Source organism: Nocardioides litoris, from assembly GCF_006346315.1.
Taxonomy (GTDB): domain Bacteria; phylum Actinomycetota; class Actinomycetes; order Propionibacteriales; family Nocardioidaceae; genus Nocardioides; species Nocardioides litoris.
Window position 1 is genome coordinate 227307 of the sequence record NZ_VDMR01000009.1, and the last position, 43815, is coordinate 271121.

General features: G+C 73.3%; 51 protein-coding genes (1 of these 51 cut by a window edge). 39 read left to right on the forward strand and 12 right to left on the reverse strand.

The genetic code is table 11. The features are described from left to right. The 3 genes in view from FJQ57_RS20760 to FJQ57_RS20770 are tightly spaced (each overlapping or abutting the next) and all read left to right on the forward strand, a layout consistent with a single transcriptional unit that may run on beyond the window. Positions 1-9, forward strand: the 3' end of a protein-coding gene (locus tag FJQ57_RS20760) for an ABC transporter ATP-binding protein (protein WP_246081950.1). It extends 957 nt beyond the left edge of the window; only the last 9 of its 966 coding nucleotides appear in the window; its start codon lies off the left edge, out of view; its stop codon occupies positions 7-9. Beyond that, entirely contained in the window at positions 9-830 is an 822-nt protein-coding gene (locus FJQ57_RS20765; RefSeq protein ID WP_139984038.1) for an ABC transporter permease, read from the forward strand. The genes FJQ57_RS20760 and FJQ57_RS20765 overlap by 1 nt, the downstream gene beginning before the upstream one ends. After that, positions 827-1627, forward strand: a complete 801-nt coding sequence (locus tag FJQ57_RS20770; protein WP_139984040.1) for an ABC transporter permease — start codon at positions 827-829, stop codon at positions 1625-1627. The genes FJQ57_RS20765 and FJQ57_RS20770 overlap by 4 nt, the downstream gene beginning before the upstream one ends. Here FJQ57_RS20770 and FJQ57_RS20775 read toward each other — a convergent pair. Beyond that, positions 1620-2141 (reverse strand): GNAT family N-acetyltransferase, encoded by a 522-nt coding sequence (locus FJQ57_RS20775; protein ID WP_139984042.1) that lies wholly within the window; start codon positions 2139-2141, stop codon positions 1620-1622. The two genes, FJQ57_RS20770 and FJQ57_RS20775, sit on opposite strands and share 8 nt — an antisense overlap. Positions 2142-2219: 78 nt before the next feature. Between FJQ57_RS20775 and FJQ57_RS20780 the strand changes: the two genes are divergently transcribed. Genes FJQ57_RS20780 through FJQ57_RS20790 form a run of 3 tightly spaced genes read left to right on the forward strand, consistent with a single transcriptional unit; the run spans position 2220 to position 4327 of the window. Then, a complete protein-coding gene (locus FJQ57_RS20780) occupies positions 2220-2414 on the forward strand; it encodes a DUF3046 domain-containing protein (protein ID WP_139984043.1) in 195 nt (64 codons plus the stop codon). A gap of 36 nt (positions 2415-2450) precedes the next feature. Next, positions 2451-3266: an S-methyl-5'-thioadenosine phosphorylase gene (locus tag FJQ57_RS20785; RefSeq protein ID WP_139984045.1), complete on the forward strand. Its 816-nt coding sequence runs from the start codon at positions 2451-2453 to the stop codon at positions 3264-3266. After that, the gene (locus FJQ57_RS20790; protein WP_139984047.1) at positions 3266-4327 is read left to right on the forward strand and encodes an NAD-dependent epimerase/dehydratase family protein; all 1062 of its coding nucleotides are present in this window, start codon (positions 3266-3268) and stop codon (positions 4325-4327) included. The genes FJQ57_RS20785 and FJQ57_RS20790 overlap by 1 nt, the downstream gene beginning before the upstream one ends. A gap of 38 nt (positions 4328-4365) precedes the next feature. Here FJQ57_RS20790 and FJQ57_RS20795 read toward each other — a convergent pair whose 3' ends face one another. Further along, a complete protein-coding gene (locus tag FJQ57_RS20795) occupies positions 4366-5757 on the reverse strand; it encodes a hypothetical protein (RefSeq protein ID WP_139984049.1) in 1392 nt (463 codons plus the stop codon). A gap of 133 nt (positions 5758-5890) precedes the next feature. Here FJQ57_RS20795 and FJQ57_RS20800 point away from each other — a divergent pair, with 133 nt between their 5' ends. From FJQ57_RS20800 to FJQ57_RS20840, 9 genes are all read left to right on the forward strand, one after another. Then, the gene (locus FJQ57_RS20800; RefSeq protein ID WP_139984051.1) at positions 5891-6550 is read left to right on the forward strand and encodes a glycosyltransferase family 2 protein; all 660 of its coding nucleotides are present in this window, start codon (positions 5891-5893) and stop codon (positions 6548-6550) included. Beyond that, positions 6547-7218, forward strand: a complete 672-nt coding sequence (locus FJQ57_RS20805) for a TIGR04282 family arsenosugar biosynthesis glycosyltransferase (protein ID WP_139984053.1) — start codon at positions 6547-6549, stop codon at positions 7216-7218. The genes FJQ57_RS20800 and FJQ57_RS20805 overlap by 4 nt, the downstream gene beginning before the upstream one ends. After that, on the forward strand, positions 7215-7880 hold the full coding sequence (locus tag FJQ57_RS20810; RefSeq protein ID WP_139984055.1) for a class I SAM-dependent methyltransferase: 666 nt from the start codon (positions 7215-7217) through the stop codon (positions 7878-7880). Before FJQ57_RS20805 ends, FJQ57_RS20810 begins: the two co-directional genes overlap by 4 nt. A gap of 10 nt (positions 7881-7890) precedes the next feature. Then, positions 7891-9078, forward strand: coding sequence for a molybdopterin-dependent oxidoreductase (locus FJQ57_RS20815; protein ID WP_139984057.1), 1188 nt, complete (start codon positions 7891-7893; stop codon positions 9076-9078). Then, on the forward strand, positions 9075-9515 hold the full coding sequence (locus FJQ57_RS20820; RefSeq protein ID WP_139984059.1) for a hypothetical protein: 441 nt from the start codon (positions 9075-9077) through the stop codon (positions 9513-9515). The genes FJQ57_RS20815 and FJQ57_RS20820 overlap by 4 nt, the downstream gene beginning before the upstream one ends. 101 nt (positions 9516-9616) lie before the next feature. Continuing rightward, a complete protein-coding gene (hsaA, locus tag FJQ57_RS20825; RefSeq protein WP_139984060.1) occupies positions 9617-10783 on the forward strand; it encodes a 3-hydroxy-9,10-secoandrosta-1,3,5(10)-triene-9,17-dione monooxygenase oxygenase subunit in 1167 nt (388 codons plus the stop codon). 3 nt (positions 10784-10786) lie between these two features. Then, entirely contained in the window at positions 10787-11674 is an 888-nt protein-coding gene (gene hsaD / locus FJQ57_RS20830; RefSeq protein ID WP_139984062.1) for a 4,5:9,10-diseco-3-hydroxy-5,9,17-trioxoandrosta-1(10),2-diene-4-oate hydrolase, read from the forward strand. A 10-nt stretch (positions 11675-11684) separates the two neighbouring features. Next, positions 11685-12584 carry an iron-dependent extradiol dioxygenase HsaC gene (gene hsaC, locus FJQ57_RS20835; protein ID WP_139984064.1) on the forward strand — a complete coding sequence of 300 codons (900 nt, stop codon included), beginning with the start codon at positions 11685-11687 and terminating at the stop codon, positions 12582-12584. A 17-nt stretch (positions 12585-12601) separates the two neighbouring features. Further along, on the forward strand, positions 12602-13249 hold the full coding sequence (locus tag FJQ57_RS20840; RefSeq protein ID WP_246081951.1) for a flavin reductase family protein: 648 nt from the start codon (positions 12602-12604) through the stop codon (positions 13247-13249). Positions 13250-13291: 42 nt separating this feature from the next. Here FJQ57_RS20840 and FJQ57_RS20845 read toward each other — a convergent pair whose 3' ends face one another. Genes FJQ57_RS20845 through FJQ57_RS20855 form a run of 3 tightly spaced genes read right to left on the reverse strand, consistent with a single transcriptional unit; the run spans position 13292 to position 15140 of the window. Next, positions 13292-13684 (reverse strand): Rieske (2Fe-2S) protein, encoded by a 393-nt coding sequence (locus tag FJQ57_RS20845; RefSeq protein ID WP_211349238.1) that lies wholly within the window; start codon positions 13682-13684, stop codon positions 13292-13294. Further along, positions 13681-14454 (reverse strand): IclR family transcriptional regulator, encoded by a 774-nt coding sequence (locus FJQ57_RS20850; RefSeq protein WP_139984066.1) that lies wholly within the window; start codon positions 14452-14454, stop codon positions 13681-13683. Before FJQ57_RS20850 ends, FJQ57_RS20845 begins: the two co-directional genes overlap by 4 nt. Then, a complete protein-coding gene (locus FJQ57_RS20855; protein ID WP_139984068.1) occupies positions 14451-15140 on the reverse strand; it encodes a hypothetical protein in 690 nt (229 codons plus the stop codon). Before FJQ57_RS20855 ends, FJQ57_RS20850 begins: the two co-directional genes overlap by 4 nt. Positions 15141-15240: 100 nt before the next feature. Between FJQ57_RS20855 and FJQ57_RS20860 the strand changes: the two genes are divergently transcribed. From FJQ57_RS20860 to dmpG, 17 genes are all read left to right on the forward strand, one after another. Further along, positions 15241-16347, forward strand: coding sequence for a catechol 2,3-dioxygenase (locus FJQ57_RS20860; RefSeq protein WP_211349240.1), 1107 nt, complete (start codon positions 15241-15243; stop codon positions 16345-16347). Further along, entirely contained in the window at positions 16347-17258 is a 912-nt protein-coding gene (locus tag FJQ57_RS20865) for a catechol 2,3-dioxygenase (RefSeq protein ID WP_139984070.1), read from the forward strand. Before FJQ57_RS20860 ends, FJQ57_RS20865 begins: the two co-directional genes overlap by 1 nt. Continuing rightward, complete coding sequence (locus tag FJQ57_RS20870; RefSeq protein ID WP_139984072.1) at positions 17258-18307, forward strand: histidine phosphatase family protein; 1050 nt, start codon at positions 17258-17260, stop codon at positions 18305-18307. The genes FJQ57_RS20865 and FJQ57_RS20870 overlap by 1 nt, the downstream gene beginning before the upstream one ends. A 4-nt stretch (positions 18308-18311) precedes the next feature. Continuing rightward, positions 18312-19427: a PEP/pyruvate-binding domain-containing protein gene (locus FJQ57_RS20875; RefSeq protein WP_139984074.1), complete on the forward strand. Its 1116-nt coding sequence runs from the start codon at positions 18312-18314 to the stop codon at positions 19425-19427. A 53-nt stretch (positions 19428-19480) separates the two neighbouring features. After that, positions 19481-21289 (forward strand): PEP-utilizing enzyme, encoded by a 1809-nt coding sequence (locus FJQ57_RS20880; protein WP_139984076.1) that lies wholly within the window; start codon positions 19481-19483, stop codon positions 21287-21289. An 84-nt stretch (positions 21290-21373) separates the two neighbouring features. Beyond that, positions 21374-22630, forward strand: a complete 1257-nt coding sequence (locus tag FJQ57_RS20885; protein WP_139984077.1) for an aromatic ring-hydroxylating oxygenase subunit alpha — start codon at positions 21374-21376, stop codon at positions 22628-22630. Beyond that, positions 22623-22919 (forward strand): hypothetical protein, encoded by a 297-nt coding sequence (locus FJQ57_RS20890; protein WP_211349242.1) that lies wholly within the window; start codon positions 22623-22625, stop codon positions 22917-22919. The genes FJQ57_RS20885 and FJQ57_RS20890 overlap by 8 nt, the downstream gene beginning before the upstream one ends. Further along, on the forward strand, positions 22919-23614 hold the full coding sequence (locus FJQ57_RS20895; protein WP_139984079.1) for an HAD family hydrolase: 696 nt from the start codon (positions 22919-22921) through the stop codon (positions 23612-23614). The genes FJQ57_RS20890 and FJQ57_RS20895 overlap by 1 nt, the downstream gene beginning before the upstream one ends. Further along, on the forward strand, positions 23607-24584 hold the full coding sequence (locus FJQ57_RS20900; protein WP_211349244.1) for a PDR/VanB family oxidoreductase: 978 nt from the start codon (positions 23607-23609) through the stop codon (positions 24582-24584). Before FJQ57_RS20895 ends, FJQ57_RS20900 begins: the two co-directional genes overlap by 8 nt. Continuing rightward, complete coding sequence (locus FJQ57_RS20905; protein ID WP_139984081.1) at positions 24581-25393, forward strand: 2-keto-4-pentenoate hydratase; 813 nt, start codon at positions 24581-24583, stop codon at positions 25391-25393. The genes FJQ57_RS20900 and FJQ57_RS20905 overlap by 4 nt, the downstream gene beginning before the upstream one ends. A gap of 3 nt (positions 25394-25396) precedes the next feature. Continuing rightward, entirely contained in the window at positions 25397-25612 is a 216-nt protein-coding gene (locus tag FJQ57_RS20910) for a 2-hydroxymuconate tautomerase family protein (protein ID WP_139984083.1), read from the forward strand. Further along, positions 25609-27054 (forward strand): aldehyde dehydrogenase, encoded by a 1446-nt coding sequence (locus tag FJQ57_RS20915; protein ID WP_139984085.1) that lies wholly within the window; start codon positions 25609-25611, stop codon positions 27052-27054. Before FJQ57_RS20910 ends, FJQ57_RS20915 begins: the two co-directional genes overlap by 4 nt. Before the next feature lie 4 nt (positions 27055-27058). After that, positions 27059-27889, forward strand: a complete 831-nt coding sequence (locus FJQ57_RS20920; protein WP_139984087.1) for an alpha/beta fold hydrolase — start codon at positions 27059-27061, stop codon at positions 27887-27889. Then, complete coding sequence (locus FJQ57_RS20925; protein WP_139984089.1) at positions 27886-28683, forward strand: IclR family transcriptional regulator; 798 nt, start codon at positions 27886-27888, stop codon at positions 28681-28683. The genes FJQ57_RS20920 and FJQ57_RS20925 overlap by 4 nt, the downstream gene beginning before the upstream one ends. Positions 28684-28762: 79 nt before the next feature. Continuing rightward, on the forward strand, positions 28763-29569 hold the full coding sequence (locus FJQ57_RS20930; protein WP_139984091.1) for a 2-keto-4-pentenoate hydratase: 807 nt from the start codon (positions 28763-28765) through the stop codon (positions 29567-29569). Next, positions 29566-30543: an acetaldehyde dehydrogenase (acetylating) gene (locus tag FJQ57_RS20935; protein WP_139984093.1), complete on the forward strand. Its 978-nt coding sequence runs from the start codon at positions 29566-29568 to the stop codon at positions 30541-30543. The genes FJQ57_RS20930 and FJQ57_RS20935 overlap by 4 nt, the downstream gene beginning before the upstream one ends. Further along, positions 30543-31544, forward strand: a complete 1002-nt coding sequence (gene dmpG / locus FJQ57_RS20940) for a 4-hydroxy-2-oxovalerate aldolase (protein WP_211349246.1) — start codon at positions 30543-30545, stop codon at positions 31542-31544. Before FJQ57_RS20935 ends, dmpG begins: the two co-directional genes overlap by 1 nt. Positions 31545-31707: 163 nt before the next feature. Here dmpG and FJQ57_RS20945 read toward each other — a convergent pair whose 3' ends face one another. Beyond that, positions 31708-31944, reverse strand: a complete 237-nt coding sequence (locus FJQ57_RS20945) for a hypothetical protein (protein ID WP_139984094.1) — start codon at positions 31942-31944, stop codon at positions 31708-31710. Further along, positions 31893-32243 carry a nuclear transport factor 2 family protein gene (locus FJQ57_RS20950; protein ID WP_139984096.1) on the reverse strand — a complete coding sequence of 117 codons (351 nt, stop codon included), beginning with the start codon at positions 32241-32243 and terminating at the stop codon, positions 31893-31895. The genes FJQ57_RS20945 and FJQ57_RS20950 overlap by 52 nt, the downstream gene beginning before the upstream one ends. A 90-nt stretch (positions 32244-32333) precedes the next feature. On the opposite strand from FJQ57_RS20950, the gene FJQ57_RS20955 reads away from it, so the two are divergent. Both FJQ57_RS20955 and FJQ57_RS20960 read left to right on the forward strand, forming a co-directional pair. Next, positions 32334-33191 (forward strand): LysR family transcriptional regulator, encoded by an 858-nt coding sequence (locus FJQ57_RS20955; RefSeq protein WP_139984098.1) that lies wholly within the window; start codon positions 32334-32336, stop codon positions 33189-33191. Positions 33192-33200: 9 nt separating this feature from the next. Then, positions 33201-34145, forward strand: a complete 945-nt coding sequence (locus FJQ57_RS20960) for an alpha/beta hydrolase (protein WP_139984100.1) — start codon at positions 33201-33203, stop codon at positions 34143-34145. A gap of 15 nt (positions 34146-34160) precedes the next feature. Here FJQ57_RS20960 and FJQ57_RS20965 read toward each other — a convergent pair whose 3' ends face one another. Then, entirely contained in the window at positions 34161-34994 is an 834-nt protein-coding gene (locus FJQ57_RS20965) for a hypothetical protein (protein WP_139984102.1), read from the reverse strand. 32 nt (positions 34995-35026) lie between these two features. On the opposite strand from FJQ57_RS20965, the gene FJQ57_RS20970 reads away from it, so the two are divergent. Further along, positions 35027-35308: a hypothetical protein gene (locus FJQ57_RS20970; protein WP_139984104.1), complete on the forward strand. Its 282-nt coding sequence runs from the start codon at positions 35027-35029 to the stop codon at positions 35306-35308. Here the strand turns inward: FJQ57_RS20970 and FJQ57_RS20975 are convergent. The 4 genes from FJQ57_RS20975 to FJQ57_RS20990 form a co-directional block, all read right to left on the reverse strand. Continuing rightward, the gene (locus FJQ57_RS20975) at positions 35305-36273 is read right to left on the reverse strand and encodes an acyl-CoA dehydrogenase family protein (protein ID WP_139984106.1); all 969 of its coding nucleotides are present in this window, start codon (positions 36271-36273) and stop codon (positions 35305-35307) included. The two genes, FJQ57_RS20970 and FJQ57_RS20975, sit on opposite strands and share 4 nt — an antisense overlap. Further along, entirely contained in the window at positions 36273-37043 is a 771-nt protein-coding gene (locus FJQ57_RS20980) for an acyl-CoA dehydrogenase family protein (RefSeq protein ID WP_139984108.1), read from the reverse strand. The genes FJQ57_RS20975 and FJQ57_RS20980 overlap by 1 nt, the downstream gene beginning before the upstream one ends. Next, positions 37040-38200, reverse strand: a complete 1161-nt coding sequence (locus FJQ57_RS20985) for an acyl-CoA dehydrogenase family protein (RefSeq protein WP_139984110.1) — start codon at positions 38198-38200, stop codon at positions 37040-37042. The genes FJQ57_RS20980 and FJQ57_RS20985 overlap by 4 nt, the downstream gene beginning before the upstream one ends. A gap of 117 nt (positions 38201-38317) precedes the next feature. After that, complete coding sequence (locus FJQ57_RS20990; RefSeq protein ID WP_281284300.1) at positions 38318-39787, reverse strand: FadD3 family acyl-CoA ligase; 1470 nt, start codon at positions 39785-39787, stop codon at positions 38318-38320. 33 nt (positions 39788-39820) lie between these two features. On the opposite strand from FJQ57_RS20990, the gene FJQ57_RS20995 reads away from it, so the two are divergent. Genes FJQ57_RS20995 through FJQ57_RS21010 form a run of 4 tightly spaced genes read left to right on the forward strand, consistent with a single transcriptional unit; the run spans position 39821 to position 43559 of the window. Further along, a complete protein-coding gene (locus tag FJQ57_RS20995; protein ID WP_139984114.1) occupies positions 39821-41020 on the forward strand; it encodes an acyl-CoA dehydrogenase family protein in 1200 nt (399 codons plus the stop codon). Continuing rightward, the gene (locus FJQ57_RS21000) at positions 41017-41820 is read left to right on the forward strand and encodes an SDR family oxidoreductase (RefSeq protein ID WP_139984116.1); all 804 of its coding nucleotides are present in this window, start codon (positions 41017-41019) and stop codon (positions 41818-41820) included. The genes FJQ57_RS20995 and FJQ57_RS21000 overlap by 4 nt, the downstream gene beginning before the upstream one ends. A gap of 4 nt (positions 41821-41824) precedes the next feature. Next, positions 41825-42418 carry a TetR/AcrR family transcriptional regulator gene (locus FJQ57_RS21005; RefSeq protein ID WP_139984118.1) on the forward strand — a complete coding sequence of 198 codons (594 nt, stop codon included), beginning with the start codon at positions 41825-41827 and terminating at the stop codon, positions 42416-42418. Next, entirely contained in the window at positions 42411-43559 is a 1149-nt protein-coding gene (locus FJQ57_RS21010) for an acetyl-CoA C-acetyltransferase (protein ID WP_139984120.1), read from the forward strand. Before FJQ57_RS21005 ends, FJQ57_RS21010 begins: the two co-directional genes overlap by 8 nt. Positions 43560-43815 lie beyond the last annotated feature (256 nt).

A 43815-nucleotide genomic window follows, 5' to 3' on the forward strand; every position in this document is an offset into this window, starting at 1 on the left:
GTCGACTGATGGCCACCACCGACCCGAGCCTGCAGACCGGATCCCTCACGGGCACGCTCACCGCCGTGCGCCGCCTCGCGCCCTACTTCGCCACCGTCGCCGCCCGCACCTGGAAGGGCTCGGTCGTCTCGGCGTTCCTCTCGCCGATCTTCTACGTCCTGGCCATGGGGGTGCTGCTGGGCGGCTTCATCGAGGTCGACCCCGACCGGCTCGAGGGAGCCGGCACCTACCTGGCGTTCATCGTCCCGGGCCTCGTCGCGGGCCACGCCATGCAGACCGCCGTGGCCGACACGTCGTGGCCGGTGTTCAGCAACTTCAAGTGGAACCGCGTCTACGACTCGATGGTCGCCACCCCCATCACGGTGCGCCAGGTCGCCCTCGGTCACCTCGCCTACGTCACCGTCCGGGTCACCCTGGTCTGCGCGGTCTTCGACCTGGTCGTCGCCCCCTTCGACGTGTACGGCGCGTGGTGGGGCCCGGTGGCCGCGCTCGGCGCCCAGGCCCTGACCGGCCTGCTCTTCGCGACCTGGATGTACGGCTTCTCCTGCCGCATCGAGACCGACGCCGCCTTCGGCGTGGTCTTCCGGCTGGTCGTCTTCCCGCTGTTCCTCTTCAGCGGCGCGTTCTTCCCGGTGGCCAACCTCGGCGCGGTGGGGGAGCGGATCGCCCAGGTCACGCCCCTGTGGCACGGGGTCAACCTGTCCCGGATGCTCAGCCTCGACCGGGTCGACGGCCCGACCGCGCTGGTCAACGTCACCGTGCTCGTCCTGCTCTCGGCCGCCGGGCTGGTGTGGGCCGTGACCGGCCTGGAGCGGCGGATGGCCCGATGACGACGACCCGACGGCCCGTGGTCGTGCCGCTGACCTCGGTGCAGGCCGTGCTGCTCATGGTCGAGCGCAACGCCATCACCTACCGCACCGCCTGGAAGCTGTTCCTCACCGGCTTCCTCGAGCCCGTCTTCTACCTGCTCTCCATCGGCATCGGCGTCGGCCAGCTCATCGAGTCCTTCGACTTCAACGGCACGTCGGTGCCCTACGCCGAGTTCGTCGCCCCCGGCATGCTCGCCGCCTCGGCGTTCAACGGAGCCCTGATGGACTCCTGCTACAACTTCTACTTCAAGCTCAAGCACCAGCGCCTCTACGACTCGGTGCTGGCCACCCCGATGCTCACCCGCGACGTCGCGATCGGCGAGGTGGTGTGGGGCCAGCTGCGCGGCGGGTCCTACTCGGCGGCCTTCCTGGTGGTGATGCTCGCGCTGGGCTACGTCCGGTCGTGGTGGGCGCTGCTCGCGCTGCCGGCGGCCCTGCTGATCGGGTTTGCGTTCTCGGCCGCGGCGATGGCCTGGACGACGTGGTTCACCTCCTGGCAGGACTTCGAGAAGGTCTCGCTCGTCCAGGTGCCGCTGTTCCTCTTCTCGGCGACGTTCTTCCCCATCACCGCGTTCGACGGCTGGCTGCGCTGGGTCGTCGAGGTCACCCCGCTCTACCGCGGCGTGGTGCTGTGCCGCGAGCTCACCACCGGCCTGGTCACGGTCGAGTCTGCGATCTCGGTGGTCTACCTGCTGGCCATGGGCGCCGTCGGCCTCTACCTCGTGCGCCGGCGCCTCGACGCGCTGCTGCTCACGTGAGCCGGAGCGCGTAGAACGCTGTGTCGATCCACCGGCCGTGCTTGTGGCCGACCTCGGGCAGCACCCCGACCTCCTCGAACCCGACCGCCCGGTGCAGCGCGTCGCTCGCCGGGTTGGGCAGCGCCACCACGGCCAGCACGGTGTGCACGCCGTCGTCCCGCAGGCGGCCCAGCAGCACGTCGTAGAGCGCGCGGCCGACCCCGCGCCCGCGGGCGTCGGCGGCCAGGTAGACCGAGACCTCCCGGGTGGCGTCGTACGCCGCCCGCGGCCGGTAGCCCGTCGACGAGGCGTACCCCAGCACGGACCCGTCGGACCCGCCGGACCCGCCGGACCCGCCGGCCCCGTCGGCCCCGTCGGTGGCGACGAGCAGGTGGTGCGGTGAGGCCAGCCGCTCCCGCCACGCCGACAGCGGGGGAGGTGTGGTGTCGAAGGTGGCCGTCCCGCCCCGGACCTCGGCGTCGTAGACCGCCTTGACCGCGGGCAGGTCGGCCTCGACGGCGTCGCGGACCACCATGGCTCGATCCTGGCAGGGTCCGGCGGTGGTTCGGGGTGGTCGCCTACCCTCGGTCCCCGTGAGGGCGGCGAGGGCAGCGTGAGGCACACGGAGTTCTGGCAGCGGATGGAGCAGGCGCTGGGTGCGGCCTACGCCCGCTCGTGGGCCTCGTCGGTGGTCCTGGCCGACCTCGACCGCCGCACCGCCCAGCAGGCGATCGACGAGGGCGTGGCGCCCAAGCAGGTCTGGCTGGCCGTGTGGCGCCAGCTGGAGCTGCCCGACCGCGACCGCTGAGACCGGCCGCCGGGCCCGACCGTAGGCTCACCGGCCATGACCGGACCCGCGAGCACCCCCGTGGCCGACGTCGCCGTCATCGGCGGCACCGGCTTCTACTCCTTCCTCACCGGCGAGGTCACCGAGCACGCCGTCACGACGCCGTACGGCGACCCGTCGGGCCCCATCTCGGTGGGCGAGGTCGCCGGGCGACGGGTGGCCTTCCTGCCCCGCCACGGCGGCCACCACGACCACCCGCCGCACGGCATCCCGTTCCGCGCCAACGCCTGGGCCCTGCGCTCCCTCGGGGTGCGCCAGGTGCTCGCGCCCTGCGCGGTCGGTGGCCTGGCCGACGTCGCCCCCGGCGACGTCGTGGTGCCCGACCAGCTGGTCGACCGGACCCACCGCCGGGTCGGGTCGTTCGTGGAGTCCGGCGCCTGCCACCTGCCCTTCGCCGACCCCTACTGCCCCGGTGTCTCCGCCGCCGCGGCCGCCGCGGCCGACGACGTGCGCCACGGCGGCACGATGGTCGTCATCGAGGGCCCGCGCTTCTCCACCCGCGCCGAGTCGCGCGACTACCTCGACCGCGGCTGGAACCTCATCAACATGACCGGCGCCCCCGAGGCCGCGCTGGCCCGCGAGATGCTGCAGTGCTACGTCTCGATCGCCCTGGTCACCGACATGGACGCCGGCGCCGAGTCCGGCCAGGGCGTCGGCCAGGCCGAGGTCTTCGCGCTGTTCCGCAGCAACCTCGAGCGGCTCACCGCGCTGCTCACCGCCGCCATCGCCGGCCTGCCCGATCCGGACGGCTGCTCCTGCTCGACCTGGGCCGACGACGTCGAGCTGACCTACGACGTGCCCGGGATCGGCTGATGCGCGTCCTGCTCACCGGGTCGGCCGGGTTCATCGGCACCGCGATCGGCACCGCGCTGGAGGCCGACGGCCACGACGTGGTCCGGGTCGACCTGATGCTGCCCCAGGCGCACGGCGCCACCGAGCCGCCCTCCGGCACCCACCGGCTCGACGTCCGCGACGCCGTCGACGGCGCGGAGTGGGCGCCGCTGCTCGACGGCGTCGACGCGGTGTGCCACCAGGCCGCCGTCGTCGGCGCCGGGGTCACGGTGGCCGACCTGCCGGCGTACGCCTCGCACAACGACCTCGGCACCGCCGCGCTGCTGGCGGCCATGCACGACCACGACGTGCACCGGCTGGTGCTGGCCAGCTCGATGGTGGTCTACGGCGAGGGCCGCTACACCTGCGCCGAGCACGGCGACCAGGCGCCGCCGGCACGCACCGTCGAGGCGCTGGAGGGCGGCGACTTCGAGAACCACTGCGCCACCTGCGGCGCGCCGCTGGCGTGGGCCACGGTCGACGAGGGAGCCCGGCTCGACCCCCGCAGCTCCTACGCCGCCAGCAAGCTCGCCCAGGAGCACTACGCCGCGGCGTGGGTCCGGCAGGCGGGGGCGCACGCGGTGGCCCTGCGCTACCACAACGTCTACGGCCCGGGGATGCCGCGCGACACGCCCTACAGCGGCGTCGCGGCGATGTTCCGCTCCTCCCTGGAGCGCGGAGAGCGGCCGCGGGTCTACGAGGACGGCGGCCAGGCCCGCGACTTCGTGCACGTCGACGACGTCGCCCGGGCCAACGTGCGCGCGCTGGAGTCGGTCCTCGCCGGCCCCGACGACCGCCCGCCGTCGTACGCCGCCTACAACGTCGCCTCCGGCCACCCGGTCACGATCCTGGAGGTCGCCCGGCTGGTCGCCGAGGGCACCGGGACCGACATCGAGCCGGAGGTCACCGGCGGCTTCCGCCTCGGCGACGTCCGCCACGTGGTCGCCTCGCCCGCCCGGGCCGCCGCCGAGCTGGCGTTCACCGCCCAGGTGCTCCCGGCCGACGGCCTGCGCGCCTTCGCGACCGCGCCGCTGCGCGCCTGACCTCCCCGCGGGGCGCCCACCACGCGCTCACCACGCGCTCACCACTGGGTGAAGACCAGCTGCTGGTGCAGCACCGCGACCGCGACCTGCACGGCGAGGGCGGTGCGGCGCCAGCGCGGTGGCAGGAGCACGGCCGAGAGGAGCAGCCAGGGCGTCCAGGGCAGCCAGATGCGCTCGACCTCGGCCCGGCTCATCGCCGAGAGGGTCGCGGCGAGGATCGCGGCGGCGGCGGAGAGCACCAGCAGCACCGCGGTGCGCCGCTCCGTGACCTCACCGGGTCCCGCGCCCCGGACGGTCGCCCGGACGCCGGGCAGGGCGCAGGCGACGCCGACGAGCGCGAGCGGCCCCGCCCCGACCGCGAGGGCGGCGAGGTTGGCCCAGCTCCAGTAGGCCTGCGGTCGCTGCGAGGCCAGGCCGGCGTAGTAGCGGTCGTGGAGGGGCCCGTAGGCCTCCCACCACCAGAAGCCGAACAGGCCGAAGACGACGACCACCACCAGGGCTCCGCCGACCGCCCAGGGCAGCGCGCGCCAGGACCGGGCGGCCGCGAGGACGGCCAGGGCGACCGGGCCGAGCAGCAGCAAGCCGTAGGACATGTGGACGGCGAGGCCCAGCACGAGCCCGGCGGCGACCGACCACGGGACCGCCGTGCGCCGCCCGGCCCGCCAGGCCGCCGCGGCGACGGCGAGCAGGGCCAGCCCCCAGGCCGAGACGGCGGCGAACACCCCGTCGCCGGAGACCGCCATCAGCACCGCGCCGGGGGTGAGGACCAGGAACGGCGCGGCCCGCCGGGCCACGCCCTCGGCGTCGAGCGCTCGGAGCGCCACGAGGGCGGCGGGGGCGGTCGAGGCGGCGACGAGGGTGACCACGAGGCCGACGCCCCAGGACGTGGTGACCCCCAGCCGCACCAGGAGCACGAAGAACAGCAGCGCACCCGGTGGGTGGCCGGAGACGTGCGTGGGCCAGCTGTCCGGCTCGCCGTAGGTGATCCGGCTGACGAAGGTGTCGAGCAGCATCGGCACGTCGGTGATGGTGCGGGCGGTCGCGAGGTACTCGCCCGGCATCTCCTCCACGCGTGAGAGCCCCTCGGGCCCGTCGACGTAGGCCAGCGCCAGCAACCAGGCCACACCGGCGGCGTACGACGACGCCAGGACCAGCGGCCAGCGCACGGTCGCCAGGAGCCGGGGGAGCACCAGCCAGGCGAGCACCGCCACCACGAGCAGGCGGATGGTGCCCTCGGACAGCCACGGCTTGACGTCGAGGTAGCCCCGCAGCGGGGGCAGGGACTGCTCGCCCTCGACGGGGCGGCGCGCCATCGGGTCGAAGCCGAGCCAGCCGGGCAGCTCGAACGCGAGGACCACCAGCGCGACCGTGCCGACGATGCCGGCCAGGCCGGCCCGGACTACTGCGCGCGGGGCCGGTTCGACGCTCATCGGGGCGAGCCTAGGCCCGCCCCGGGCACCCCGTCGGTGGCCCCCGTGCGCCGTTCCCTCGACCCGCGGGTGGACAGCGCACGACCCCAGGGGTGGAGGCAGGTGACCACCGGGTCCCTACGGTCGGACAACGATGCCTGACTGCGACCTGATCCTGCCCTGCCGAGACGAGGCGGCCGCCCTGCGGAGCCTCCTCCCGAGCATCCCGCCGTCCCTGTCGGTGATCGTCGTCGACAACGGGTCGACGGACGGCACGGCCGAGGTCGCCCGGGGGCTGGGCGCCCGCGTCGTGACGGAGACCACACCGGGGTACGGCGCCGCCGTGCACGCCGGACTGCTCGCGGCGACGAACCCCTTCGTGGCGTTCATGGATGGAGACGGGTCCTTCGACCCCGACGAGGTGCTGCTGCTGCTCGACGACGTGCGCAGCGGCCGGGCCGACATCGCCGTCGGTCGCCGGCGGCCGGTGCGCCGCGGCGTGTGGCCCTGGCACGCCCGCGCCGGCAACGCGCTCATCGTGGCCTGGCTGCGTCGCCGGATCGACCTCGACGCCCACGACATCGCGCCGATGCGGGTCTGCCGGCGCGACGCGCTCCTGGAGCTCGGGGTGACCGACCGGCGCTTCGGCTACCCGGTCGAGATGCTGCAGCGCGCCACCGCCGCCGGGTGGCGGTTCGCCGAGCGCGACGTCGCCTACCACCCGCGCGCCGAGGGCACCCGGTCCAAGGTCTCCGGCTCGGTCGTCGGCACCGCGCGCACCGCGCGCGACTTCGCCAAGGTGCTCAGCCGATGAGCGGGCCGCTGGACGGCTGGACCGCGCTCGTGGTGGCCAAGGCGCCCGTCGCCGGCCTGGCCAAGACCCGCCTGGCCGCCGGGGTGGGGGAGCAGGCCGCGGCCGACCTCGCGGCCGCCGCGCTGCTCGACACCCTCGACGCCGCCGGGCACGCCGTACGCCGGGTCGTGGCCATGACCGGTGACCTCGACAGCGCCGAGCGGTCCGCCGAGCTCCGTGGCGCCCTGGCGGGCTGGACCGTGGTGCCGCAGCGCGGCGACGGGTTCGACGAGCGGCTCGCCGCCGCCCACCTCGACGCCGCGCGCGTGGCACCCGGGCCGGTCGTGCAGGTCGGCATGGACACCCCGCAGGTCACCCCGGCCCTCCTCGACGAGGTCGCCGCGGGCCTGCTGCGCCACGACGCGGTGCTCGGGCCGGCCGACGACGGCGGCTGGTGGGTGCTCGCGCTGCGCGACCCGGCCGCGGCCGACTGCCTGCGCGGTGTCCCGATGTCCACGGACGGCACGTACGATGCGACGAGGGCCGCGCTCGTGGCGGCCGGGCTCGACGTCGGCGCTGCCGTGGAGCTCTCCGACGTCGACACCGTCGACGACGCAGACCGGGTCGCCCGGTCAGCGCCCGCGACCCGCTTCGGTCGCGGCTGGCTCGACAGGGTGGTGGCGCAATGACCGACCAGCTCAACCGGCCCGACGAGATGTCGTTCTCGGAGGTCTTCTCCGACGCCCTGCGCGGGCATCCCTGCCAGGTGCTGGGCCTCGACGCCGAGCCCTCCGTCCTCCCCGTGGAGGACTGGACCCGGCCCGCCGAGGGCCACGACCACGCCCTGCTCGACCTGTGCCGCGGCGCCACGCTCGACATCGGTTGCGGGCCGGGCCGGATGACCGCGGCCCTGGTGCAGCGCGGCCTGCCGGCCCTGGGCATCGACGTGGTGCCCGAGGCGGTCTCCCAGACCGTCGAGCGCGGCGCGACCGCGATGCGCCGCGACGTCTTCGACCGCCTGCCGCGCGAGGGCCGGTGGTCGACCGTGCTGCTGGCCGACGGCAACGTCGGCATCGGGGGCGACCCGGTGCAGCTGCTGCGCCGCGTCCGCGAGCTGATGACCGCGCGCGGCCGCGCCGTGGTCGAGGTGGCGCCGCCGGGCGTCCCGGCCACCGTGTCGTGGGCGGCGCTGGAGTGCCGCGGCGTGCGCAGCCGGCCCTTCCGCTGGGCCGTGCTCGGTGTCGACGACGTCGACCGGGTGGCTCGCGAGGCCGGTCTGCGCGTCGCCGGCACCACCCAGCACGGCTCGCGCTGGGTCTCCCTGCTCGTGCCGCGCGGCGGTGTCGGGTGATGATCACCCGATGACCTCACGTGCAGCCGGGCTGGTGCCCAGCCCCGATCGCTTCACCTCCCGGCTGCGCAGCCCGGCCGTGGCCGCGCGGGTGGGGCTCTGGCTCGGCATCACCTTCGGCGTCTGCTTCCTGACCGGCCTGCTCAGCCACTACGCCCAGCAGCCGAGCCAGCCGGTGCCGTTCCCGACCAGCCCGTCGTGGGGCTACCGGCTCACCCAGGGCCTGCACGTGGTCGCCGGCACCGCCGCCGTGCCGCTGCTGCTGGTCAAGCTCTGGACTGTCTACCCGCGGTTGTTCGAACGGGTCGGCCCCTTCCGGCCGGGGCCGCTCCTCGTCACCGTCCTCGAGCGGCTCTCCATCGCCGTCCTCGTCGCCACCGCGGTCTTCCAGCTCGCGATCGGGCTCGCCAACAGCGCCCAGTGGTACCCCTGGACGTTCTCGTTCCGGGCCACCCACTACGCGACGTCCTTCGTCCTCATCGGGGCGCTGGTCGTGCACATCGCGGTCAAGCTCCCGGTGATCCGCCGGGCGCTCGGCGCCGACGTCGACGACGAGTCCCAGGACCGCGAGTCGGCGCGCTCGCCCCGGGGCACGCAGGGCGTCTTGAGCCGCCGTGGCCTGCTGCGCACCACCTGGCTGGCCGCGGGCGTGGCCGCCCTGGCCGTGGCCGGACAGTCGGTGCCCGGGCTGCGGCAGGTGTCGGTCTTCGGGGTCCGCTCCGGTGACGGGCCGCAGGGCATCCCGATCAACGGCTCGGCCGCCGCGGCCGGCGTGGTCCCCGCCGTCACCAGCGAGGCCTGGCGGCTGTCGGTGAGCCACGGTGAGCGGTCGGTCGAGCTCAGCCGCGACGACCTGCTGGCCATGCCGCAGCGCACCGAGACGCTGCCCATCGCGTGCGTCGAGGGCTGGAGCGCGAGCGGCACGTGGAGCGGCGTGCGGGTCCGCGACCTGCTGGCGCTCGTCGACGCCCCGGCCGACAGCGACCTGCGGGTCCGCTCGATGCAGACCGACGGGCCGTCGTACACGGTGACGACGCTGCAGGGGAACTTCGCCGCCGACGACCGCACCCTGCTCGCCCTGGGGCTCGACGGCGAGACGCTGGCCCTCGACCACGGCTACCCCTGCCGCATCATCGCGCCCAACCGGCCCGGCGTGCTGCAGACCAAGTGGGTCGGCTCGATCGAGGTGCTGGCGTGAGGGCCGCCCGGGCCGTCCTGGTCGGCATCGGCGTCGTCGTCGCGGCGTACGGGTTCCTGCTGCTGTGGCAGCGCCAGCGGCCCGACCAGCTGGAGGCCGTGGCGACCTGGTGGATCGCGGGCGTCGTGCTGCACGACGCCGTGCTGGCCGGCGCGGTGCTGCTGGTCGGCGCCCTGCTCGTGCGTCGGGTGCCCGCGGCGGCCCGGACGCCGGTGGCCGTCGGCGCCGTCGTGCTCGGGTCGGTGACCCTGGCCGCGGTGCCGGTGCTCCTGGCCTACGGCCGCCGGGCCGACAACCCCACGCTCCTCGACCGGTCCTACGGCTGGGGCTGGACCGCGCTGGCGCTGCTCGTCGTCGTCGCCGTGGTGGCCGCCACGGTCGTGCGGGTCCGCCGTGGTCGACCCGAGTCCGGGCCGGGGCCGGACCCCGAGGCGTAGCCGTCCCGCCCGGCCCGCCGGAAGGGTGGGCGTGCTGGCTGGACCGAGACTAGAACGTGTTCTAGTCTGGGGGCAGACACGGCCCAGCACAGGAGGCACCCATGTCCCAGGCAGTACTCGACGGCGTCCGCGACCTGCTCCCCGGTCTGCGCGAGCGCGCCGACGAGACCGAGCGGCTGCGCGTCGTCCCGGAGAACTCGATCAAGGAGCTGGAGGAGACCGGCTTCTTCAAGCTGCTCCAGCCACGCCGCTTCGACGGCTTCGAGTCCGACCCGGTCGACTTCTACACCGCGGTCCGTGACATCTCCAGCGCCTGCGGGTCGACCGGCTGGGTCTCCAGCGTGGTCGGCGTGCACCCCTGGCAGGTGGCCCTCTTCAGCGAAGAGGCCCAGCAGGCGGTCTGGGGCGAGGACACCAGCACCCGGCTGAGCTCGTCCTACGCCCCGACGGGCAAGGCCACCGTCGCCGACGGCGGCTACCGCCTGTCGGGCAGGTGGAGCTTCTCCTCCGGGTGCGACCACTGCTCGTGGGTGCTGCTGGGCGGCCTGGTCTTCAACGCCGAGGGCCAGGTCGTCGACTTCAAGACGTTCATGGTGCCGCGTGACGACTACACGATCGTCGACGTGTGGCACATGGTCGGCCTGGCCGGCACGGGCTCCAACGACGTCATCGTCGACGACGTCTTCGTGCCCGAGGCGTTCACGCTCAGCATGGGCGAGACGGGCCAGTGCCGCGGACCCGGCCAGGAGCACAACACCTCCGACCTCTACAAGCTGCCCTTCCACTCGATCTTCACCGGCACGATCACGACCCCGATCATCGGCATGGCCATGGGGGCCTACGCCGAGCACGTGGAGATGCAGAAGGCGCGCACGCGCGCGGCGTACCTGGGGGAGAAGGCCTCGCTCGACCCGTTCGCCGCGGTCCGGATCGCCCGTGCGTCCTCGGAGATCGACGCCGCCTGGGCGCTGCTGGTCAACAACATCCGCGAGGAGCAGGCCTACGTGGCCAAAGGGGAGAAGATCCCGCTGCGCTCCCGTCTGAAGGTCCGGCGCGACCAGGTGATCGGCAGCCAGCGCGCCATCGACGCCATCGACACCCTCTTCGAGGCCTCCGGCGGGCGCGCCCTGGCCACCGGCACCTACCTCCAGCGCGCCTGGCGCGACGCCCACGCCGGGCGCGTGCACGCCGCCAACGACCCCGAGCGGGCGCTGCAGATGTTCGGTGCCCACGAGTTCGGCCACAAGGTCGACCCGGGGATGTACTGAGCCGTGGCCGACCTGTCCCAGGAGGCCACCCGGCGCTCCGCCAAGGCCGGCGACGCCACCCTCAACTTCTACGACGCCGGCGAGCCCACCGAGGTCGGCGGCGGGCTGCCGCTGGTGATGCTGCACGGCGGCGGGCCCGGTGCCTCCGCGTGGAGCAACTTCGGCCGGGCGCTGCCGCACTTCGCGGCGTCGTTCCGCACGCTGCTGGTCGACCAGCCGGGCTTCGGCGCCTCCGACCGACCCGACGTCGTCGGCAACTACTACCGGCACGCCGCCGGCTACGTGCTCCGGCTGCTCGACGAGCTGGGCGTCGACCGGGTCCACCTGCTCGGCAACAGCCTCGGCGGCGGTACGGCGATGCGGCTGGCCCTCGACCACCCCGACCGGGTCGGCAGGCTGGTGCTGATGGGTCCCGGCGGGCTCAGCCTCAACCTCTTCCACGCCGACCCGACCGAGGGCGTGCGGCGGCTGATGGACTTCAGCGCCGACCCGACGCGCGAGGCGCTGCGGGCCTTCATCTCCTGCATGGTCCACGACCAGTCGCTGGTCACCGACGAGCTCGTCGAGGAGCGGTACGCCGACGCCACCGCGCCCGGCGCGCAGGAGGCCATGCGGCAGATGGGCATGAGCTTCTTCCTGCCCGACACCGCCGAGGACGGCCTGCTGTGGCGCGACGCGCACCAGCTCCGCAAGCACACCTTGCTGACCTGGGGACGCGAGGACCGGGTCAACCCGCTCGACGGCGCCATGGTCGCCCTCAAGCTGATCCCGAGGGCGCAGCTGCACGTCTTCCCCCAGTGCGGGCACTGGGCCCAGATCGAGGCGGCCGAGGAGTTCGCCGAGCTCACCACCGCCTTCCTCGCTCGCCACGTCGAGCGTCCCCGCTCGTGAGGAGCCCCGCATGACGATCGACATCCGGTCGATGGGCTACGTCCGCGTCGCGTCCACCGACCTCGACGCCTGGACGACGTTCGCCGGCAAGGTCCTCGGCCTCGCCGAGGCGCGCGGGCCCCACCCCGACCACCAGTACTGGCGCATCGACCAGGTCTCCGCCCGCCTCGTCGTGTTCCCCTCCGACGTCGACCAGCTGGCCTGCGTCGGCTGGGAGGTCGCCGACCCGCGCGCCCTGCAGGAGGCCCGCGAGCACCTGCAGAAGGCTGGCGTCGAGTTCGTCGACGGCACCCGCGAGGAGTGCGACGAGCGGCGCGTGCAGGAGCTGGTGCGGTTCAGCGACCCGTGGGACAACGTCTTCGAGCTCTTCCACGGCATCGCCTACGAGTCCCGACCGCTCGTCACGCCGTACGCCGCCACCTTCGTGACCGGCGACCAGGGGATGGGCCACGTGGTGCTGCCCGTGCTCGACGACGTCGAGGCGCTGCGGTTCTACACCGACGTGCTCGGCTTCCGGCTGCGCGACTCGATGAGCATGCCCGGCGAGCTCGTCGGCAAGGAACCGGGCTCGAAGGTCTGGCTGCGCTTCCTCGGCGTCAACCCGCGCCACCACTCGCTGGCCTTCCTGCCGATGCCCCACGAGTCCAAGTGCGTCCACATCATGCTCGAGGTCGACGAGCTCGACCACGTGGGCCGGGCGCTGCAGCGGGTCAAGAAGCACGGTGCGCCGCTCTCGGCGACGCTCGGCCGGCACATGAACGACGAGATGGTCTCCTTCTACGTCCGCTCGCCCGGTGGCTTCGACGTGGAGTTCGGCACCGACGGCCTCGAGGTCGACGACGCCCGCTGGGTGGCCCGGGAGTCGACCGCGGTCTCGTACTGGGGGCACGAGTTCGGCGGCGGGGCGTAGGTCGTACCGTGAGCGCCGTGCCGATCGAGGGCCCCGTCGAGGGGGAGATCCCGGAGGGGATCAGTCCCGACGCCCGCGAGACCTGGCCCAGCAGCGAGCTGATCAGCTCCTGGCTCGGCGACGTCGACCTCGACGTCGAGTGGCGCCCGGGGGAGACCAGCGACGTCGCCGCCGACGATCTCGAGGCCGTCGCCGCCGCCCGCCGCTTCCGCGACGTGCTGGGCCGCTTCGCCTCCGGCGTCACCGTCGTCACCGCCATGAGCGGCGGCGAGCCGGTCGGCATGACCTGCCAGTCGTTCTCCAGCGTCTCCCTCGACCCGCCGCTGGTGCTGTTCATCCCCGCCCGCACCTCGCGGGCCTGGCCGATGATGCAGCGCGCCGGCCGCTTCTGCGTCAACTTCCTCGCCCACGACCAGGCCGACCTGTCCAACGCCATGGCCAGCCGTGGCAACGACAAGTTCGCCGGCCTGGCCTGGACCCCGTCCGCGGGCACCGGCTCGCCCGTCCTGCCCGGCACGCTCGGTCACGTCGACTGCACCATCCACGCCGTCCACGAGGCCGGCGACCACTTCGTCGTCATCGGTCGCGTGCTCGACCTGGTTGCCAGCGACGAGGCCGAGCTGCCGCTGCTCTACTACCAGGGCCAGTACCGCACCACGACCTGAGGACGGGCACCACCGTGCGGGGTCGCGCCCCTGGCCCGGTGCTCAGGTCGTCCGGTCGCGGGCCTGTCCGAGCAGCCACTCCCGCATCGGCACGGGTGGTGCCGGATCTGGCACCAGCGCCTCGATCCAGCCGTCGACCAGCCGGGTCGGGTACAGCGTCACGGCGTGCCGAGGGAGGTCGGTCCGCTCACCGCTCGCCAGGTCGAAGCGCCAGAAGTGCCCGGGGCACACCACGGTGCTGCCGTGGACCACGCCGCCGGAGAGGGCGACGTCACGGTGCGGGCAGCGGTCCAGCATCGCGACCACCTCACCGTCCGCGCCGGAGGCGACGCAGACGCGGTCGTGGGCCTCGCCGGAGTCACCGATCGTGCGTCCCAGCAGGGCTCCGGGAGGGACGTCGGCGGCCAGGCACAGCCGGTACCACCGGGCGCTCACCAGGTCCACCCCAGACCGGCGGAGACGCGCTTGGCCGTCTCGATGACGGGTCCGGCGAGGTGGCGCAGGCCGGCGTCGACGTCGTCGACGTGCTCGGCGACCGAGACCGACGCCACGACCCGGCCCATCCGGTCGCGCACCGGCGCGGCGATGGAGCACATGCTGGCCTCCGACTCGCCCCGGTTCTCGGCGAAACCCTGCCGGCGCACCTGCTCCAGCTCGGCGACGAAGGCCGTGCGCGAGGTGATGGTGCGCGACGTCCGCGCGGTCAGCTTGATGGTCTCCAGCGCGCGTCGCCGCTGCGCGTCGGGGAGGTAGGCGAGCATGACCTTGCCGCTGGACGTGCGGTAGGCCGGGATCCGCGAGCCGAACGCCCGGAAGACCTGGATCGCGCCCGGTCCCTCCCGGCGCTCGACGTAGAGGACGTCGTCGCCGTCGAGGATCGCGATGTGCAGCGTGCCGGCGGTGCGGGCCCGCAGGGCGTCGAGCGGCATCGTCCCCGCCTCGTGCAGCCGCTGCGCCGTCTCCGCGCTCGTGCCGAGTGACCGCATGGCGGTGGTGAGGCGGAACAACCCGGTCTCCTCGACCTTCTCGAGCAGGCCCTCCTCGACGAGCGTCCAGATGACCCGGTGGGCGGTGCTCTTGCCCACCCCGACGTTGCGGGCCAGCTGGCTGACCCCGAGCTGGGTGCTGTGCTTGTCGAACTCCCGCAGGATCCGGGCCGCGGTCGCGACGCTCGACAGGGGCGCGGTGGGACGTCGTCCGGTCATCGACGGGTCGCGTCCGCGAGGACGGCGGCGAGACTGTCGGTACCAGGCGTTCCGCGGAGCGGAACGAATCGGCGGTCGGTCAGGTCCGCGGCGAGCAGCGCGGCCGCGCGGTCCAGCCCGAGGCGCGCGCACGTCGCGAGCTCCTCGACCACCTCGAGGTCCCGGGGCAGGGCGTGGCGCAACCGGTCGACGTCGCGCAGGACCTGCGCGTGCTGGTTGGCCAGCGCCACGCCCGAGTGCTGCGCGTGGTGGGCGCTGAGCCCGCCGCCCGGGGAGACCTCCAGGTGGTAGGTGGTGTCAACGATCCCGAGCGCTCGGCACACCCGGTCCGACTCGTCCTCCGCGGGGCCGAGGACGCCCAACGCCGGCAGCACCGAGGGGTCGTAGAACCACACGGTCCAGCGGCAGTCGAGGTACTCGTCGTCGACCGAGACCGCTGTGCCGGTCGGCCCGAGGAGCCGCTGCGTGGTGGCCACCAGGTGGAGCTGGCGCGACGCGGCGGCCGCGACGGTCACGTGGCCCGCAGCGACCAGGGGCAGGGTGGCTCGCTCGCCGGGAGGGAGGTGGCGCACGTGGTCGAGGTAGGTCGTGTGGACCGTCCAGACGTAGTCGCGCACTGCTGTCCGGACCGCTTCCGGGTCGGGCCGGCCGGCCGCCTCGGGTGCGTCGTCGCCGTCGTCGCTCATCGCCTCAGGGTGCCCGCTGGAGAGGTGCGTCACAAACTTGTGTCCCTCTCCGCGGAACGATCATGCCCGCGGGTGAGGTCGCCGACCTACGTTCCTCGGCATGGGCAACGTGAATGGCACCACACCCGGATCGCCGGGAGAGGTCGACCTCGCCGAGGGGACCCCGGCCGGCGCGACCCGGGTGATGGCCCCCGACGCCCCGCCCGACGGACAGCGCTTCGACCCGTCCGACTCGCGGCAGGCCCGACGCAGCACGGTCGCCGGCCGCCCGCGCGGGATCCTGCGCCTCGGCCACGTCGACGTGACCGTGACCGACCTCGACCTCGCGACCTCGTACTACACCGGGGTCATGGGCATGGAGGTGACGGCGCGCACCGACGACTCGGTCTACCTCAAGTGCTGGGACGAGGAGGACCACCACTCGCTCCGGCTGCGCTACGCCTCGCGGATGGGCATGGACCTCATGTCGTTCAAGGTCCACCACGAGGACGACCTGGCCGACCTCGAGAGCCGCGTCACGCGCTTCGGCTTCCCGGTGGAGCGCCTGGCCAGGGGCGACGCGCTCGGCCAGGGGGAGTCGATCCGGTTCTCGACGCCCAGCGGCCACGTCATGGAGCTCTACGCCGAGGTCGAGAAGCTCGGCACCTCCCGGCCTCGCCACCACGCGCTGCGGGAGGAGCTGGCCGCCGAGATGGACCTGGGCCAGCTCTACCGCGACCAGATCGCCCCGCCGCGCATGGACCACATGCTCATCACCGCCGAGGAGGTGGGGGAGTCGACGCAGTTCTACATGGACGTGCTCGGCTTCCGCATCACCGAGCAGCTCCTTGACGGCAACGGCCACCAGCTGGGCACCTGGATGGAGCGCTCGCACTCCCCGCACGACCTCGCCGTCGTGCACGGGGCCAACGGCGGCCTGCACCACTTCGCCTACTGGCTCGACGACTGGGACGACGTGCGGAGCGCCGCCGACATCCTCGCCTTCAACGGCGTCCAGGTCGACGTCGGACCCACACGCCACGGCATCACGCGCGGCTCGACCATCTACTTCTTCGACCCCCTCGGAACCCGCAACGAGGTCTTCACCGGTGGCTACCGGCCCGACCCCGACTTCCCGACCCTGACCTGGACCGAGGACAACATCGGCCGAGCGATCTTCTACTACGAGGGTGAGCTCAACGACCGCTTCATGAAGGTGCACACCTGATGACGATTCTGAGACTGTCCCACGTCGAGCTCCGGGTCCCCGACCTCGAGCTGGCCACCGCCTACTACTCCGAGGTCGTCGGCATGGTCGAGACCGGGAGGGACGCACAGCGGGTCTTCCTGAAGTGCTGGGACGAGCACCAGCACCACAGCGTGGTCCTCACCCTCGAGCCCACGCACGGGCTCAACCACTTCGGCTTCAAGGTCACCGACGCCGAGGACCTCGACCTCTACCAGCAGCGGCTCGAGGCGGCCGGCGTCGCCGTGCAGCGCTACGCCGCCGACGAGTGGGCCCCCGGCCACGGCACCTCGATCCGCTTCCAGCTGCCGAGCGGGCACGTGATGGAGCTGGTCTACGGCATGCAGCAGGTCGGCAACCTGCTCCCGCAGACCAACCCGCCCCCGCGACCGATGGGCCTGGTCGGGATCGCCCCGCCGCGCGTCGACCACCTGTTCCTCACCGCCGAGGAGGTCGACACCAACACCCAGTTCCTCGTCGAGCATCTCGACTTCCGGCTCACCGAGCAGGTGATGGGTGACGACGGGTACCAGATCGCCAGCTGGCTCGAGGTCTCCCACCGCTCCCACGACATCGCGTTCATCACCGGCCCCAACCAGGGCCTGCACCACGTCGCGTTCTGGGTCGACGGCTGGAACGACCTGCGCAGTGCCGCCGACGTCTGCGTCTACCACGGGGTCAACGTCGAGACGAACCCCACGCGCCACGGGGTCACCCGGGGCCAGTGCCTGTACTTCTTCGACCCGGTCGGCAACCGCAACGAGATGTTCACGGGTGGCTACTGGATCGATCCGGGCGCCGAGCCGATCACGTGGACCGAGGCCGAGATGGGGCGTGCGATGTTCTACTACGACGGCGTCGTCAACCAGCAGTTCCTCACGGTCCACAGCTGATGACGACCGACGACCGGGTGGACTCGCCCTCGTTCCCGCGCACGGAGCGGGGTGACGCTCCGGCCTACCTCAGCCGTCACCTCGCTCGACGCTCGGCGCCCGTCGCCGACCCGGCTGCGCGCGGCGACGAGTCGCTGCCGCTCTACCTGCGCCAGCACCGTGGACGCGAGCACCGCTCCGACCCGGTGATGTACGACGGCAACGTCGTCGGCTCCGCACGCGCCTGGGCCGAGGTCACCCGCACCAAGGAGATCGTCCCCGAGCGCCGCGACCAGCTCGGCGACGTCGAGTGCGACGTCTACCTGGTCCGCCACGGCGAGACCCAAGGCTACTCCTCCGAGTCCGGGCTGACGCCGCTCGGCTCGTGGCAGGCCCATCGCCGCGGACAGGAGCTGGCCCGCCGCGTCACCGACGGCATGCAGGTCGAGCTGCTGTGCGCGCCGACCAACCGGGCCCGGCAGACCGCTGAGCACGTGCGGCGCGGGCTGCTCGACAACGTGTCGCTCTTCGGCCGTGAGGCGGCGATCGGCGAGCTGCGCGACTCCGCGGACTTCCGCAACTTCGAGGTCGCCACCCCGGCCGGACCCCGCGACGTGACCAGCGCGTTCCGTCAGTACCAGCGGGAGATGGAGAAGTACGAGCGGGTCGGGCTGGGCGAGCGCCCGGGCTGGCTGGTCGACGTCGACCGCTTCTGGGGCATCCAGAAGGGCGGCGGCGACCCGATCACCCACTGGCTGACCATGCCGATGATGTACTTCGAGCCGCCGGTGTCCTGCGTGCGCCGGTTCTGGCGCGGCATCCTCGCCGCCCGTGAGCGCAGCGACGCCAGGACGGTCGTCGTCGCGACCCACTCGGGTCCCATCCGCGCCTTCGCGACCCTCGCCATGGGCTACGACCCGGGCGAGCCGTTCAACACCGAGTTCGTCCGGGTGCGCCTGCTCGCCGGCGGGACCACCGCCCTCGTGCTCTACCGCAACCGGGTCCAGGAGGTCGGCGTCCCCGACCTCGACGCCCTGCCGCCCAGCGCCGACCGTCGATTCCAGGAGTAGTGCCATGACCACGTACGCCGACAACGACAGTGCCATCCAGTTCGACGCGCTGGTCCTCGACCAGCACCTGCGCGTGGGCGGCAAGTGCGCCTCGCTGGGCACGATGAGCCAGGCGGGTCTGCCGGTCCCGCCCGGCTTCGCCGTCACCACCGACGTCTTCGTCGACGCCCGTGAGGCCTCGGGCCTGATGGCGCAGATCAGCGAGATCGTGGCCGGCGTCGACACCGAGGACCAGACCGCGTTGTCCTCGGCCGCGATGCAGGCCCGCGACCTCATCCTCGGCTGGCCGATCGCCACGGAGCACGAGCGCTGCATCCGCGGGAAGTACGCCGACCTGTGCCTGCTGAGCGGCGTCGAGGACGTCCCGGTCGCGGTGCGGTCCTCGGCCACCTCGGAGGACTCGCCCGACGCGTCGTTCGCCGGCGAGCACGACACCTATCTGTGGGTCTGCGGCATCGACGAGGTCCTCGAGAAGATCCGGTCCTGCTGGGCCAGCCTGTTCACCGAGCGCGCGATCACCTACCGCAACCAGATGGGCTACGACCACGCCGAGGTCGACATGGCCGTGGCGGTGCAGAAGATGGTGCGACCCCGGGCCGCGGGCGTCGCGTTCACGCTCGACCCGTCCAACGGTGACCGCTCCGGTATCTGCATCGACGCGGCGTGGGGCTTCGGCGAGGGTGTCGTCTCCGGGGACGTCACTCCCGACAACTTCCTGGTGGACAAGGTGATGTGGTCGATCGGACGCCGCACGATCAGCCCGAAGACCCACGCCCACCTTCTCGTCGACGCCACCGACGGCGCAGGCCACCCGCAGGTCGCCCGCGTCGAGCTCCCGGCCGACCAGGTCGACGTCCCGTGCCTGACCGACGACGAGGTCGTCGCCATCGCCCGGCTGGCCCGCGCCGCCGAGAAGCACTACGGCTGCCCGCAGGACATCGAGTGGGCCGTCGACGACGACCTCCCGGCCGGCGAGGACGTCGTCCTGCTGCAGGCCCGCCCCGAGACGGTGTGGAGCAAGAAGTCGCGCAGCGTCGGCCAGCAGGGCGACCTCGTCTCGTCCATCGTCGACACCCTCGTCAACCCCCTCTCGGCGCGCTCGGGCACCCCGTCGGCCTGACTCGGGTCAGCACCCCCTCACCCACCCATCCCACCGGACCAAGGACTGTTCCCATGGCTGATCGCTTCCCGAGCCCGTTCGACATCGAGACCCCCGACGGCGCCGAGGGCTGGAGGGACCTCTACAGCTACTCCTCGCTCTTCGGTGAGGAGCGACGCACCTACGAGGACGGCGGCTTCTGGTTCCACGACGGCGTGCACTGGCCCGAGGCGCTCACGCCGTGGGACACCACCCTGTTCGAGTTCGCAATAGCCTCGCTTTCGCAGTACAACACCCGCCACTACCTCATCCCCCCGGCGTACGGCGTCGACTACCGGATCCTCAACGGCTACGTCTACCTGTCTCCGGTGCCGGCGCCCGACGAGGAGATCGAGGCCCGGGTCCCGCTGTTCATGGAGCGGGCCGGCTACTACTTCGGCAACTGGGACCGGCTCTACGACGACTGGCTCGTCAAGATCCGCGACCTCGTGCGCCAGCTCACCGAGCTCGACTTCAGCGCGCTGCCGGTCATGGAGCCGATGGAGGTCATCACCTCCGGTGCCGGGCAGGGCGCCGGCAACGCGCTGCTCTCGAGCTACCACCGGCTGCTCGACCACGCGCTGACGCTGTGGCAGTTCCACTTCGAGTTCCTCAACCTCGGCTACGCCGCCTACCTCGACTTCTTCGGCTTCTGCAAGGCCGCCTTCCCCTCGATCCCCGACCTGGCGGTCGCCAAGATGGTGGCCGGCGTCGACGTGGACCTGTTCCGCCCCGACGACGAGCTCAAGCGCCTGGCGCGGCTCGCGGTCAGCTCGGGCATCGACGACCGCTTCTCCGGCGAGGTGCTGGAGATCTGGCCGCGCCTGGAGGCCGACGAGGCCGGCAAGGCGTGGATCGACGAGTGGACGGTCGCGGCGGAGCCGTGGTTCAACTTCTCGACCGGCTCGGGCTTCTACCACTCCGACAAGATCTGGATCCAGAACGTCGAGGTGCCGCTCGGCTACATCGCCGACTACATCGTCAAGGTCAAGGACGGCAAGGACCTCGACCGCCCGGTCGCCGCGCTCCACGACGAGCGCGACCGGGTGGTCTCCGAGTACCGCGAGCTGCTCGACTCCGACGAGGACCGCGAGGCCTTCGACGCCAAGCTCGGCCTGTCGCGCACCGTGTTCCCCTACGTCGAGAACCACAACTTCTACGTCGAGCACTGGGCGCACTCGGTGATCTTCCGCAAGATGCGCGACCTCGGCGGCGTGCTCGAGGAGGCCGGCTTCATCACCGACGCTGCCGACGTCTTCATGTTCAAGCGCTCCGAGGTCTCCGACGTCCTCTTCGACCTCTACAAGGGGTGGGCCGTCGGGGCCCCGGCGCGCGGGCCGTCCTACTGGCCCGGGGAGATCGAGCGCCGTCGCGGGATCCACGACGCGCTGAAGTCGTGGTCGGCACCCCCCGCGCTCGGCGTGCCTCCCGAGGTGGTCACCGAGCCCTTCACCGTCATGCTCTGGGGCATCACCTCCGACTCGGTCGCGGCCTGGCTCAACGCCGGCGGCGAGGGCGAGGAGGGCGTCCTGACCGGGTTCGCCGCCTCACCGGGCCTGGTCGAGGGGCCGGCCCGCGTCATCAGCGGAGCCGAGCAGATCTCGGAGATCCAGGAGGGCGAGATCCTCGTCGCCACCCTCACGGCCCCGTCGTGGGCGCCCGTGTTCGGCAAGATCAAGGCGACCGTCACCGACGTCGGCGGGATGATGAGCCACGCGGCGATCGTGTGCCGCGAGTACGGCCTGCCCGCGGTCACCGGTACGGCCTTCGGCACCACGACCATCAAGACCGGCCAGATGCTCCGCGTCGACGGCAACACCGGCAAGGTCACGATCCTCGACTGACCGCCCGCCCCTCGAGGTCGCGCCCGCGCGTCCTCCCGGCCCCCAGACACACCGCACCCACACCCACCTGCAAGGAGACACACCATGCTGACGGTCGAGCAGAACGAAGAGCTGACCAGCGTCGGACCCGGCACGCCCATGGGCGAGGTGCTGCGCCGCTACTGGTACCCCATCGCCTTCGAGCAGGACTTCGACACCAAGCCCAGCAAGACCGTCCGGCTCCTGGGCGAGAACTGGACGCTCTACAAGACGCCGTCCGGACGCTACGGCATCATCGGCGAGTCCTGCCCCCACCGCCGCGCCTCCCTGACCTACGGGATCGTGCACGAGGACGGCATCCGCTGCGGCTACCACGGCTGGAAGTACGACTTCGACGGCCAGTGCGTCGAGCAGCCGGCCGAGAACGACAACTCGACGTTCCGCGACAAGATCAAGGCCAAGGCCGGCTCCGCCCAGACCCTGGGCGGCATGGTCTGGGTCTACGTCGGACCCGGCCCGGTGCCGGAGCTGCCGCGCTTCGACGTCTACGTCATGGACGGCATCCGCGACATCGGCGTGGCGACGCTGCCCTGCAACTGGCTGCAGATCATGGAGAACTCCGTCGACCCGCACCACGTCGAGTGGCTGCACGGCGCGTACTTCGAGTTCCTCGGCCAGACCCAGGGCTTCGAGGCACCCAAGTCGTTCCAGAAGAAGCACATCAAGGTCGCGTTCGACGAGTTCGAATTCGGCATCATCAAGCGGCGGATGCTCGAGGGCCACTCCGAGGCCGACGACGACTGGGCCATCGGCCACCCGCTGATGTTCCCCTACGGCATGCGCGTCGGCGGCCAGTGGATCGACCAGATGCAGATCCGCGTCCCGATCGACGACACGCACACCTGGAAGCTCTTCTACTCCCTGCACCACCCCGAGGGCGGCACGTGGGAGCCGCAGGAGCGGCCGGTCGTCTACGACTACGAGATCTTCGACGAGAACGGCGACTTCGTCACCGACTACGTCGAGGGCCAAGACGTCATGGCCTGGGTCTCCCAGGGCGCGATCACCGACCGCTCCCAGGAGCACCTCGGGCGCTCCGACCAGGGCGTGGCGATGCTGCGCAAGATGTTCAAGGAGGCGATGGCCTCCGTCGAGGACGGCGAGGACCCGCCCGGCGTGGTGCGCGAGCACCGCGAGATCATCGAGCTGCCGTGCGAGAAGGACAAGTTCGGCGCCGGCACCGCGTTCACCGACCAGTGGATCAACGGCGGCTCGATGCGCTACAGCCCGATCCGCGAGGAGCTGCTGGCCCTGCACCGCGACGCCGCCGCCGCCCGGGAGAAGGCCGGGTCCGGTGCCTGACCCGATCAAGGTGGCGGGGCGTGCGGCCCACCACGGCACGATGCCCGCGCTCCCGCCCGACCCGCACCGGCTGCCACCGCCGGGCGACTGGTTCGCCTCGGACGCCGCGCGGCACCTGCTCGACAAGCCGAAGTTCTGCCCCGCCTGCGCGGCGTCGCTGGACCGCGGCCTGATCAGCGAGTGGTGGAACGCCGGCGACCGCGTCTTCCTCACCTGGTGCGCCGAGTGCAGGTGGACGGGCAATGTCGTGCTGTTCGCCCACGCCGTCATCGAGGAACCGGAGCACTGATGGGCACGCCGGCACTGGTGCTCGACTTCGGTGGGCCGGTGCTGGTGACGCCCTTCGAGCTCGTCGCCGACGACCCCGACGGTCCCGCCCACGCGCTGCTCCACGAGCGTGGGCCGCTGGCCACCGCCGAGCGCCCCGACCCGGTCTGGGAGGACCTGCAGGCCGGCCGCATCACCGAGCGCGCCTACTGGCAGGCCCGGGCCGAGGAGTGGCACGACGCGGGCGGGCACGGGTCCGACATCCGGGCGATGATCGCGCACCTCTACGAGCCGCCGCGCCCGGCGCTGGTGCGCGAGGGTGCGCGTCGGCTGGTGCGCGACGCGCGCGCCGACGGTCGGCGGATCGGCATCCTGACCAACGACCTGCGCGCGTTCCACACCCAGGAGTGGATCGACGGCATCGAGGTCGTCGGCGACGTCGACACCGTCGTCGACGGCTCGGTCGAGGGACACCTCAAGCCGGCGCCGCGGCTCTACGAGTTGCTCGCCGAGCGGCTCGAGGTCAGGTTCGCCGACATGGTGTTCGTGGACGACCAGATGACCAACGTGCGCGGGGCCGAGGCCCTCGGCATCCCGTCGGTGTGGTTCGACCCGGCCCACCCCGAGGCGGCGTTCGCCGCGGCACGCGAGCTGATGGGCCTGCCCTCCGACCCGGGGGACGCCGTACCCGGACACGAGGAGGACGACCGTGGTTGAGCAGCGCGAGCTCCGCGTCACCCAGATGACCCTCGAGGCCGAGGGCGTCCTGTCGCTGCGGCTGGCCCGCATCGAGAGCGACGGCCCGCTGCCCGCGTGGGAGCCCGGGGCGCACATCGACGTCTACGTCCCCGACGGCTCCACGCGCCAGTACTCCCTGTGCGGCGACCCCCGGGACCTGTCGTCCTGGCAGGTCGCGGTGCTGCGCGAGCCGGAGGGCCGTGGCGGGTCAGCGTACCTGCACGACGAGCTGCGCGTCGGCGACCGCCTGAAGGTCACCCGGCCCAAGCAGAGCTTCGCGCTCGAGGAAGCGCCCTTCCACGCGCTCGTGGCCGGAGGCGTCGGCATCACCCCGATCATGGCGTTCGCCGAGCACCTCGACCGCGAGGGTCGGCCGTTCCGGCTGGTGTACGGCGGGCGCAGCGAGCAGACCATGGCGTTCCGCCAGCGCCTGGCGCGACTCGGTGACCGGGTCACGTTCCTCGCCGAGGACCGCGACGGCCGCCCGGACCTCGAGGCCGTGCTCAAGGACCTGCCGGCCGACGGTCTCGTCTACGTCTGCGGCCCGCTGCCGCTCCTGCGAGCCGTCGAGGCCGCGGCCGAGACCGTCCACGGCCCCGACCAGGACGTCGTCCGCTTCGAGCTCTTCAGCAGCGCCGGCGTCGAGCGTGCGGCTCCTCCCGGCGACGACGCCCCCGCCGGCGAGGGCTACGAGCTCGTCCTGGCGCGCTCGGGCCACACCCTGCGCCTGCAGCCCGACGCCAACATCCTCGACAAGGTGCTCGCCGTCGGGGTCGAGGTCGAGAACGACTGCCGTGACGGCATCTGCGGCTCCTGCATCACCTCTGTGCTCTCCGGGACCGTGGACCACCGCGACCTCGTGCTCACCAAGCGGGAGAAGGCAGCCGGCGACAAGATGCTGATCTGCTGCTCCAAGCCCACCTGCGACCGACTGGAGCTCGACCTGTGACGACCCCGACCGCACCCCCCGAGGGCGGGTGGACCGTCGCGGCGGTGGCCGCCGAGCTGCTGCGCTGCGAGGACGAGCGCATCGAGCGCCCGCCCTTCACCGACGACTGGCCCGACCTCGACCTCGACACCGGGTACGAGGTCCAGGACCTCAACCTGCAGGCGCGGCTCGACCGTGGCGAGAAGCTCGTCGGGGTCAAGCTCGGGCTCACCAGCGTGGCCAAGCAGCAGCGGATGGGTGTGCACTCCCCGTTCGTCGCCTGGCTCACCGACGCGATGGTGCTCGACGCAGGCGACCCGGTGCCGCAGTCCCGGCTCATCCACCCCCGGGTCGAGCCCGAGATCGTCCTCGTGATGGGCGAGCGGCTCGAGGGCCCCGACGTCACCCGTGAGCAGGCGATGGCGGCGGTGGCCTCCGTGCACGGCGGGGTCGAGGTCATCGACAGCCGCTACCAGGACTTCCGCTTCAAGGCCGGCGACGTCGCGGCCGACAACGCCTCCTCGGCGGCGTACGTCGTCGGGTCGGTCGCGCGGGCGCCCGCCGACCTCGACCTGGCCGCCGAGGCCGTCCGCGTCGAGGTCGACGGCGAGATCGTTGACACCGCCACGGGGGCCGCCGTGCAGGGGCACCCGGGCGAGGCCCTCGCCCTGGCCGCCAACGACCTGGCCCGCCGAGGCCACGCCATCGAGGCCGGCTGGGTCGTCCTGACCGGTGGCATGACCGACGCCGTGTTCGCCCCGCCCGGGGTGTCGGTGACCGCGCACTTCGACCACCTGGGGTCGGTCCGCATCGACGGCGGGGAGGGCTGAGCCGTGCCGTTGATCGAGGTCACGCTCGTCGAGGGCCGCAGCTCCGAGCAGCTCCGCGCCCTGATCACCGGCCTGACCCAGGCCGCGGTCGACGCGGTCGACGCCCCGGTCGCCGCCGTCCGTGTCGTCGTGCGCGAGGTGCCCGCCACCCACTGGGCCGCCGGCGACGAGACCATCGCCGAGCGTCGGGCCCGGCAACCGCAGGAGGAGACCCCATGAGCCAGGACCGTCAGCACTTCGGCCACGTCATCGACGGCGAGGAGGTCGGCTCCGCCGACGGCCGCACCTTCGAGGTCCAGAACCCGTGGACCCAGGAGGTCTGGGCCGACGCCGCCGAGGGCGGACCCGACGACGCGGCGCGCGCCGTCGCGAGCTCGCGGCGCGCCTTCGACGAGGGCGACTGGCCCCGGATGGGCCGCGCCGAGCGGGCGAAGGCGATCCACCGGCTCGCCGACGTCCTGGCGGCCCACACCGACGAGCTGGCCACTGCCGACACCACCGACATGGGCAAGCCGCTCGCGCAGGCCCGGCACGACGTCGGCCGCTCGGTGTGGAACTTCCGGTTCTTCGCCGACCACCAGCGCGACCACGTCGGCGAGGTCTACCCGATGGACTCGGGCCACCACACCTACAGTGAGTACGGCCCCGCCGGGGTCGTCGCCGCCATCAGCCCCTGGAACTTCCCCCTCATGATGGCCAGCTGGAAGGTCGCGCCTGCCATCGCCTGGGGCAACACCTGCGTCATCAAGCCCTCGGAGGACACCCCGGCCTCGGTGACCATGCTCGGCCGCCTGGCGGTCGAGGCCGGTCTGCCGCCCGGCGTCATCAACGTCCTCAACGGCCACGGCGACCCGGCAGGCTCCTCGCTCGTGGCCGACGACCGCGTCGACCGGGTCACCTTCACCGGCTCCTCGGTCACCGGCCGTGCCGTGATGGCCTCGGCCGCGACGCACCTCGCCCCGGTCTCGCTCGAGCTCGGCGGCAAGGGCGCCAACATCGTCTTCGACGACGCCGACCTCGACAACGCCGTGCACTGGGCCGTCGAGGCGATCTTCCGCAACGCCGGCCAGATCTGCCTCGCGGGCTCGCGGCTCTACGTCGGCGCCGGCGTCTACGACGAGTTCATGGACCGCTTCGTCGCCGCCGCCGAGGCGCTGACCGTCGGCGACCCCGTCGACCCGGCCACCCGGTTCTCGTGCCTGGCCAGCAAGCGCCACTTCGCCAAGGTGGCGTCGTACGTCGAGGGCCTGGAGACCGATGGCGGCAAGGTGCTGACCGGTGGTGTCGACGGGGACGGGCGCTGGATCGTGCGACCCACGATCGTCACCGACCTGCCGCTGACCGCCCCGGCGTACTGCGAGGAGATCTTCGGACCCGTCTGCGTCGTCAACCGCTTCGAGAGCGAGGAGGAGGTCGTGGCGATGGCCAACGACAGCCGCTACGGCCTCAACGCGATGCTCTTCACCGAGAACCTCTCGCGCGCGCACCGCGTCGCCTCGCAGCTGCGTGCCGGCACCGTGTGGGTCAACTGCTTCTTCATCCGCGACCTGCGCACGCCGTTCGGGGGAGCGGGCGACTCCGGTGTCGGGCGCGAGGGCGGCAACTTCAGCCGCGAGTTCTTCACCGAGCCCAAGGCCGTAGTCATGCAGATCCGCCGCTGACGACATGACGGCCACTTCGCCCGAGATCGCCCGGACCGTCGACGTCCGGGGCGTGGCGACCAACTACCACGACGTCGGCTGCGGAGACGCGGTGCTGCTGGTCCACGGCTCGGGGCCGGGGGTGACAGCGTGGGCCAACTGGCGGCTCACCATGCCGGCGCTCGCCGAGCGCCTGCGGGTGGTGGCACCCGACGTGCCCGGCTTCGGCTACACCGAGCGGACCGGCACGGTGTCCTACGACCTCGACGGCTGGACCGATCACCTCGTGGCCTTCCTCGAGGCGCTCGACCTGCCGCGAGTGCACGTGGTGGGCAACAGCTTCGGCGGAGCGCTGGCCCTCAGCCTCGCGACCCGACGCCCAGACCTCGTCGACCGGCTGGTGCTGATGGGCAGTGTCGGGGTCACGTTCGACATCACGCCCGGTCTGGACGCGGTGTGGGGCTTCGAGCCCTCGCTCGACAACATGCGACGACTGCTCGACGTCTTCGCCCACGACCGGTCGCTGGTCAGCGACGAGCTGGCGGCCTCCCGGCTCGCGGCGGCCACCCGGCCCGGCGTCCAGGAGGCGTTCAGTGCCATGTTCCCGGCGCCCCGCCAGCGCATCGTGGACGCGCTGACGATCGACGAGGACCTGGTCCGTGGCATCGAGGCGCCGGTGCTGGTCGTCCACGGCCGCGACGACCGGGTGATCCCGCTCGCCACCTCCCTGCGCCTGCTGGAGCTGGTCGACCACGCGCGGCTGCACGTCTTCGGTCGGTGCGGTCACTGGGTGCAGATCGAGCACGCGGCGGCCTTCAACCGGCTCGTCTCCGACTTCCTGACCGCGCCGGCATGACCACGACCGGCACACCTGAGAGCTCCGTCGAGGGCCGCCTCCCTCGACACCCCGGCCCCGACGCCACGACCGTGCTCGGCAAGGCGGTCCTGGTGCTGCGCGCGTTCACCACCGAGGACCGCGGGGTGACCCTGGCGGAGCTGGGACGGCGCACCGGCCTGGCCAAGGGCACCCTGCACCGCGTGTGCGGCGACCTGGTGGGCGCCGGGATGCTGGAGCGGCGCGACGGCCACTACCGCCTGGGCCGGCTGATGTTCGAGCTGGGGATGCGGGCCTCGGTCGAGCGCGACCTGCTCGAGGTGGCGACGCCGTTCCTCGAGGAGCTGCGCGCGGCGGTCGACGAGACCGTCCACCTCGGGGTCCGCGACGGCACCGAGGTCGTCTACGTCGCCAAGCTCGTCGGCCACCGGCAGACCGCGGCACCTTCGCGCGCCGGTGGTCGGTGGGGCCTGTCCTGCACCGCGGTCGGCAAGGCCCTCCTGGCCCACGCCCCCGCCGAGGTGCTGGACGAGGTGGTGCGGGCCGGCCTGACCCGCCACACCGCCCGGACCGTGACCGCACCCGGGATCCTGGCCGGCCAGCTCGAGCAGGTGCGCCGGACGGGGGTCGCCTTCGAGTTCGAGGAGTCACGGACGGGTGTGGTGTGCGTTGGCGCGCCGGTCTTCGACTCCCGCGGCGAGGCGGTGGCCGCGGTGAGCGTGGCCGGCCCCGTCACCCGGTTCCGTCCGCAGGCCGGGGCCGACCGGGTGCGCGCAGCCGCCCGCGGCATCTCGGCCACCCTGGCTCGAGGCTGAGAGGGTGGCGCCGGCCAGGGTTCCGGTCACCGGAACGCCGTCCGTGCCGGCGGGTGGCGCGGACCTGCACGCTGGCTCCGTGACCACCTCCGAGAAGCTCTCCGCGACCGAGCAGGCCGTCGAGCGCCTCGCGCTCGCCCAGCAGGCGCAGACCCCGTGCGCGCCGGTGCGCGACCTGATCGGGGCCGACGCCGCCGCGGCGTACGCCGTCCAGCGCGCCGGCATCGCCCGCCGCGTCGAGTCCGGGGCCACGGTCGTCGGTCGCAAGGTCGGCCTGACCTCGCCCGCGGTCCAGGCCCAGCTCGGTGTCGACCAGCCCGACCTCGGCGTGCTGCTCGACGACATGGGCCACCCGGACGGCGCGACCGTCGCCCGGGCGGGCCTGCTCCAACCCAAGGTCGAGGCCGAGGTCGCGTTCGTGCTCGGCGCCGACCTGGTCGACGGCGACCTCGGGCCCGACCAGGTCAGGGCCGCTGTGGACCACGCGGTCGCGGCGATCGAGATCGTCGACAGCCGCATCGCCGGGTGGGACATCACCTTCACCGACACCGTCGCCGACAACGGGTCCAGCGCGCTCTACGTGCTCGGCACGACGACCCGGACCCTGGCCGAGGTCGAGCCGATCGACGTCGAGATGACGATGACCCGCAACGGCGAGGTCGTCTCGACCGGCAACGGTGCCGCCTGCCTCGGCGACCCGCTGCTCGCCCTCGCCTGGCTCGCGCGCACCGCCCGAAACTTCGGCGAGCCGCTCCGCGCCGGTCAGGTCATCCTCTCCGGTGCCCTCGGACCGATGGTCACCGTCGAGCCCGGCGACACCTTCGCGGCCCACATCTCCGGACTCGGCACCGTGTCCGTCACCTTCGACGAGGAGCAGCACGCATGAAGACCCCCGGCAGGACCAGCGTGGCCGTCATCGGCTCCGGCAACATCGGCACCGACCTGATGATCAAGGTCCTGCGGGTCTCGCAGCACCTCGAGATGGGGGCGATGGTCGGCATCGACCCTGCGTCCGACGGCCTGGCCCGCGCCGCGCGGATGGGGGTGCCGACCACCGCCGAGGGGGTCGACGGCCTGATGGCGATGGACGGCTTCGACGACATCGACATCGTCTTCGACGCCACCTCGGCCCGGGCCCACGTCGCCAACGTCGAGAAGCTCGCCGCCCACGGCAAGCGGCTCATCGACCTCACCCCGGCCGCGATCGGCCCGTTCGTGGTGCCGGCGGTCAACATCGACGAGCACCTGGACGCGGCGAACGTGAACATGGTGACCTGCGGCGGTCAGGCGACCATCCCGGTCGTCGCCGCGATCTCGCGCGTCGTGCCCGTGCCGTACGCCGAGATCATCGCCTCGATCTCCTCGAGGTCGGCCGGGCCCGGCACCCGCGCCAACATCGACGAGTTCACCGAGACCACCTCGCACGCCATCGAGTCGGTCGGCGGGGCCGGGCGCGGCAAGGCGATCATCATCCTCAACCCCGCCGAGCCGCCGCTGATCATGCGCGACACCGTGCTCGCCCTGGTCGTGGCCCCCGACGAGTCGGTGCACGAGGAGATCCGCGCCTCGGTCGAGAAGATGATCGGCGACGTCGCCGCCTACGTGCCGGGGTACCGCCTCAAGCAACGTGTCCAGGTCGACCCGATCCCCGACGGCCAACCGGTCCACACCCTGCTGCCCGACGGCGACACGAGCGTCCCCACGCACCAGGTGTCGGTGTTCCTCGAGGTCGAGGGTGCGGCGCACTACCTCCCGGCGTACGCCGGCAACCTCGACATCATGACCAGCGCCGCGGTCCAGGTGGCCGAGCGCATCGCCCAGCTCAGTACCCAGCGCGCCACCACGGACGGGACCCTCTGATGGCCACGATCTTCGTCCAGGACGTCACGCTTCGCGACGGCATGCACGCCATCCGGCACCGGATCGAGCCCGCCACGGTCGGTGAGGTCGTCGCGGCCCTCGACGCCGCCGGGGTGGACGCGATCGAGGTCGCCCACGGCGACGGCCTCGCCGGAGGCAGCCTCAACTACGGCCCCGGGAGCCACACCGACTGGGACTGGATCGACGCCGCCGCCGCCCACCTCACCCACGCCCGCCTGACCACCCTCCTGCTGCCCGGCATCGGCACCATCGCCGAGCTCAAGGAGGCCTACGAGCGCGGCGTCCGCTCGGTGCGGGTGGCCACCCACTGCACCGAGGCCGACGTCTCGGCGCAGCACATCGCCGTCGCCCGCGAGATCGGCATGGACGTGTCGGGGTTCTTGATGATGAGCCACATGGCCGACGCCGCCACCTTGGCGCAGCAGGCGAAGCTCATGGAGTCCTACGGCGCGCACTGCGTCTACGTCACCGACTCGGGCGGCCGGCTGATGATGGACGGCGTGCGGGAGCGGATGCGTGCCTACCGCGACGTCCTCGACCCGGGCACCGAGATCGGTATCCACGCCCACGAGAACCTCTCGCTGTCCGTGGCCAACTCCATGGTCGCCGTCGAGGAGGGCGTCACCCGCGTCGACGCCTCGCTGGCCGGTCAGGGCGCCGGCGCCGGCAACACCCCGATCGAGGCGTTCGTGGCGGTGGCCGACCTCAACGGCTGGAAGCACGGCTGCGACCTCTTCGCCCTCCAGGACGCCGCCGACGACCTCGTCCGACCGCTCCAGGACCGACCGGTGCGCGTCGACCGGGAGACCCTGACACTGGGCTACGCCGGTGTGTACGGCTCCTTCCTGCGCCACGCGGAGAGCGCAGCCGAGCGCTACGGCGTCGACGTGCGCACCCTGCTCGTCGAGGTCGGACGGCGCGGTCTGGTGGGCGGCCAGGAGGACATGATCACCGACATCGCCCTCGACCTCTCCGCCTGAGCCCACGCCGTCACGGCAGGTCGCCGAGCAGCTCGCGCAGCAGCCCCAGGACCCGCCACGGCCCGTCGTGCATGACGTTGTGGCGGGTGTCCCAGCGACGGACCTCGATGGCGTCGTCGCGCTAGGCCCGGTCGATCGAGGTGCGCATCGGGGTCGGGCCGTCTCACTGCAGCGCCTCAACGAAGACCGTGCGCGGGACCGTGCGCCACGCGCCGGTCAAGCGGACCGCCTGCAGCAGCGTGCCGACCGGGTGCGGCCGGGCGCGACGGTCGAAGAACGGGAGCGGGTCGACGGTGTCACCGGTGCGCTGGGAGTCCTCGAGGAACCATGCCCGCTCCTCGTCGCTGGTCAGCGACCACGCGGTGTCGCCGTCCTGTGCGACGTGGGCGTCGAGCAGCACCAGGGCGCGTACGCCGTCGGGCCGGGCGTCCGCGGCCGCGGTGACGGGCAGGCCGGCGTAGCTGTGGGCGACGAGGACGAGTCGGCGACCATCGCCCGCAGCTCGACGCGGTCGAGGACGGCGGCCATCCCGACCAGGCCGGCCACGCAGGCCTCGGCGTCGTCGGCCGAGCCGAGCGGGCCGCGGAAGGTGCAGTCGTCGGCCATCAGCGAGCGCAGTGCCACCGCGTCGCGGTCCTGCCAGGCCGCGAAGCAGGCCTCGGCGAAGAGGCGGACGGAGCGGGGTGTCGTGGTGTCCATGGCTCCACCCTGCGCCAGCCACGATCCATCAACCAGACCGATGTTCCTCGGTCTGGCATCATCAACAGTGACGGATCTGCGCAGCCTCGAGTGCTTCCTGGCCGTGGCGACCACGGCGGGTTCACCCGCGCCGCCGAGGCGCTGGCGATCACCCAGCCCGGGATCAGCGCCCAGGTGGCGCGGCTCGAGCGGGAGCTGGGGGAGTCGCTGTTCGAGCGCGCCGGACGCGCCGGGGCACGGTTGACCGAGGCGGGCCGGGCCGCCGTCGGACCCGCCCGCGACGCCCTGGCCTCGACCGACGTCGTCCGTGCAGCGGTCGCCAGTGTCTCCGGGCTGGTCACGGGGCGGCTCGCCCTCGGTCACGTCAGCAGCGGGGCCACGACGACGCTGCTGGAGCCGCTCACGGCGCTGCGCCGGCGCCACCCCGGCGTCGAGGTGTCCCTGGTCGAGGACCGTTCGGAGGGCCTGCTGCGCCGGCTGCTGGCGGGTGAGCTCGACCTCGCGTGGGTCGGCTCCGCGGGTGACCTCCCGCCCGGGGTCGAGCACCGGGCCGTGCTCGACGAGCGGCTCGTGCTGGGGGTGCCGCCCGGGCACCCGTGGGCCGGACGACGATCAGTCGCCCTGGCCACCGCGCTGCGTGAACCGCTCGTGGTGATGCCGGCCGGCACCGGCGCGCGGGCCGCGCTCGACCTCGCGGTCGGCCGGACGGGAGAGCAGGCGCGCATCGCCTTCGAGTGCTCCGCCCCCGACCTCGTCGGCGCGCTGGTCCACCGCGGACTAGGGGTGGCCGTCGTGCCCGAGCCGCTCGCCGTCGCCCTCGGCCTGGTGCCGGTGCCCCTGGCTCGCCCGGCTGTGCGCAGCCGGCTGCTGCTGGTCTGGCGTCGCGGTGGGCCCACGGCGCCCGCCGCCCGTGCCTTCCTCGCGCTCCTGGGCGACCCGTCGGCCTGACGGCTCCGAATGACCACCGTGGAGACGCTCACCTTCGACAGCCACGGCGCCCGGTGCGAGGCGTCGTGGTGGGAGGCGGGTGGTCCCGCCTTGACCACCGCCGCGGGCACCCCGTGCGTGGTCATGGCGCACGGCTTCGGCACGACCCGCGACAGCGGCCTCGCGCTGTTCGCCGAGTGGTTCGCCGCGGCCGGGTGCCACGTGCTGGCCTTCGACTACCGCGGCTTCGGCGGGTCCGAGGCGCCGCGCGGCCGATTCCGCCAGGACGTCGACCACCGGCGGCACCGCGAGGACTACCACGCCGCCGTCGCCACCGTCCGGGCCCGCGACGACGTCGACCCGGACCGGGTGGCGCTGTGGGGGACGTCGTACTCCGGCGGGCACGTCGTCGCGGTCGCCGCCCAGGACCCGCGCATCGCCGCCGTCGTCAGCCAGGGTGCGGCCGTCGACGGCCTCGCGGTGCTCACCGGTCGCGGTCGCGAGCGCGACCCGGCCACCCGCGACCGCGGCAAGGCGCCGCGCGTGCTGCGCGCCGCCGCCGCCGACGACTGGCGGGCCGCCACCCGGCGCCCGCCGCGGATGCTCCCGCTGCTGGGCGAGGTCGGGTCGGGCGCGTTGCTGACGGGCCCGGGCGCGGTCGCGTTCGAGGGCCTGATCGGCCCCACCTTCCGCAACGAGATGTGCGCCCGAGGCGTGCCGCGCATCGCCCGCAACCGGCCGGTGACCATGGCCGGTGACGTCCGGTGCCCGACGCTGATCGTGGTCGCCGAGCGCGACGAGGTGGCGCCGCCCGGCTCGGTGCGGGCCGTCGCCGAGGCGATCGGCCCGGCGGCCGAGGTGGCGGCGTACGACTGCGAGCACTTCGCCCTGTACGCCGGGGTCGGCGACAGCCTCGACCGGCAGGCCGCGTTCCTGGTGCGGGTGCTGGCCCCGGGCGTCCGGGCGGCCGGCTGACCCCCAGGCTGACCCTCAGGCGCCGGGCCGTCGACGGTGACCCGGGGGCCGTCGCCGCGCGGCCAGGAGCACGTCGAGGTCGGCGGGACCGGCCAGGCTCTTGCTCTCGTCGAGCAGCGCGAGCAGCCGCACCGGCCGCCCGGCGGCGGCCGCGGCCTCGACCTTGTGGTGCCCGTCGAGGAGGAAGTGCTGCAGCACCCAGTGCCGGTGCCAGTCGGTCGCGTCGCCGGAGGTCGCGGGGACCACGACGTCGAGCAGCGCGTAGGACACGGCGGTGGCGGTGGGTGGCGCGCCGGCGTACGACGCGGTGGTGGCGGGGTCGTTCCACGACGGCGGCACCATCGGCACGACGAGCTCGTGCAGGTGGCCGTCGAGCTCGTCCTCGGGCACCGGGGTGTCGAAGGTGCGGTAGTAGGGCGTGCCCGGGTGCTCCGGCACCCCGGTCAGCGGCTCGGTGCCCCACGTCGCGACCTGCTCGTGGGAGAAGTAGTCCTCGGCGGCACCCGGCGTGACCAGGCGGGGGGCCACCTCCAGCAGCAGCACCGTGTACGACGACCGCGGCAGCGCCCGGCCCCACGCGCGCAGCACCCGCCGGTCGACGCGGTCGAGCCCGGCCGCGAGGCGCTCGGCGGCCAGGCCGAGGTCGGCCCGCTCGGGCGTGGAGGCCTTGGTGAACACCGCGGGGCAGGTGCCGCACCACAGCGCGAGCTCGAAGACCGGTCGGCCGTGCAGGTGCAGCCGCCGAGCGGCGAACGCCGTCCCGGGCCCGGGCGGCGGCGTCGGCACGGACACGGCCGCGCGGTCCGGCGGCATGCCCAGCCGCACCCCGCGGCGCACGTCGAGCAGCACCCGGGCGAGGCTACGCGGCGTACGCTGGAGGCGTGAGCACCGACCTGCAGCCCGGCCCCCGGCCACTGCGCCCCGCGCCGGAGGTCGACCCGACCTTCCGGATGTTCGCCAGCCGCTCGGTGGCCGAGCACGTGGCGCGCGGCGTGCTGGGGCTCGTGCTGCTGGTCGCCGGCATCGCGCTGGCCCAGGCCGTGAGCGCTTGGTGGCTGCTGCTGCTCCCGCTCACCGTGGTGCTGTGGCGCGGCTGCCCGACCTGCTGGGTGATGGGCCTCATCGCCACCCGCGGCGCACGCGACGCCGACTGCGGCTGCTAGACCTCCACCCGCGCCCGGTGCTCGCGGGGTGACCCGGCGAGCTGGGTCAGCGCGTGCGCCCGCTTGAACCACAGGTGGGCGTCGTGCTCCCAGGTGATCGCGATGCCGCCGTGCAGCTGGATCGCCTCACCGGTGACCCGGAGCGCGGCGTCGGTGCAGTAGGCCGCCGCGACATGGGCGTGGTGGGCGGCGTCGTCGGCGCGCGAGGACACGGACCACGACGCGGTCCACGACGCCGAGCGGCTCATCTCGACCAGCACGTGCAGGTCGGCCATCCGGTGCTTGAGGGCCTGGAACGACCCGATCGGCCGCCCGAACTGCACCCGGTCCTTGCTGTAGGCCACCGTCGCCTCCAGCGCGCGGGCCGAGAGGCCGGTGGCCAGTGCCGCGACACCGGCCGCCTGCACCAGCGCCGCCCGCTCGGCGGCGGCCGCGGCGTCGCCCGCGGGGGTCGTCGTGGCACCGCTGAGGTCGAGGTCGGCCAGGTGCAGGGTCTGGTCGACGGTGCCGCGGCGGGTCGCCCGCGCGGTCGTCGGGTCGACCTCGACCAGGCCGCCGGGCGTGCCCGCGAGGAGCAGCGTCGCCACGTCGGCGTCGGCCACCGGGCGGCCCGACCCGTCGTCGTACGACGCCACCTCGCCGGCCGCGAGCCGGGGGAGCAGCCGGGCCCGGGCCGCGTCGTCGCCGCCGGCGAGCAGGGCCTCGGAGACGACGAGCGACGACAGCAGGGGCGAGGGCACGCAGGCCCGGCCGAGCTCCTCGAGCACGAGCAGTGCCTCGAACAGGCTGAACCCGGCCCCGTCGTGCTCCTCGGGGATCCCGAGCGCCGCCACCCCGATCTGCTCGCAGAGGGTCTGCCACAACCCCTCGTCGTACGCCGTCGCCCGGGCGTCGCCCCGCTTGGCCAGCAGGCTGCGGACGGTCGCGACCAGCTCGGTCTGCTCCTCGGTGAGCGCGAGCTCCATCAGCCGGTCCGTCCCTCGACCCGGTCGTGGAGCAGCGCGTCCAGGAGACGGGCGCGGTGGGCGGCGGGGGTGCCCCACGCACTGACCATGGCCCGGATGCCGACCAGCCAGAGGCTCAGGTCGAGCTCGGCGGTGTAGCCGATCGCGCCGTGCACCTGCAGGCCCGAGCGGGAGGCGAGGTAGGCGGCGTCGGCCGCCTGCACCTTGGCTGCCGAGGCCGGCACGGCCCCGAGCGCGGCGCCGAGCACGAGGGGTCGGGCGAAGTCGAGGGCGATGCGCACGTCCGCCAGCCGGTGCTTGATGGCCTGGTAGGACCCGATCTCCCGGCCGAACTGCCGCCGCTGCTTGACGTAGGCCACGCTGTCGGCGAGCACCCGCTCGCCCGCGCCGAGGAGCTGGGCGGCGTTGGCCAGGACGGCGAGGTCGAAGGCCTCGGGGTGGTCCTCGCGGGTCGGCGGGGCGCCGTCGAGGTCCTCGAGCCCCTCCAGCTCCGTGCCGCGGACCACCGGCAGGTAGGCCGCCGAGGCGACCCAGGGCCCGGGCACGGCGTACCGGCCGAGGGCCTCGAAGGCGACGACGACCTCGACCGGCGTGGCCTCCAGGGCGAGCTGGAGCACGCCCTGGCCGGCGAGCCGCTGCGCCAGCGTCGTGCCCGGCCCACGGTCGCCCGCGGCCCAGGCCCGGGCCGCGCCGACCGTGTCGGCCGCGGCCAGCAGCGCGTCGAGGGAGGCTGCGAAGTCGCGCTGGTCGTCGTCGAGCTCGAACCTCATCGCTGGGACCCCCTGGGCTCGCGGGGCAGGCCGAGGATGCGCTCGGCCACGATGTTGCGCTGCACCTCGTTGGTCCCGGCGTAGATGGGGCCGGAGAGGGAGAAGACGTAGCCGTCCAGCCAGCGCGACGGCTCCTCGGCCCGCTCGCCGAGCAGCCCGAGGGCGGTCTCGTGCAGGGCGATGTCGAGCTCGCTCCAGAACACCTTGTTGACCGAGCCGGCCGCCCCCATGTCGCCGCCGCCGGCCAGGCGGGTCACGGTGCCCCAGGTGTAGAGCCGGTAGGCCTGGGCCCCGAGCCAGGCGTCGACCACGCCCCGCCGGGCTGCGTCGCGGTCGGGGCCGTCGGGGGTCTCGCGGTAGAGGTCGACCAGCCGGTCGGCGGCGGCGCAGAACCGGCCGGGGGAGCGCAGCGACAGCCCACGCTCGTTGCCCGCCGTCGACATCGCGACCCGCCACCCGTCACCGGGCGCCCCGAGCACGTCGGCGTCGGGGACGAAGACGTCCTCGAGAAAGACCTCGGCGAAGCCGGGCTCGCCGTCGAGCTGCGCGATCGGGCGGACCGTCACCCCCGGCGCGTCGAGCGGGAAGAGGAAGTAGGTGAGCCCGGCGTGCCGCTGGGCCTCGGGGTCGGAGCGGAACAGGCCGAACCCCCAGTGCGCGTGGGCTGCCCGCGAGCACCACGTCTTCTGCCCGTCGAGCACCCAGCCGCCGCGCTCCTCGTCGCGCCGGGCGGTCGAGCGCAGGCTGGCCAGGTCGGAGCCCGCCTCGGGCTCGGACCAGCACTGCGCCCACACGGTCTCGCCGGTCGCCATCGACGGCAGGAAGCGGTCCTGCTGCTCCGGTGTCCCGTGGTCGAAGAGGATCGGGGCGAGCAGGAAGATGCCGTTCTGGCTGACCCGGCCCGGTGCGCCCGCGCGGTAGTACTCCTCCTCGAAGACCACCCACTCGACCAGGCTCGCCCCGCGACCGTGGTAGGCCTCGGGCCACGAGACCACCGACCAGCGGGCGTCGCTGAGCTGCTCCTCCCACGCCTGGTGGGCCGCCCAGCCCTCGACGGTGTCCATCGAGGGCAGCGGCTCGGCCGGCACGTGCTCGGCCAGCCAGGCCCGCGCCTCGGCCTGGAAGGCCCGCTCGCTCTCCGACAGGGTCAGGTCCATCTCCGCTCCCTGGGTTGGGGGTCACGCCGGTGGCTGAGGTGCGAGCCCGCGAGCCTCGAGGCCCCGGCCCCGCGAGTGGACGGGGCTCCGAGGCTCGTCGCTGGCGCTCCTCGCACCTCAGCCACCGTCCCTCAGCTCGTTCTTCAGCACCTTGCCGGACAGGTTGCGCGGCAGTGTGTCGACGTGGACGACCTGCCGCGGCACCTTGAAGCCCGCCAGCCGCTCGCGCGCGAACGCGACGACCTCGTCGGCCGGGGCGGCGCCCACGACGTAGGCGCGGCCGACCTCGCCCATCCGCTCGTCGGGGACCCCGACCACGGCGACGTCGTCGACGCCGTCGAGCCGGAGCAGCGCCTGCTCGACCTCGGCCGGGTAGACGTTGAAGCCGCCGGAGATGTACATGTCCTTGAGCCGGTCGGTGATGCGCAGGTTGCCCTGCTCGTCGAGGGTGCCGACGTCGCCGGTGTGCAGCCAGCCGTCGGCGTCGACGGCGGCCGCGGTGGCCTCGGGGTCGTCGAGGTAGCCGAGCATCACGTGCTCGCCGCGCACCAGCAGCTCACCGGTCCCCGCCTCGATCCGCACCTCCATGCCGGGGACCGCGCGCCCGCACGTGCCGGCCACGGTCTCGGCGGGGTCGCCGTCGCGGCACATCGTCACCACCACGGCCTCGGTCATGCCGAAGGCCGTCACGACCTGGTCGACCCCGAGCCCCTCGGGGGCGGCGTCCCGCATCCGCTCGATGAGCACCTGGGGCACCACGGCCGCGCCGGTGACGGCCAGCCGCAGCGAGGACAGGTCGTACGACGCCCGGTCGGGTGCGGCGAGCAGCGACTGGTAGATCGTGGGCGCCCCGGGCAGCACGGTGATCCGCTCCCGGTCGACGAGCTCCATCGTCGCGGTGACGTCGAACGTCGCGGCGGGGTACAGGGCGCAGCCGGTGAGCAGGCCGACGACGATGCCGATCTTGTAGCCGAAGGAGTGGAAGAACGGGTTGAGCACGAGGTAGCGGTCCTCGGACCGCACGCCGCCCAGCTCGGCCCAGGTGCGGGCCACGCCGACGGTCTGGCGGTGCGCGCTCATCGCGCCCTTGGACCGGCCGGTCGTCCCGGAGGTGAACAGGATGTCGGCGACGTCGTCGGGCCGCGCGCCGCCGTGCTGCCACGGCTGGGGGGTGGCGTGCGCGATGCTCGCGAGGGTGACGACCTCCGCGGTCACGCCCGCGGCCGCGAGCTCGCCCACCTGGTCGCGCCCGAGGAACCCGTCGTGCACCACGACCATCGCCGCGCCGGTGCGCTCGACCACGTCGGCCACCTCGGCGCCCACGTAGCGCGAGTTGACCGGCACCAGCACCCCGCCGGCGTACGACACGGCGAGGGCAGCCACGGCCCAGTCCGTGCTGTTGGGACCCCAGAGGACGACCTTGTCGCCGCAGCAGACGCCTCGGGTCACGTAGGCCATGGAGGCCGACTCGACGAGCCGGTGCAGCTCGGCGTAGGTGGTGGTGCGGTCGCCCTCGACGTACGCCGGCGCGTCGGCGTGCGCCGCGGCCGCCTCGCGCACGAGGTCGGGCAGGGTGGAGGCCGTCAACAAACCAAGCATTTGCTTGGTAGGGTAGCACCCGTGGACCTGACCTACTCCGATGCCGACCAGGCGTTCCGCACGGAGATCCGCACGTGGCTCGAGGACCACCTCGCCTCGGCCGACTGGGCCGGGCTCAAGGGCCTGGGCGGGCCGGGCAAGGACCACGAGGCGGTCGAGGAGCGGCTGGCGTGGAACCAGCACCTCGCCGCCCACGGCTGGACCTGCGTCGGCTGGCCGGTCGAGCACGGCGGCCGCGGGCTGAGCCTGTGGCAGCAGGTCGTCTTCCACGAGGAGTGCGCCCGGGCGCACGCGCCGCACGGGGTCAACCACCTCGGCGAGGCCCTGCTCGGCCCGACCCTGATGGCCTACGGCACGGCCGAGCAGCAGGCGCGGTTCCTCCCGCCGATCCGCGAGGTCACCGAGCTGTGGGCCCAGGGGTACTCCGAGCCCGACGCCGGCTCCGACCTGGCCAACGTGCAGACCCGCGCCCGCCTGGACGACGGCGGGGCCGAGGTGGGTGGTGAGTGGGTGCTCGACGGCCAGAAGGTCTGGACCTCCAACGCCCACTTCTCGCAGTGGATGTTCGTCGTCGCCCGCACCGAGCCGGGCTCGCAGCGCCACCGCGGCCTGTCCTTCCTCCTCGTCCCGATCGACCAGCCCGGCGTCGAGGTGCGGCCCATCGAGCAGCTGACCGGCGGGTCGGAGTTCAACGAGGTCTTCCTCACCGGCGCCCGCACCGGGGCCGACCTCGTCGTCGGCGAGCCCGGCCAGGGCTGGGCGGTCGCGATGGCGCTGCTCGGCTTCGAGCGCGGCGTCTCCACCCTCGCCCAGACCGTCGACTACGCCCGCGAGCTCGACACCGTCGTGGCCCGCGCCCGCGCCAACGGCTCCTACGACGACCTCGTGCTGCGCGACCGCCTCGCCACGCTCAAGGTCGAGCTGTCGGTCATCCGCGCCCAGGGCCTGCGCGGCCTGTCCAGCGCCGAGCCCGGCGCCGACTCGGTCTTCAAGCTCGTCTGGGCCGGGTGGCACCGCCGCCTCGGCGAGGCGGCCATGGAGGTGGCCGGCCACGACGGCCTGCTGACCCGGTCGGCCGACGGGTCGGCGTACGACCTCGACGACCACCAGCGACTGTTCCTCTTCTCGCGTGCCGACACGATCTACGGCGGCAGCGACGAGGTGCAGAAGAACATCCTCGCCGAGCGCGTGCTCGGCCTCCCGAGAGAGCCGCGCCCGTGACCAGCACCAGAGCCGAGCAGCCCACCCCGCCGTACGTCGCCGGGCACGACCTCCTCGCCGGCAAGGTCGTGGTCGTCACCGCCGCAGCCGGCGCCGGCATCGGCGCCGCCGTCGTGCGCCGCGTGCTGGAGGAGGGCGCCCGGGCGGTCGTGTTCTCCGACACCCACGCCCGCCGGCTCGGCGAGGCCGAGGAGGCGCTGGCGGCCGAGTTCGGGGCCGACCGGGTGCGCCAGCGGGTCTGCGACGTCACCGACGAGGCCCAGGTCGAGGCCCTCCTCGACGCGGCCGAGGAGCTCGGCGGCGTCGACGTCATGGTCAACAACGCCGGCCTCGGCGGCACCGCGTCGGTGCTGGAGATGACCGACGGGGAGTGGGGCCGCGTCCTCGACATCACGCTGACCGGCACCTTCCGCTGCGTGCGCGCGGCCGGGCGCCGCATGGTCGCCGCCGGCACCCGCGGGGTCGTCGTCAACAACGCCTCCGTCATCGGCTGGCGGGCCCAGGAGGGCCAGGCCCACTACGCCGCGGCCAAGGCCGGCGTCATGGCGCTCACCCGCTGTGCGGCGATCGACCTCGCGCCGCACGGCATCCGGGTCAACGCCGTCAGCCCGAGCCTGGCCATGCACCCGTTCCTGGAGAAGGTGACCAGCGCCGAGCTGCTGGCCGAGCTCAAGCAGCGCGAGGCCTTCGGCCGGGCCGCCGAGCCGTGGGAGGTGGCCAACGTGATGGTGATGCTGGCCAGCGACTACGCGTCGTACATGACCGGCGAGGTCGTCGCCGTGAGCAGCCAGCAGGCGTGACCCCGTGACCACGACCGAGCCCGCCGCCTCCCGCCGCGAGGAGCTGCTGGCCATCGCCGCGCGGCTGTTCGCCGAGCAGGGGTTCCGCGGCACCACGGTGCGCCACATCGCCGACGCCGCGGGCATCCTGTCCGGCTCGCTCTACCACCACTTCGACTCCAAGGAGTCGATGGTCGACGAGGTGCTGCGCACCTTCCAGGACGAGCTCTTCGGTCAGTACGACGAGATCCTCCGCTCCGACGCCGACGCGCGCACCAAGCTCGAACGCGCCGTCGAGGTGTCCTTCGCCGCGATCGACCAGCACCCCCACGAGGTCGCGATCTTCCAGAACGAGGCCGCCCACCTCGGCGCCTTCGAGCGGTTCGCCTACCTCGCCGAGCGCAACGCCCAGTCGCGCCAGGTGTGGATCACCCTGCTCACCGAGGGCGTCGCCTCCGGTGCCCTGCGCGCCGACCTCGACATCGAGGTCATCTACCGGTTCATCCGCGACACCGTCTGGGTCGCGGTCGGGTGGTACCGCCCGGGCGGCAAGCTCACCCACACCGACATCGCCCGGCAGTACCTCACCATCCTCCTCGACGGGATAGCCCATGCCTGAAGCGTTCATCGTCGACGCCGTCCGCACCCCGGTCGGCAAGCGGGGCGGCGCCCTCGCCGGCGTCCACTCCGCCGACCTCGCCGCCCACACCCTGGCCGCGCTGGTCCGGCGCACTGGCGTCGACCCGGGTGCCGTCGACGACGTCATCCTGGGCTGCTGCGACACCATCGGCTCCCAGGCCGGTGACGTCGCCCGCACCGCCTGGCTGGCCGCCGGGCTGCCCGACCACGTGCCCGGCGTGACCATCGACCGACAGTGCGGCTCCTCCCAGCAGGCCGTGCACTTCGCCGCCCAGGCCGTCATGTCCGGCACCCAGGACCTCGTGGTCGCCGGCGGCGTGCAGAACATGTCGGCCATCCCGATCTCCGCGGCCATGCTCGTCGGCCAGCAGTACGGCTTCACCACGCCGTTCGCCGAGTCGCCCGGCTGGACCGAGCGGTACGGCGACGTCGAGGTCTCCCAGTTCCGCAGCGCCGAGATGATCGCCGAGGAGTGGGACATCAGCCGGGAGGACATGGAGGCCTACGCCCTCGCCTCCCACGACCGCGCCCGCACCGCCATCGCCGAGGGCCGCTTCGAGCGCGAGATCGAGCCGCACGGCGACCTCGCCGTCGACCAGTGCCCTCGCGAGACGTCCCTGGAGAAGATGGCCGGCCTCCAGCCGCTCGCCCCCGGCGGTCGGATCACGGCCGCCGTCGCCTCCCAGATCTGCGACGCCTCCTCGGCCCTCCTCGTCGCCTCCGAGCGCGCGGTGGCCGACCACGGCCTCACCCCGCGCGCCCGGGTGCACCACCTCTCGGTCCGCGGCGACGACCCGGTGTGGATGCTCACCGGCCCCATCCGCGCCACCCGGCACGCGCTGGAGCGGACCGGCCTCACCGTCGACGACATCGACCTCTTCGAGTGCAACGAGGCCTTCGCGTCCGTCGTGCTGGCCTGGATGAAGGAGCTCGACGTCCCGCACGGGAAGGTCAACGTCAACGGCGGCGGCATCGCCCTCGGCCACCCCATCGGCGCGACCGGCACCCGCATCATGGCCACGATGCTCGCCGAGCTCGAGCGCAGCGGCGGCCGCTACGCCCTGCAGACCATGTGTGAGGGCGGCGGCCAGGCCAACGTGACGATCCTCGAGCGGCTGTGAGCTGGATGGTCGTGTGTGGACCGGACCCACGGTGGTCGAGGAAGGCGCGCCAGCGCCTGTCTCGAGACCACTCCGCCCGGCGCGACGTGTGGCCTCGACCCCACGGTGGTCGAGGAAGGACGGAGCCCCGTCTCGAGACTGTGAGTGTTTCCTTGCAGCCCTGGTGGTGGTGGGGTTGTGGGTCGGTGACCGGTGGTGTGACTCATCTCGAGACTGACGCGCGGTGGTGGCGTTGTCCTGGAGCTGGACTTGTCCG

Excerpts from the sequence above, each read along its gene's own strand:
- FJQ57_RS20765 (WP_139984038.1), top strand. The coding sequence starts at position 9 with ATGGCCACCACCGACCCGAGCCTGCAGACCGGATCCCTCACGGGCACG.
- FJQ57_RS20770 (WP_139984040.1), top strand. The coding sequence starts at position 827 with ATGACGACGACCCGACGGCCCGTGGTCGTGCCGCTGACCTCGGTGCAG.
- FJQ57_RS20775 (WP_139984042.1), bottom strand. The coding sequence starts at position 2,141 with ATGGTGGTCCGCGACGCCGTCGAGGCCGACCTGCCCGCGGTCAAGGCG.
- FJQ57_RS20785 (WP_139984045.1), top strand. The coding sequence starts at position 2,451 with ATGACCGGACCCGCGAGCACCCCCGTGGCCGACGTCGCCGTCATCGGC.
- FJQ57_RS20790 (WP_139984047.1), top strand. The coding sequence starts at position 3,266 with ATGCGCGTCCTGCTCACCGGGTCGGCCGGGTTCATCGGCACCGCGATC.
- FJQ57_RS20795 (WP_139984049.1), bottom strand. The coding sequence starts at position 5,757 with ATGAGCGTCGAACCGGCCCCGCGCGCAGTAGTCCGGGCCGGCCTGGCC.
- FJQ57_RS20800 (WP_139984051.1), top strand. The coding sequence starts at position 5,891 with ATGCCTGACTGCGACCTGATCCTGCCCTGCCGAGACGAGGCGGCCGCC.
- FJQ57_RS20805 (WP_139984053.1), top strand. The coding sequence starts at position 6,547 with ATGAGCGGGCCGCTGGACGGCTGGACCGCGCTCGTGGTGGCCAAGGCG.
- FJQ57_RS20810 (WP_139984055.1), top strand. The coding sequence starts at position 7,215 with ATGACCGACCAGCTCAACCGGCCCGACGAGATGTCGTTCTCGGAGGTC.
- FJQ57_RS20815 (WP_139984057.1), top strand. The coding sequence starts at position 7,891 with ATGACCTCACGTGCAGCCGGGCTGGTGCCCAGCCCCGATCGCTTCACC.
- hsaA (WP_139984060.1), top strand. The coding sequence starts at position 9,617 with ATGTCCCAGGCAGTACTCGACGGCGTCCGCGACCTGCTCCCCGGTCTG.
- hsaC (WP_139984064.1), top strand. The coding sequence starts at position 11,685 with ATGACGATCGACATCCGGTCGATGGGCTACGTCCGCGTCGCGTCCACC.
- FJQ57_RS20850 (WP_139984066.1), bottom strand. The coding sequence starts at position 14,454 with ATGACCGGACGACGTCCCACCGCGCCCCTGTCGAGCGTCGCGACCGCG.
- FJQ57_RS20855 (WP_139984068.1), bottom strand. The coding sequence starts at position 15,140 with ATGAGCGACGACGGCGACGACGCACCCGAGGCGGCCGGCCGGCCCGAC.
- FJQ57_RS20860 (WP_211349240.1), top strand. The coding sequence starts at position 15,241 with ATGGGCAACGTGAATGGCACCACACCCGGATCGCCGGGAGAGGTCGAC.
- FJQ57_RS20865 (WP_139984070.1), top strand. The coding sequence starts at position 16,347 with ATGACGATTCTGAGACTGTCCCACGTCGAGCTCCGGGTCCCCGACCTC.
- FJQ57_RS20870 (WP_139984072.1), top strand. The coding sequence starts at position 17,258 with ATGACGACCGACGACCGGGTGGACTCGCCCTCGTTCCCGCGCACGGAG.
- FJQ57_RS20875 (WP_139984074.1), top strand. The coding sequence starts at position 18,312 with ATGACCACGTACGCCGACAACGACAGTGCCATCCAGTTCGACGCGCTG.
- FJQ57_RS20880 (WP_139984076.1), top strand. The coding sequence starts at position 19,481 with ATGGCTGATCGCTTCCCGAGCCCGTTCGACATCGAGACCCCCGACGGC.
- FJQ57_RS20885 (WP_139984077.1), top strand. The coding sequence starts at position 21,374 with ATGCTGACGGTCGAGCAGAACGAAGAGCTGACCAGCGTCGGACCCGGC.
- FJQ57_RS20895 (WP_139984079.1), top strand. The coding sequence starts at position 22,919 with ATGGGCACGCCGGCACTGGTGCTCGACTTCGGTGGGCCGGTGCTGGTG.
- FJQ57_RS20915 (WP_139984085.1), top strand. The coding sequence starts at position 25,609 with ATGAGCCAGGACCGTCAGCACTTCGGCCACGTCATCGACGGCGAGGAG.
- FJQ57_RS20920 (WP_139984087.1), top strand. The coding sequence starts at position 27,059 with ATGACGGCCACTTCGCCCGAGATCGCCCGGACCGTCGACGTCCGGGGC.
- FJQ57_RS20925 (WP_139984089.1), top strand. The coding sequence starts at position 27,886 with ATGACCACGACCGGCACACCTGAGAGCTCCGTCGAGGGCCGCCTCCCT.
- FJQ57_RS20935 (WP_139984093.1), top strand. The coding sequence starts at position 29,566 with ATGAAGACCCCCGGCAGGACCAGCGTGGCCGTCATCGGCTCCGGCAAC.
- dmpG (WP_211349246.1), top strand. The coding sequence starts at position 30,543 with ATGGCCACGATCTTCGTCCAGGACGTCACGCTTCGCGACGGCATGCAC.
- FJQ57_RS20950 (WP_139984096.1), bottom strand. The coding sequence starts at position 32,243 with ATGGACACCACGACACCCCGCTCCGTCCGCCTCTTCGCCGAGGCCTGC.
- FJQ57_RS20960 (WP_139984100.1), top strand. The coding sequence starts at position 33,201 with ATGACCACCGTGGAGACGCTCACCTTCGACAGCCACGGCGCCCGGTGC.
- FJQ57_RS20975 (WP_139984106.1), bottom strand. The coding sequence starts at position 36,273 with ATGGAGCTCGCGCTCACCGAGGAGCAGACCGAGCTGGTCGCGACCGTC.
- FJQ57_RS20980 (WP_139984108.1), bottom strand. The coding sequence starts at position 37,043 with ATGAGGTTCGAGCTCGACGACGACCAGCGCGACTTCGCAGCCTCCCTC.
- FJQ57_RS20985 (WP_139984110.1), bottom strand. The coding sequence starts at position 38,200 with ATGGACCTGACCCTGTCGGAGAGCGAGCGGGCCTTCCAGGCCGAGGCG.
- FJQ57_RS21010 (WP_139984120.1), top strand. The coding sequence starts at position 42,411 with ATGCCTGAAGCGTTCATCGTCGACGCCGTCCGCACCCCGGTCGGCAAG.